Genomic DNA, 57,671 nt, shown 5'->3' with positions numbered 1-57,671 from the left:
TTGGATGTCTACATGGTAGATATTATAAATATTTTTATACCTTACATAGCAATTTTAGAGCGAATAAACTTATATAGTTTGTATTAAAAAATCTTGTCATCTTTTCAGAGCAAACTCTCAACTCCTCTCTGCGCCTCTGCGTGAGATAAAAATAATGTAGGGGCGGATATGCGTCCACCCCGATTAAAATCAGGTAACACCAAAGACAATCACTAAGCCCAAAACCGCCCCAAATACAATCAAGGCATAGAATTGAGCGCGACCGTTTTCTAGGTACTTCAGACCTTCACCACTGACAAGGGTGAAAAAGCCCGTTAGGTTAACAGCACCATCGACAACGCGGAAGTCAACTTCCATAAATTGTCTTCGCTTTTTAATAGAGAAGGCGCGATCGCCCGCGATCGCATATCATTTATTTACTGTGTAACCTGTCTTCCATAGCCATAACTTCATGCCTTTCTCCGATTTCACTAATCCTTACCAAAATCCGGCCAACATACCACAGAAGTATCGCAAGGATATAAATCTACGGAAATTATTTAAAGCTGATGGTTCTTATGTGCGTCCAGCAGAGCCTATGATATTGGGAGAAAAAGAGGTGACATGAAGGAGGGCAGCAAATACCAGCCACTCCTAGAATTTTTACGTGGCAATGATCAAAATGAAATAACTTTATCATTTGCTGAAATTGAGACTTTAATCAATGATGTTTTGCCTGAATCAGCAAGAAATAAACAGGCATGGTGGAGTAACCGCAAGCAAGGCTCATCACAAGCTTACGCTTGGATGGAAGCGGAATATCGTGTTGAAAAAGTGGATTTTGATCAGCAACAAGTGACATTTCGTAAACCTCCTGATAAATATCAAGTTCAGCTTCAGGGTGATACTGTACTGTGGAATGCTGAGTTGATCAAAGCACTGCGGCAACACATGGATTTAACACAAGCGGAGTTTGCTCAAAGGCTAGGTGTGCGTCAAGCAACGGTGAGCCAATGGGAAAACAGTGTATATGAGCCGACTTTAGCTATATCTAAGTATTTGACCTTAATTGCAAAACAAGCTGGATTCAAAATTTAAACTAAAACTATTTACACAATAATACTTTACCGCATATATTGTTTTTATGTCAAACATTTTATTCGGTAAAGCATGAATATTCAAAACACCGAACCCAAAGCTCTTAAGTGCCGGATGTGGCTATGGCTAGTTGTCCCAGGACTTCACGACCATGATGCAACCCAGCTTTTAGCCCAAAAACTAAGAGATGAGAGTGTTTAGAAGCGATGAAAACACACTTACAGCAACCCGGCAACAAAATTACAAATCTTGTCAAAAGCCAGCAAATAAGTTTCCGAGGCTTCCTGCTGGCTCTTGGCTCCCTAACAAAAGGAGACATTCACCATGATAAAACCAGTTATTGCCCAAAATCATCCTTGGGTGATAGTAAAAACTGTAGTTATTACCCAATCTCACACCATCGCCCGTTTTGCTAACCGCCAAGATGCAGACGACCATTTAAGATTTTTGCGTCGAACTATTCCCAATGGAGGTTTTGAGATTATGTTTGAACCGCCAGATGATGTAAAAAAAGACTTGAATATTTAACAAAATTTAGGGGGTTTAAATCCCCTACTAATTGATTTCTGAATTCTATTCTCGACCAATCCAGTACACAGGCTTACGTTTGTGATGTGCTATGGCTAGAATCCGAATTAAATCATCATCAACAACACGGTATAGGAGTGAATAAGGAAATTTAGGCAGAATCAGCCGACGAACAAATCCTCGAACTACTACACCAGCAGCAGGGTAACGTATAAGGAGATTGACTGCACTTTCTACTTCTGTCAAGTAATCTAGCCCTAGCCCCTGATTTTGTTCCTCGTAATAACTTGCGACATCAACCAGTTCTTGCTCTGCCAATGGATGAAATACAATTCTTGTCATTGTAAAGATGCACGAACTCGTTGAAACAATTCTTCAGCCGGAATACCAGTAATTTGATTGGTGTTCATATCTTCATCACGCTTCTGGGCTTCTTCAGCCCAACTAGCCGCAATTTCTTGATCTATTCCACTTTCTTGACCCAATCTTTCCAGTAATCTTGCTAATAAAATCACTTGAGAATCTTTTGGAAGTGCAAGAACTTCGGCTTCAAGCTGTTCAAGGGTCATAGTGAGTACCTAAACTCTCTAGTACAGTACCTCTTATTTTACTGGAAGTACAAACCATAAAACCTCAACAGTTAACACTGCTGAGGAATTCAAGCTAAAAAAAAGGAGTCTAAATTAGACTCTTAAAACTCTTAAAAAACTTAGGGGCGGACGATCGCCCACCCCGATTAAAATCAGGTGACACCAAAGACAATCACTAAGCCCAAAACCGCCCCAAATACAATCAAGGCATAGAATTGAGCGCGACCGCTTTCTAGGTATTTCAGACCTTCACCACTGACAAGGGTGAAAAAGCCCGTTAGGTTAACAGCACCATCGACAACGCGGAAGTCAACTTCCATGACTTGTCTAGCTAGGCGACGCAAACCGACAACAAAAACCCGATGGTAAATGTCATCAAAGTACCACTTGTTGAGGGATAACTCGTAAAGTGGTTTGATTTTAGCAGCGATCGCAGCCGGATCAATCTTCCCTCGCAAATACATCAGCGAAGCCAAAGTAATCGCAATCAAAGAAATTCCCACCGAGGCACCCGCCATAATGTAGAATTCCGTCGGATTGAACTCGGAAGCCTTTTCTATAACTTCGGTGAGAGTTTCGCTAGGAGGAAAGATAAACTCTTCAAAATAATTGGCGTAAGGAGTTCCCAACAAACCAATCAAAATGGAAGGCACTGCCAAAAGTGCCAACGGTAGAGTCATTGTCCACGGCGACTCATGAGGAGAATCGCTATGATGCCCGTGGGAGTCATGGGAATCATGGTGTTCACTAGTTGCCGCCAATTCTCCTTTTTTCATTGCCCCAGGCCCAAAATTCGGGACTGGTTCTTCTGACTCTAATTCCAGGACAATTGTCGCTGCCGCCTTCTTGAGTTTTTGCTTGATTTTCTCGTCATTACCCCGGAATTCGCCTTCAAATGTCGAGAAATACATTCTAAACATATAGAAAGCGGTAATCCCGGCAGTTAGCCAGCCAATCAACCAGAGGAGTGGGTTAGCCTCAAAAGCCTTCCCCAGAATTTCATCTTTTGACCAGAAGCCAGCAAAGGGCGGAATACCAGAAATTGCCAAGCAACCAATCAAGAAGGTAATTGCCGTCACGGGCATATACTTCCGTAGACTCCCCATCAAGCGCATATCTTGCGCTAAGGCGGGGTCGTGACCGACAACACCTTCCATGCCGTGAATTACTGAACCTGAACCCAAGAACAGCATCGCCTTAAAATAGGCGTGGGTCATCAGGTGAAATAGTCCAGCACTGTAAGCACCGATTCCCATTGCCATCACCATGTAACCAAGTTGGGAAATGGTGGAGTAAGCCAAGCCCTTCTTAATATCGTTTTGGGTAATGGCAATGCTAGCCCCCAAAAATGCGGTAAACGCCCCAGTAAAAGCAATCACGCTCATTGCTGCTGGAACGTGTTCAAATACTGGGTACATCCGGGCAATCAGGAAAACACCTGCTGCCACCATTGTTGCTGCATGGATTAAGGCAGAAATTGGGGTGGGGCCTTCCATCGCATCTGGTAGCCAGACGTGGAGGGGGAATTGGGCAGATTTGGCTACTGGCCCCAAGAAAACTAAAATCGCAAACAGGACAGCGAGAAAATTGCTGATCGAGCCTGATTCTACCAGTTGGGATAGGCGATCGCCGATGACATTAAATTCAAAGCTTCCTGTTGCCCAGAACAGCCCTAAAATGCCGAGTAACAGACCAAAGTCACCCACGCGGTTGGTCACAAATGCTTTTTGAGCGGCATCGGCTGCTGACTTGCGATCGTACCAAAAGCCGACCAGCAAGTAAGAACACATCCCCACCAATTCCCAGAATATATAAATCTGTACTAGGTTGGGGCTGAGTACCAGACCTAACATTGAAGAGCCAAACAAACTGAGATAAGCATAAAACCGCACGTAACCGGGATCGTGAGCCATGTAGCCATCGGTGTAAACCATGACTAAGAAGGCGACCGTTGTCACAATCACCAGCATTAGGGCTGTCAGGTGGTCAATAGTGTAGCCCATGTTCAGGTGAAAATTACCTGCTGCTGCCCACTCCAAGGTGCGGATATAAGTCGCGTGTCCTTGAATTTGACTCCACAACAAGGCAAGCGACAGCCCCATAGCTGCTCCCATTAGGGAGATAATCACCACAGCGTTAAGCTGCCGTAAGCGGTTTGTCACCTGATTCAACGAGATTAACCCTAGACCGACCAGCATTGCCCCAAAAAGAGGTAATACCGGAATCAGCCAGGCATACTGATAGATTACTTCCATCACTGACGCCTACTTTTAGAATTCTTAACTAGCGTGTCGGAACTGTTAATAATTGTGACACACACCCTTTAGGATAAAATAACCCACCCAAGGCTGATTGGGTGGGGTGTTAAGCATGGTTTTAGATTTGCAAAGAATAGCTCTGAGTGCTGAGTGCCCACTCCTGAGTTTAATTATTACTCACGACTGGGGACTCTCTTCAGGCTGACCGATACTCTAAGTCCACTGTTTTTGAACTTTTGTAGATTTTGGGGTAACTGCTGTAGCTGGCTTTAATCTCTTCTAAAGCTAGACGTAAATCTTCTCTGCCGCGAAAGCATTCCAAGCGATGGCGAATAATGCCATTTTCAATCAATAGTAAAGTGGGTAGTGATTTTAGCCTATAAGTAGTAGACAATTTAAAATTTTGATCGGCGTTAACCCCAACTAATTTAATTTCCTCCCCGCATTGGGCTTGAAATTCCAACAACAGTGGGTGGATAATCCGACACAAGCCACACCAAGGTGCTTCAAAATTAACTAAAACAGGAATAGGAGATTCTAAAACTTCTTGAGTAAATGTCTGCTCACTAACCGACAACACCATGACACCTCTTGGATTATAAGGTTTTTATATCAAACTACCTATCGGCACCCAATTAAATAGTGCTGAGTTCCGAGTCCTGTTAGCGGTAGCTAGGGTTTAGCCCATGCTGAGTAGAAATCCCTAACTTTAGTTAGGGGATTGAATGAGGAACTCGTTTCTTTTCCTTTTAGAGTCAAGTGGGGGCGCTTTCAGGAACCAAATCTCAGGACACAGAATAATTAATTAGGCAAAAATTGAGCGCGTTGATGTATCTCTGATAAAAAAGCCAGCGCGACTTTCACGGTGGCTTTTTTGGAATGTTAAACTCCTGATTGCCGTCTTTACCTGGGAATTTGACTGAATCTGCCACTTACTCCCAAGGAAAAGCAACTGACCAACAACTACCAATCTAAAATCTTAAGGTGAGTGAACAGACCTCCACTAATTGATGTTTTAACTTATCGTACATTGATTTGGGGGCAATTGATAAGCTGAAATTCTCATTTATTTGGGATTTTCTGCTGACACTGGGGATCACCTAAAATTACCATTTTATACTACTAGTTGCTTCCAGTAACAGAGGATGCGACCACCAAAGCAAAGCGATAAAAATGGCAACTCCCAAATAGGCAGGGCGGAGAAATTCCTGCCATTTGATAGATTGACGTCCGTCAATAATTGCTTTGAAGGGAATAATTGAAGTTCGTTGTTTGGCAATTTCAAAGGCTTCCCCATAGCGATGCCAGAGGCGGCGATCGCCGTGCCAAACCCCAAATAAGTGATGCAACACCAATCCAATGGAAGTTACAAGGGTGAAGGTAGTACCCAGCCAGAGAGTATGGGCAACACACCAAATTATTTGTCCCACCATCTGGGGATGACGGGTAATCCGAATAATTCCTGTTTCGTAAAGATGAACTTGGGGCTTTTGAATAGCAGCAATTTCTAGTAGATTGAAGGTAGCAGGATATAAAAACAAAAACGAGATCGCTGACAGCAGCCAAACAAATTCTCGCACTCCTAGCACCCCTTGTACCTGCCAAAGTTGCAAACCATCATAGCGGTGCCCAAAAAAGTAAATAATTAATATCACAGCTAACGGTAGGCTAACTAATGCAAAGAGAATACGATAAAGCCTTGGGCCAATGTATTTTTCGGCCCTTGGACGTAAAGCAGCGCCTCCACTGTGAGCGATCGCAAAAGCTATTTGTAACCCCAGTATGACAAAATGACTAGGTGTCAACCAAGAAATCAGCAGCATATACACGAGTGAAATAATTTAAAGAAAATGGAACTCAGTACAACCAATACCACAAAGTATTCAAAAGGAGACTTTAGTCGAGATGTTGTGCTAATGTCTTTTTCGAGTCAAGCCTTCAAGTTTAATATGCAACAAATCATGACTGGCTAATTGCTGCCAAACCTGATTTGTTGTGTGCATCCGCTCCTTTTAAAGTTTGTGGTTTGAGCCTTATGTCTGACCTTCCTTTCACTTTAGATCAGTTACGTATTTTAAAAGCGATCGCTCAAGAAGGAAGCTTCAAGCGTGCCGCCGATAGTCTTTACGTCTCCCAACCTGCCGTCAGCTTGCAAGTCCAAAATCTCGAACGGCAGCTAGATGTCCCCTTATTCGACCGGGGAGGACGACGCGCCCAATTAACCGAAGCCGGGCATCTACTCCTCAGCTACGGCGAAAAAATCCTCAGTCTGTGTCAGGAAACCTGCCGCGCGATCGAGGATTTACAAAATCTCCAAGGCGGTACTTTGATTGTCGGTGCTTCTCAAACTACTGGCACTTATCTTTTGCCCAGAATGATCGGGATGTTCCGACAAAAATATCCCGATGTGGCAGTGCAATTACACGTCCACTCCACTAGGCGAACTGCTTGGAGTGTCGCTAACGGACAAGTTGATCTGGCAATTATCGGCGGTGAAATTCCTGGTGAACTATCAGAATCTTTAGAAGTTCTTCCTTACGCTGAAGACGAACTAGCGCTGATTCTACCTATCTTTCATCCCTTTGCCAAACTTGAAAAAATCCACAAAGAAGACCTATATAAATTACAATTCATTGCCCTAGATTCCCAATCGACTATCCGCAAAGTAATTGACCAAGTGCTATCACGCTGTGAGATTGATACCAGACGTTTTAAGGTTGAAATGGAATTGAATTCCATTGAAGCAATTAAGAATGCTGTGCAATCTGGTTTGGGGGCTGCCTTTGTCTCAACTAGTGCGATCGCTAAAGAGTTACAAATGGGCGTTCTGCACTGCGTCAACATTGAAGGCGTCGTCGTCAAACGAACACTGTGGCTGATTTTTAATCCTAATCGTTATAGATCCAAGGCCGCAGAAGCTTTTAGTCGGGAAATTTTACCCCAGTTTGCTAACCCTGGATGGAATCAAGATGTGTTAATATTGGCACAAAAAAGCATGGTGGTAACTACCTTGGATGGAGCAACTCCCATCTCATCCGGCGAAGGCTAAAATCAGGTCACAAATAATTCGTAATTCGTAATTCGTAATTATTAACCTATCGGTGTTCCTGCCGGGTGTCATAGGCAAGCCGGAGGTGTGACACCAGGAAAAACTCTCCTGTTCTTGATGAATAAATTTAGTTGGTCTGTAACCTGAACTAATTACGAATTACGTTAGCGACCTCTCCCTACAGCCCTTCTCCTAAAGGAGACGCTACGCGAACGGGCATCCTACGGCAGGCGTTAGCCTCTCCCTTTGGGAGAAGGGGAGACGCAATCATGCGAATGAGCGTCATTATCAATTACGAATTATTTTGAATAGTGACTAATCACGAAAATGGAAGTTTATTGCACTCGTCCACGTTGTCCACGCCCAAAAAACTATTTTGTCGATTTAGATGATATTACGACGCTGAGAACAATGCAGCAGAAGTATTGTACTACCTGCGGTATGCCACTGATGTTAGATGGTCGATATGTGACAACGAAGCTGCTAGGAAGGGGTGGGTTTGGAGCAGCATTTTTGGCACGCGATCGCCGAATACCAGGAATGCGTCAATGCGTAGTTAAGCAGTTTCAACCAGCAGGAAATTTAAGCTCAACTCAATTGCAACAAGCACAGTTAATGTTTGAGAGAGAGGCAGAAGTTTTAGCACAACTTGGTAACGATCATGAGCAAATTCCTGACTTGTTTGCCTTCTTTCCAGTGATAGTTAATAGCTTGCAACCAGGAGAGCAAGACCAATTTTTTTACTTGGCACAAGAATACATTGATGGGCAAAACTTAGAGGAAGAATTAGTTCAAAATGGCAAATTCTCTGAACAGCAAGTTATGGAGGTGCTGCAAGAAATCCTGAAGGTGCTAAAGTTTGTCCATCACAGAGGCATTATCCATAGAGACATCAAACCTTCTAATATAATGCGTCGTCGTGATGGTAAACTTTTCTTACTAGACTTTGGCGCAGTCAAGCAAGTAACAAACGCTGCACTCGGTTCTGCGGCATCTTCCACAGGAATTTATTCTATGGGATTTGCACCGCCGGAACAGATGGCTGGGGGTCAAGTATTCCCATCTACAGACTTATACGCGTTGGCTGTAACTCTTATTACTTTGTTAACAAATCAGGAAGCAATTCAACTATTTGATGCCTATAGTAACCAGTGGAAATGGCGATCACAAGTGACTATTAACCCTCACCTTGCTGACATTTTAGACAAGATGCTGCTACCTGCTCCCAATCAGCGCTTCCAGTCAGCCCAGGAGGTTCTAGATGCACTTAACTCACAGGCGGCTCAAGCCACTACACAACTCAATTCGCCTTCTGTAACACTTCCGCCACAACCACCCAAAGGTTCTAGTCCCGTCGTCCCCCGCCGTCCACCAACTCAACCAGCGTTTTCCACACTGGAATTATTGGGTGGGGCGGCATTTAGTGGATTTGAGGGTGCATTGATTGCGATCGCGCTCTTCAGTCTCATAAAATCACCAATACCTACTTTGATTATTTCCGCCCTGATTTTAGGTATACTAATTTTTGCTCAAACCCGGCGGTGGATTGAAAAGTTCGATTTATTAATTATTCCGACAATTAGTTTAATTATTATTTTTTTTGCCTCCTTTTTACAAGGGGGTCTTGGTATTCAGACAGTAGTTGTTTTAGCCGTTGCAGCAGGCTTAGTAGCCATTTCACTAACAGCCGTATTTCGACTTATTTATAAATTATTATCTCTCTTACTTTAAAAAACTCCTGCTGCTAACAGCCACCTATGTCTCACAAAAACGAAACACTTAGTCTTTTCTTAGCCGTTGTCATCACTATTGGCTTAATCTTTGGTGGCTTATGGTTTTTTATGGAACGGTGGGCGCAATTAAGTGGAACTGTTACTAAACCTTCGGAAACTGGCAACACAAGTAATCCCCTAAACCAGTTTGTCAACAAATGTAACGTGGCAAATCTCCCAGAGGGGACATTCAACTATGGTGGTAGTACAACTTGGGCACCCATCCGTAAAGAGGCAGACTCCGTACTGCAAAAACTTTGCCCTCGCTTTGTTTTACGCTACACTCAACCTCCATCAGGTGAACCAGGATCTGGAACTGGGATTCGGATGTTGATAGATAATCAACTAGCTTTTTCTCAATCTTCTCGCTCAGTTAAAGCTGAAGAAAATACAGAAGCTAAACAAAAAGGATTTAGTTTGAAAGAAATTCCGGTGGCGATTGATGGAATTGCGATCGCAGTTAACCGCAATCTCAACATCCCTGGCTTAACTGTCGCCCAACTCAAAAACATCTACACAGGCAAGATTACCAACTGGCAAGAAGTCGGTGGGCCAAATTTACCAATTACAGTCTACTCTCGCAGCAAAGAAGCTGGGGGTACAGCCGAGTTTTTTGTCGAAAATGTTTTAAATAAAGAGAATTTTGGTGCAAACGTTAGTTATATTGACACCACCACGGAAGCGGTACGAAAAGTAGCTGCAAGTCCTGGCGGAATTTACTATGCTTCTGCCCCAGAGGTCGTACCCCAGTGTACGATTAAGTCCATACCACTAGGGCGCACAAGCGGTCAATTTGTGCCTCCCTACCAAGAACCCTTTATACCTCCATCTGAATGTCCTAATAAACGTAATCAGTTGAATAGTCAAGCATTTCGGAGTGGAGACTATGCAATTACCCGCAATTTATTTGTAATCGTTAAACAAAATAATCAAGATCAGCAAGCTGGAGAAGCTTATGCAAATTGGCTGCTGACACCTCAAGGTCAAGAACTGATCGAAAAAGCTGGATTTGTTAAACTTAAATGATCAAAGTGGTTGGATTTAGCAAAATAATCAAATTAGGACTTACGCAAAAACTCTCTTAAACTCTTATTTCTCAGTGTTCTCTGCCTCTGGAGTAGTTCGTTTTTTATCTCAATACCTAAGTTCTACAAATAATAAACATTTTTACTTTATTCAAATTTGTTCATGTCCCAAAAGAATGAAACCACAATTTTAGCCTTGGCTCTGTTACTGACAGTTGGAATAATTGGCGGTGGTTTTTGGTGGTTTACTAACAACTCTGGTTTCAAACTTGGTAATACTCCAAATCAGGAGACAGGCAGCAATCTATCCTTACAAGACCGGATTAGTTTTGGGGAAAAATCCTTGACTCCTGGCGACATTTCTCCAGTTAAAAAAGCGGGAGTACAGGCGATCGCTGCTAAAAGTTATGATCAGGCGATCGCCAATTTCACAGCTGCCCTAAAACTCAACCGTAACGATCCAGAAGCGTTGATCTTTCTTAACAATGCCCGAATCAAATCTTCAAAGAGCTACACCATTGTGGCTTCTGTACCAATAGGCACTGACCCCAATACTTCTTTAGAAGTTTTACGTGGTATCGCTCAAGCCCAAAATGAAATTAATACCTCTGGAGGAGTCAAAGGAGTGCCGTTGAAGGTAGGGATAGCTAACGACAACGACAATCCAGAAATAGCCAAGCAAATCGCTTCCAGCCTAGTCAGCAATTCAGAAGTATTAGGTGTAGTTGGGCCGATTACTAGCGATTCTACCTTAGCCGCAGGTACTATTTATACTTCTGGACAACTTGTAGCAATTTCCCCTAGCAGCACATCTGTAAAAATTTCTAACTTTAGCCGCTACGTTTTTCGCACGGTTCCCAGTGATTTTATCGCTGCTAGAAGTTTGGCTAACTATATGGTGAAAACCTTGCAGAAAAAAAATGCCGCAGTTTTCTTTAATTCTCAGAGTAACTATAGCCAGTCTTTAAAGTCTGAGTTTGTTTCATCTGTTTTGCTGGAGGGTGGACAGGTATCCAGCGAATTTGACTTATCCAAGGTGGATTTTAGTGCGGCTAAAAGTATAGAAGAAGCAACTAAACAAGGTGCAGAAGTGTTGATGTTAGCTGCTAACACTGAAACTTTGGATAAAGCGCTGCAAGTAGTTCAGATTAACCAGAAACGGTTAATTCTGCTCTCTGGAGATGATGTTTACACCACCAAAACTTTAGAAATTGGCAGACAGCAAGCTGCGGGGATGATACTAGCAGTTCCCTGGCATATTGATGGCGATCCCAAGTCAAATTTTCCCCAGAGATCCCGGCAGTTGTGGGGCGCTGATGTGAGTTGGCGAAGCGCCCTCAGCGATGATGCCACTGTAGCTTTGATTGCGGCATTAGAACGCAATCCCACGCGATCTGGAGTCCAACAAGCACTAACTTCCTCTGACTTTTCTGCCACTGGCGCTTCTGGTACAATTCGGTTTTTAGCATCAGGCGATCGCAATGCGCCAGTCCAACTTGTAAAAATCGTTCCTGGTCATCGCGCGGGCGCTGATTTTGACTTTGAACCAGTGCGATAATCAGCTAGGACTTACGCACGAGTTACGGAATAACGAACCGCAGAGGCGCAGAGGACACGGAGAGAAGTCGGAGCGGCAGCTTCCGCCGTTAGCGTAGCGGTAGCGAGTCCGCGAGCGTCTCTGAACTTCGGTGGAAATCGGAGTTTGAGAGATATTTTGCGTAAGTCCTATCAGCAATAAAAAATTAAAAATTAACCAATAGTTAACCTGGAAAAACTCTCAACATGGGAAATTCAGCTTTATGGGCAATACTTTCGCTTCTTTACGAGTATTGGCATAGAGCAAACCTAAGATTTTACACGCTTGTTTTTGCCATCAGGCAAAAAACTGAGCCAATAAAATCCTGTATGGTTAGTGAGAAATCCGGGTAATACTGCCCTGACTATTTAATAAACTTTGCCTTTCCTTAACTTGTCATTAATTTTCACGTAACAAAATACAGAAGTGGGGATTTTTAGCAGCTGGTGAGGTAGTGCAGTCTTGAGGTTTTTTCAAGTGAGTAACTGCCGAACCCAGACGGCTAATGGACAAGTGGTTTAATACCTTGTCCCTTGTGGGGAAAATCAAGAATTAAGAGCAAAATTATGCTGAATACAACACCTTTAAAAAGGTTATCGCAAGCAACCGCAGTACTTGGTTTCGCTATGCTTGCAGTTATTGGCACAGATCCTGCTCAGGCTGTCAATTTGAAAACATTTAATATTTCGGGAAATTTTGCTCCTACGCCTCTTGATGGTTCAGTAGGGCTACCTGTGAATTTAGCAAATGGTTCTTTTAATGGGACTTACACAGTAGATGTGGATCAATTACCCGCTTCTAGTTCTTTTGTAGATTTGACAAGTTGGACTATCAACTTAGTCAATGACAATACTATTTTACGAACATTATCCAACAGTTTGCCTGGCAATACAGCTTACATTCAAGAGAACATACTTGCTTTTGCAGACGCAGGCTTATTGAGAGGAGAAAATAATAACTTGTACAGTTTGGAACTGTATTCTGATAGCAATTTCACAGGTACGGGTAGTACCAATGATGGGAAATTTTTGGACAACAGCGACCTTGGAAGTGTCCAAAGCTCCGGCATTACTGAGGTTACTTTCGCTAAAAGTGAGGCTGTTCCTGAACCTCGAACTTTTGCTGGAGCAGCAGTTGTTGCTACTATCGGTTTCTGGCTGAAAAGAAAGCAAAAAGCTTAAATAGCGGCATAATTTTGCTTTTGCTCAACGGGATTAAGTTTTGGTTAATTTCGGAACCAATAAAGCACAGCTTAACCAAAATACCTATTTTAAATTAATCAAACGCTTGCGGTATCTGAATCCTAATTACGAATTCCGCATAGCGATATTACCTGGATAGAAATTACCAAGGAGATGTGCTTTGAAACGATTTACAAAGTTCTATTTTGCTCTGACATTCTTGCTAGTACCGTCGATTTTTCTCGGCTCGGCGATCGCAGAGGATTCCTCTCCACACGAAGCATCGCCAGCAAACTCAACCGTCACAACTCAGCCAAATGCAGCGCCAGACGTGGCGCGATACTTAAATGATCCGCACAAGGAACCCAATCTGCCACCGAAATTGCTCAGAAGACTGCTTCAAGAGCGGATCAAGTACGTCTTCGTAATCTTTAACGAGAACCACTCTTTCGACAACGAGTATGGCACGTTGCCCGGTGTTAACGGACTCTACTCAGATGGACAAAAGCCTCGTGACCCAAAGAAAACGCCGGGCTTCACCCAGACCTACACGGATGCTAACGGCATGACCGTCACGGTTCAGCCATTTCGGATTGGGACTGAGCAGAACGCGACTGTCGTTGACAGCGTTGACCACTCGCACACCGGACTGGCAACCAAGCTGCACGTTGTAGACGGCAAGCCACAAATGGATCAGTTCGTCTACGACGAGTACACGCGCTTCGCGTCCAAGGGTGGAGCCGCCAATATTGCTGAGGGCAAGCAGTTTGCGCGTCTAGTCATGTCGCACATCGACTGCGACACCATTCCATTCTTCTGGAAGTGGGCTAGTCGCTTCACGGTCTTCGACAACATCTTTGCAACCGAAGACACGCCCTCAACCCCGAATGCAGTGGCGATGATCGCGGGACAGGCGGGTGAAACTCAGTGGGTGAAGCACGGTTCGAGCGGTAAATCTTACACCGTGGGTAGCCACACGGGGACGACGCAGGGTGTACCCCTGGTCAACGACCCACAGCCATTCTATGGCTCCCAGTTCGACACAACGACGAACAACAAGCAACCTGCTGGCACGAAAGAGAGCTACGCCGATAACAACATCGCCTCGAACCTGACCTTCGCCAGTCTGCCGCTCACCTTCCAGGGGCGCAATATTCGGTCGGTCTTAGCTGGCAACAGGAATCCTTTATTCGATCTAGCCGATATCCAGCAGGATATCCCCTATATCCAGAAACTCCGAAGTGAGCCTGTCAATTGGCGCTGGTATCAAGAAGGCTACAATCTCGAACCGACGGATACCAAGGGGATCGCTTCCCACAATGCCTATGTTACCCATCACAACGGCGCACAGTATTTCGGCTATATCGCCAACACGCCGGAGGTGAGCAAAAACCTCCGCGGACTTGGTGACTTATTTAGCGACATCGCCAAAGATACCCTGCCCAAAGGCGGCGTGTTCTACATTCGTGGCGGCTACACCAACCAGCAGGGTTTGAAGCCACCGATCACGAACCCCAACACGCCTGCGGATGAGATCGCCGCGATTAATGCGGCAAAGTCGGGCGATGACGACCATCCGGGCTACACCGATCGCCAACTCAGCGAGGGGATGGCGGCCAGGGCGATCAATGCGATCGCCTCAAATCCAAAGCTTTGGCAGCAGAGTGCTATTATCATTACCTACGACGAGTCCGATGGCTTCTACGACCATGTGCCACCGAGGATCTTGTCCTATGGCCCTGACGGGTTGCCACTCTCCCGTGGTGTCCGTGTGCCGTTGATCCTAATCTCACCCTACGCGCGGACGCACGCTGTCTCCCACGTCGAGGGCGACCACAACTCGGTGATCGAGACGATCAACACGATCTTTAATTTGCCTGCCCTTGCTAGCCTGCCTGATGAGGCACAGGCACTCGCTGCTGGTAACTCCCCGGAGTTCAACAAGTTCGGGCCGCCAGGATTTCAGCAGAAGTACCTCGGCCCACGGGACATCAATTCGCCAATCACCGACAGCCTGCTGTCGGGCTTCGATCCGAAGCGTCTGCTCGGTATCTCACCGCCACTACCAGCCTCCTTTGCGAAGATTCCAGATAGCGTTGTAAATACACTACCCCACTACGGTGGGCAAGGCTGCCGAGCGATCGGAATCACGCCGGAGGACAAGCGCCAGGGGATAGTCAACAAAATCCCCAAGGGCTTTAACCCACTACCAAGCACTTATCCAGTGGCTAACCCTTAAATAATTCGTAATTCGTAATTCGTAATTAAGTTTTGTGACGGGGATTTAGCGCAAAGTGCGGTCTTGGGGTCTCCCCAAGAGGAGCAATTTTGTAAGACAGACCCCGACCCAAAACTTACCGGTTCAATAACCGGGGGACTTAAACCCACGGTACTCGGTTAAAGACATGAGTGCTGAGTCCTGAGTAAAGAAGTGAGATTCTCCACTCAGTACTCGGAACTCAGCACTCTTCGTATCCCCGTTTTTCGACATTCCCTGAGGAGAATTCATGCGCTTTGTGTTAGTCTTGCTGACTCTACTTGGTATCTGCGGCTCGATTTCCCCCGCTCAGGCGGGTTCGGTCATCAAACGTGTCAAGGAACACAATGTGGTTCGCTGTGGCAGCGTCGAGCGGACAGGTTTGGCAACTGAAGCCGATTCAGGTGGCTGGAGTGGTCTAAACGTCGATGTCTGTCGTGCGATCGCCGCTGCCGTGCTGGGATCTTCTGACCGCATCGAATATCATCAGTACGAGACACCGAAGGACTTCGACGCTGTGCGTAACCAGCAGGATGACGTATACTTTCTCACAGGATCAGAAATTAACGAGCAGAAGCTGGCCGGTAAGGTGCTGCCAGGCCCGACAGTCTTCGTAGAATCCCATGCGGTGATGGTGGCATCAACCTCGGCTGCACACCACCTCAGCGACCTGGCCGGAGAAAGCATCTGCTTCATGATTGGCAGTTCGGTCGAGCGGAGCCTCACAGCTTACTTCGGTGCGCTCCACAAGAATTGGTTCCGTCGGGCATTCTCTGAGGACGGGGAAATGATCGATACATACAATGTGCAAAATTGCCACGCGATCGCTGGTGAAATCACGACCCTTGCAAATATCCGCCTCGACTCTGGGGTGAACCGATTATCAAGCCGCATCCTCCCGGAGTCGCTGACGACCTTTCCGGTGATCGCTGCGACCGGAACCGAGGACGCTCAGTGGTCGGCGATCGTCGCGTGGACAGTGCATACATTGATCAACGCCGAAAGACCGGAAACACCCTGGTATGCAGGCGGTGCTGGGGCGATGCCGATTTCTGCACCAGAACTCGGTCTTGATCAGGAGTGGCAACGCCGAGTTCTCACATCTGTAGGTAACTATGGCGACATCTTTGATCGCCATCTGGGGAAAGGCTCACTACTCAAGCTCGATCGCGAATTAAATGCGAACCATTTCCGAGGAGGACTTCTTCTAAGCCCGTTCCTCGAATAATTTCAACCAAGAATAAATGTCTTTAATTTTGAATTTTGAATTTTGAATTGTTAATATACCTTGGCTTTTAAAATAGTCAGAAGTGAGGATTTTTGACACTCCCAGCCCTAAAGGGACAGGGATTCTTAAAGAGTCCAAACCTGAACTTTCAATGGTGCTGGCAAAAACACCCTAGACACTCAAACCAACTATTTTTCAATGCTGTCAGAATTCGTTAATAAAACACCCGTTCTCCAAATACAATCTCAAGTAGCAAGCACCTATCAAGTCAAGCACTTGTATTGAATGGACGCACGGGTAATTTACTATGTCCCAAAAAAACGAAATACCTATTCTTGTCTTATCCATCGTAATCACGGTCGGGCTAGTAGCTGGCGGTTTTTGGTGGTTCAGCAGAAAGTCTGGTCTTGAGCTAAATACAATTAATTCTGCTAGCAACAAAACGCCCCAAACTACATCAGAACAACCTAGTGGCAAGACTTTTATCTCAGTACAGGATGTTCCTACAGGATTATTCAATTACGGAGGCAGTACATCTTGGGCACCGATTCGACTAGTAGTTGATCGAGCAATTCAGGCGGCGCGACCAGAGTTTCGGCTGCGTTATGTAGAACCCAGCAATGCATCTCCTGGTTCTGGTACTGGTATCCAGTCGTTGATAGACGGTCAACTAGCTTTTGCCCAGTCCTCCCGACCAGTTTTAGATCAGGAATTAAGCCGTGCCCAGCAGCGTGGGTTTAGTTTGAAACAAATTCCTGTGGCAATTGATGGTTTAGCGATCGCAGTTAACCCCAGTCTCAACATCCCAGGACTAACGATAGACCAGTTAAAGTCAATTTACACAGGCAAAATCAATAATTGGAGCCAGGTGGGCGGCCCCAATATTCCGATTAAGCCCTATTCTCGCCACATTGCTGATGGCGGTACGGTTGAGCTTTTTGTCCAAGACATCTTGGGTGGTCAAGCTTTCAGTTCCAATGTGGAATTTATCTCCACAACCACCCAAGCCTTACAAAAATTGGCTGGTAGTCCTGGTAGTATCTATTACGCTTCTGCCCCAGAGGTGATTCCTCAATGCTCAATCAAAGCCTTGCCGTTGGGGCGGACGCAAGGGACATATATTGCTCCCTACCAAGAACCTTCTGTCCTCCCGTCGGAATGTCCTGGTAAACGAAACAAATTGAACATTGAGGCTTTCCAATCAGGAAAATACCCGATTACCCGTAATCTGTTTGTGGTGGTCAAACAGAATGGTCAGAGTGAGCAGCAAGCAGGTGTCGCTTACGCCAACTTACTGCTGACTGAACAGGGACAGGAACTGATTACCCAAGCTGGGTTTGTCAAAATTCGCTGACACCTGCGATGCACTCAAGACAGAGTGGCGGAAATCGCCGCTCTGAACTGTACTTTAACCAGCTCTATTAATTGACTCTGCTGGCAAGCATATTAGATTATCGCCTTGAGTCAGGATTAAGCCACGTTGACGCAGCTTCCCCATCAAGCGGGTGACGGTTACACGAGTGGAACCAATCGCGCTACCAATTTGGGCATGGGTGAGGGGAAAAGGCAGACAATAACCGCGAATCACATCAGGATCAGTGTCGCTCATTGCTGGCTCTCCATATTCCTCAATTAACAATGTGAGAAATCCTAAGAGTCGGTCAATTGTGCGGCGTTGTCCCAAGGCACTCAGCCACAGTAGCTTACGCTGGTGCTGATACCTAAAGGCATCCATAACTTCACGACGGAAGTGGGGCCAATTGTCTAGGTCGTGCCAATACATCCACAGCACCGCAGTTTGATCAACATGGGCGTAAGCCTGGAGTGTGAATGGTGATTGGGCAACAATTTCAAATGGCTGTCCCGCTCCCACAAAACCCAAGAACGCTTCTTCTGGGGTTCTGTTAATTCGTCGAGACGTTAGCTGACTAGCAGTTGCACTAACTTGTGCGGTTCCTACCATGCGGATCGCACCCCTTTGTACCAAATATAGCAATCCAGGCCGGGCTGGAATGCGTTCATCTTTACTAAAGGTGCGGCAGCGGTAGTGTTCTTGAGCCCAGTCAAGAATGCGTTGCCAAGTCAAAAAAGGCCGTGATGCCTCAGAAAAGGAGGATTGAGATTGCATAGGTAACAAAGAGCGTTCGGCTGAAAACAAAGACGTGTAAATAAAAAGGTGCAAGGAGTGTCTTTGTGTTGGCGAGGCAGGCTTAACGCCTAACAGCGCCAGCCAATCCAAAGAATAGAAAGCAAATTACTCTCTACTCTTTTGTTATACTTCCTACTGTACAATGATGGTAGTAAAATTTACTTACTATTCATCGATTATTCATTAAATTTTATCCTCCTCTCATTTTTCTTCATATAGATTAGATTTATACCCCAAGATAGATGACAGAAAATTAATAACCATATATTACATGGTGATTTCAGTAAAATTACGTGCGTGATAAATTACTATTCAGCAAATATACGTCAATAGAACAGCTAATATATAGCTATTTAATAAATTCGATAAGTATTAGTACTTATGCAATAGAGAATATATGCATAAAAGAGGAAAAAAAACTTCTATATAAAGGTAGAGATTATAGTAAAGTTTTGTATATCTCAGGTGTAGCCCTGCGACTTTCAAAATCTCAGAATCGAAAAGCTATGGAGTTTGCTAGTGCGATCGCCTCAGATATATCAGGGATCTGTGGTGACGTTTTTAGCATCCAAATAGTTCCCCCTGGTTGGATACATTTTGAATTGACTCATTCCACGTTAGCGACTTGGTTACAAAGTCTGGTAGTCGGGAGTTCAGGGGGAGGAGGGGGAGATGAGGGAGATGAGGGAGATGAAGGGACAATTGATCCCCAATGCCCCATGCTCAATGCCCCATGCCCAATGCCCAATGCCCAATACCCAATGCCCAATGCCCCATGCCCAATGCCCAATTTGTTGTTTGCTGTTCAATATGCTCATGCACGCTGCTGTTCGCTAGTGCTTCTGGCTCACCGAGAGGGATTGATTAAACTTAGAGAACCAGTTCCAAATAGTAGTCCAGCATTTTGGAGTGTTATCGCCCCCAACCCCATACCTTGGCTCAATAGTGATGGTACACTGCGACTAAATCACCCAGATGAGCGTCGTCTAATTGCCCAGTTAGTACAAGTGGTAGACAACATAGAGTGCCCTGATGTTGGCAGTTCTGTGAAATGGGAAAAAGTAGCGCTGAATTTGAGCCAAGCTTTTGAAAAGTTCTGGTCTAATTGCCGGATTTGGGGTGAGGTGAAAATTACCTCACCAGAGGTAGCCCAAGCCAGACTTGGATTGCTCATGGCTACTCAGTCAGTATTAAGATTTGTGCTAGAGGAAAACTTGGGGGTTTTTGCGCCCTTGGAGTTATAAGTCAGTAATGTTGCTTAGTACAGCATTTCCGAAATTCGGAGTTTTTTTAAACGCTGAGGGACGCTGAGGGAAGCGCAGAGGGGAGGCAGCGCGTTGCGGGGGCGGAGGAGTTTGTAGCGACTGCCGTCGCGCTGAGAATTCGCTATGAACTTATAAAATTCTGTGCTTAGGCAGAAAATAAAAACTTTTATCACAGCTATTGACTCAATGCATCACCTCGGCTACATTAACAAGTGTGTGAGGAGCGAACCAGCAGGGGCACCGAGACGAAACACGGCCAGTCGTCGGTGTCCTTTCTGATTTATATGGGTTAGGTTTGAAAAAGTACTTTCACTAGAGCAAAAACTTTTCAATTGCTACTGCTGCTCCGTCTTGCTCTACACTAGGAGCTACCCACTGCGCGATCGCTTGCACTCCTGCTGGTGCGTTACCCATAGCTACACCAAGTCCAACATACTCCAGCATTTCCACATCATTGAAGTTATCGCCAATCGCCATAACGTTGGCTATCTGTAATCCCAGCAATTCTTCGGCTAGGTAACGCACAGCAGTTCCCTTATTCACAAAGGCGTTAGTTGCTTCAAAAAAGGTAGCAACAGATGTTGTCAGATAAAGTTCAGCAGGTGTGTATTGGCGGCGCAAATTCCCCAATAGCTTGTCGATTACATCAGTGTCATCAGACAAAGCAAGAATTTTTGTCGGTTCATTCGTTAAGGTTTGGCGCAAATCACCCACGGGAATCGGGATAACACCAGAACGTTCTGCATAAATTTGGGTTTCTCTAGTTAACTCACGGACGTATAGCTGATCATTGATGTAAAAGTGGACAGATAGAAGCGATCGCAATTCAGGTTGTTCAAAATAGTCGATTAGCTGGTGGGCAATTTCCCTGGAAACAACCCAATGGCGATGAATTTTTTGGGTGATCGGGTCTTGAATCCAGGCTCCCTGATAGGCCATTAATGGTAGAATAGAGCCGATTTCTTGGTGGAAGTGCAAGGCGGAACGATACATTCGACCTGTAGCGATCGCCACTTGAATTCCTCGTGTTTGGGCGGCAATAATAGCTTGCTTTACACCTGTACTGACGGTGTTAGACTCTCCAGCGATCGTGCCATCTATATCCAAAACTAATAGTTTAATGTCTTTTGCAGCAGCCTGATGATCAGTAGATGCCAAATGTGTGGCAGATGCTTTCTGCATAATTTCCTAGATTTTAAGTTCCACTAAGAGAAGTCCTAAGTTGAGTATTATATTGAATGTCTACGGATGTCCATGATTTAGATAGCAGTAGTAGAAAAAATTAGTTATCCCTGCCAAAAGTTGGTTCTAGCTTCCGTACAAAAGCTGCAAATACGTAGACATCACTTTGTCTAAAATTATGTGCAGGAGCAATTGGTACGCAAAAACTGCGCTATTGTCGCCAAAGTCAAGCTGAACAAGCATCTTAAATTGCTAACTATGTGACAAAGCTTCTGGCTAAAATAGGTCTATGTCTGAAACTTTCACTTCTGCAACCGCAACACGCCCCACGTTCATCCTCGTCGATGGACACTCCCTCGCTTATCGTTCATACTTTGCGTTCGCTAAAGGGCGAGATGGAGGACTGCGTACTAAAACGGGGATTCCGACAAGTATATGTTTTGGTTTTGTGAAGTGCCTGCTAGAGGTAATGGCAACACAACAACCCCAGGCAATGGCGATCGCTTTTGATTTGGGTGAGGCAACTTTTCGCCACGAAGCTGACGAGACTTATAAAGCCGATCGCCCGGAAACGCCAGAAGACTTCATTCCCGACTTAGCAAACCTGCATGAGTTGCTGAATGGCTTCAATCTACCATTTTTCACCGCCCCTGGTTTCGAGGCAGATGATGTTTTAGGAACCTTAGCACAGCGAGTAACTGCTGCTGGGTATAGGGTGAAGATTCTTACAGGCGATCGCGATTTATTTCAACTGATCGACTCTGATAAAGAAATCACTGTTCTGAATTTTAGTCCAGATGCCCTCAAGCGCTCTACAAATAGCATCACGGAATTTGAAGCAGAACAAGTCAAAGAAAAAATGGGCGTTTTACCTTCACAAATTGTCGATTTCAAAGCTCTTTGTGGTGATAAATCAGATAATATTCCTGGAGTCAAGGGAATTGGGGAAAAAACAGCAGTGCAGCTGCTAAATACCTATGGTTCTCTTGATCATATTTATGCTGCGTTAGATGAAATTAAAGGCGCAACTCAGAAAAAACTCGCAAGTGGTAAAGAAGATGCCGATAAGTCTCGCTATTTGGCAACCATAGTTTTAGATGTTCCGATAGAATTTGATTTAGAAGATTGCAAATTAAAAGGGTTTGATACAAGCGTCTTATCACCAATTTTAGAAAAGTTAGAATTTAAGTCTTTTTTAGGCAAAATCAACGACCTTCAACAACGTTTTGGTGGCAAGGTTGCAGAAAAACAAGAAGCTAAAATAGACGCAATTAATCCTAATACTAACTCAGAATTCAGCGCTGATGAAGATAATGATTTGTGGTTTTTCAGTGCTAATGATACGGCAGCAGTTCCACAACAATCCACTTCCCCAATTACACCACGCATCATCAATACTGAAGCTAAACTAACTGAGTTAGTGAAACTTTTGCAAAAATTCACCAACCCAGAAACTCCCGTTGCTTGGGATACTGAAACCACTGATTTAGAACCAAGAGATGCTGAGTTAGTAGGAATTGGTTGCTGTTGGGGAACTAAAGCAGATGAGGTGGCGTATATTCCTCTGGGGCATAAAACTGGGGAAAATTTGCATAAAGATTTGGTGCTAGAAGCATTACGCCCAATTCTCGAAAGTGCTGATTATCCCAAAGCTCTACAAAATGCCAAATTTGACCGCTTAGTTCTCAAGTGTCAAGGAATTAATTTGGCGGGAGTAGTGTTTGATCCCATGCTAGCAAGTTACATTCTAAATCCAGATTCTAGCCATAATTTGATGGATTTGGGGCAGCGATATTTGGGATTGATAGCTAAAAGTTATCTAGATTTAGTTCCTAAAGGCAAAACCATCGCTGATATAGATATTTCCGCCGTAGCAGATTATTGCGGTATGGATGCTTTTTCTACCTTTGGTTTAGTGCCTAAATTGCTTGAGGAACTGGAGAAATTCCCAGCTTTATCTAAGCTATTAGTGGAAGTGGAACAGCCACTAGAAGCAGTTTTAGCCCAAATGGAATACACAGGCGTTCGGATTAATTCAGCTTATTTACAAGAACTTTCGCAGCATTTAGAAACTGAGTTAGCCAGGCTAAAACAGGAAGCAACTGAAATAGCTGGGGAAAATTTTAACTTGGGTTCTCCTAAGCAAATGAGCCAAATCTTGTTTGAAAAGTTGGGGTTAAGCACCAAACATTCTCGTAAAATTCAAACGGGCTACTCTACAGATGCAGCAACACTAGAAAGACTCCAAGAAGATGATAACACTGGATTTGTTGAGGCGATCATTGAGTATCGCACCCTATCTAAATTAAAGTCTACTTATGTTGATGCATTACCTGCATTGGTGCGTCCAGATACTCAACGGGTGCATACTGATTTTAATCAAGCAGCAACATCAACTGGTAGGTTATCTTCTTCTAATCCGAATTTGCAAAATATCCCCATTCGTACAGCTTTTAGTCGCCAAATTCGGAAGGCGTTTTTGCCAGAAGCGGGTTGGTTAATGGTGGCTGCTGATTATTCACAAATTGAATTGCGGATTTTGGCTCATTTGAGTCAAGAGCCGATATTAGTGCAAGCATATCAGCAAAATGAAGATGTTCACACTGTTACCGCGCGGTTAGTGTTTGAAAAAGAAAATATCACATCAGAAGAACGAGGGATGGCAAAAACTATCAATTTTGGCGTGATTTATGGAATGGGTTCTCTAAGGTTTTCGCGCTCAACTGGGATAGATAAGACCATTGCCAACGAGTTCATTAAGCGGTTTAATGAAAGATATCCGAAAGTATTTGCATATTTGGAGCGAGTGAAAAAAGAAGCGATCGCTCTTGGTTATGTAGAGACTATTCTCGGTCGACGTCGTTATTTTGATTTTACTAATAACAGTTTACGCAGATTAAAAGGCAGTAACCCAGAAGATATTGACTTGAGTAAATTGAAGAATTTGGGTGCTTTCGATGCGGGTTTATTACGCTCTGCTGCTAATGCACCAATTCAAGGTTCCAACGCTGATATTATCAAAATTGCAATGGTAAGACTGCATGAGATTTTGAAAAACTATCAGGCGCGTTTGTTGTTGCAAGTTCACGATGAATTAGTGTTTGAAATCCCCCCTCATGAGTGGGAAGAATTACAACCGCAAATTAAGTCGGTGATGGAAAACGCAGTCCAGTTGAGTGTGCCGTTGCTGGTGGATGCGCGTGTTGGTGAAAATTGGATGGAGACGAAGTAAGTTGGGAGCATCTCAATGAGTGTAAAAAGCCTTGTAAAACCTCACCCTAGCCCTCTCCGTGGGTTCGGAGAGGGAGCAAGAATCTTGTTTCTCATCTGGTATATTTGCTTTCACTGAGATGCTCCCAAGTAAGTTGATAAAATAATCAAGAGTCAATACTTTTGACCCTTGATGATGGATTAAGCAATAGTTAAGAGTTAAGCGCCACGCTTCAGCGCCACTTCTACCTGCTGTAACTCCTTCTCTAAACGATTTTTGAGTTTTTCGGGTACGGGACGATTTGGGTAAGAACTGTAGTGTCCAGCTAGGGAGTTGAGGGCTGTTCGCATGGTTGTAAAGGAGCCAAGACCAGAAACAGAGTTAACTCGCTGATAGCGAGATGAAAAGTCATTAATTTTTTGACGTGCTTCTGCTTGAACTGCTGCTTTGTCTGGTGAATCTTGTGATAAATCCAGAGCTTGTCTCATAATATTGACCACAGCTAAGGTGTCTTGGCGATAATCCCCAGTCAAACTATCTGGACTGCCAGAACAGCCTATTAAGCCGATAGCTACAACCAAAACCAGCGCAAGCAAACGCGACCAATAGCGCTTCATATGCATTAATTAGATGAATACGTAAATCAACGTCCATCCTACCTTGAATTGGTATCTTGGGGATCAATTGAGTGGCGACCGGGGCTGTTTCATTCACTAAAAGGCGCTCATTTACAAGCATCTTGGGCAAAAAATCAGGTGATTAAAAAATCTGATTGGACAATTATCATCACGATGCCTTCTCTGTGAGAGGCTTTGCCAAGAGCTTGTAAGTTAGAGTTATTTAACTTTCCCTACCTCAATTTTTGCAATTTAAGCATTGTAATACATATCATCAGCCACAAAAAACCGACTCCATAACCTGCAATTATGTCTGTGGGCCAATGGACTCCTAAATATAAGCGGCTGATACCAATAGCAGCAATTAAAATAACTGTCAAACTATAAATAACTTTGGCAAAATGAGGATAGTGAGTTGCCAACTCGTAAGCAATAAAACCATAAAGCACCATAGAACCTAGTGCATGACCACTAGGGAAACTAAAAGATGTTTCAGAAATTAAGCGATGCCACAGTTCAGGGCGAGGTTTAGAAAAAAACAACTTTAGCCCTGTATTTAAAATTAACCCTCCCAAGCAAGCAATTACAAAAACTTTCGCTTCTTCTCGGTAACGTCGCCACCAAAGTAACAAGACAGTAACGCCTGCAACTATAACCACTGTACTAGGATTACCCAAATTTGTAATCAACAGCATGAAATTATCTAAATTTGGATTGGCAAACTGATGTAGCCATAACAGAAAAGTAGTATCAAATGCAAACGCTTCTCGCTCCAAAACCTCTTCAGCCAGTTTTGCTAAAACAAAAAGGATCAGCAGACAACTAGCAAGTCCAACAATACCAACTGTGGCAATTAAGGGAGCTAAACGAGGATGTATATGACGCAACCAGAAATTAGAAACTTGTCGGAACATACTTTAATGTTATTCATCATTAGAAGGCGTAACCACGATTAGTCTTCTCTGCTTTAGATCGGCGAACAGGATACAGATTCCAAGTATCCATACAAGAACTATAGATGAGCCGATAGTACCAAATTGAGGCTACCTTTTTCGTGTGATTTCGTAAGAACATCCCCCAGTGTTGCACCAAAATTTTTACCCACCTTAAAAGGGCTAATCCTAACTCCTAATTCTTAACTTTCTGATAAAGAGTATCCCGTTGTTGGTAAGGTCTTCCTAAAGAAGCGATCGCAGCTTGCAAGGTTTCCACTTCCATACACGTACCACCCAAAGCACCTGCCATTGTGGTAATGTGTTCTTCCATTAATGTGCCGCCGATATCGTTGCAACCCCAAACTAAGGCTTCGGTTGCACCAGCAAGCCCCAGTTTTACCCAACTCTGCTGATGGTTGGAAATCCAATTACCTAAGTAAATCCGCGCCACAGCCCCTAGCAGCAGGGCATCACTCAAAATTGGTTGATCGCGTCCGACACGGCGACGTAAGGATTTGGGGGCTTCTTGTCCAACGAAGGGTAATAAAATAAACTCTGTGATGTTTGCTCGATATCCCTGATTGATGGCGGTTTTTTGGAGCGATCGCAATTTTTCTAAATGTCCAATTTGCTGTTCGTGGCTTTCAATATGCCCAGATAACATCGTGCTAGTGGTATGCAAGCCTAATTTGTGAGCGGTGCTGACAATTTCTAGCCAAGTGGCTGTGTCAATCTTCTCTGGACAGAGTATTCGCCTAACTTTATCGTCTAACACTTCAGCTGCTGTTCCCGGCATTGAACCAACACCAGCATCGCGCAAAGCAATAATCACATCAGCATATTCAAGTCCGTCAAGTCTGGCGATAAATTCCACTTCCTGGGGAGAGAAAGCATGTAAATGTATCTGAGGAAATTCCTGTTTAATAGTATTTACGACCTTGAGATAATAGGACAAAGATTTCCCATTTATCTGCGCTTGTGGATTTAATCCCCCCTGCATACAGATTTCCGTCGCACCTCGTCGCACCGCATCTGTCGCTTTTTCCAAAATTTGCGCCGAATCTAACCAGTATGCACCGAGATCATCATCATCTCGACGGAAAGCACAAAAACTACAGTGCTGCTCACAAATATTAGTAAAGTTGATATTACGATTAATTACATAAGTAACCGTATCGCCGGCTTGAGTGTGGCGGAGTGTGTCGGATGTAGCACGTATTGCGGCGATCGCCTCTGGCTCAGTTTGTTGTAACAATACCACTCCCTCTTCGGGAGATAAGTCATATCCCATCAAGGCACGGTCAAGAATTTTTTCAACAGCAATTTTTGTCAGCATTACTTTCTTAATTTCTCAGTAAATCTTAATTTTATGTATGATCTTGGAAATAATAAGTAGCTTTATATAACCCATTAACAAAAAAATAGCGTGGTTTTACCATCGCATAATTAATTTCAGTAGACCGAAAAGTTCTGTGTTAGTAAAGCTCACCGTTCGCGTAGCGTTCCGTTGGCGCAGCCTCTCGTAGAGAAGGAAAGGTATCGCTTTGTGATGGATAGTTACAGACACAATTATTGTACAAAAAAATAAAATTATAAGATACATTTTTTAGAAATTTGTTGAGAAATTCAAGATAAGTAAAACTCATAAATTAGCCAATTAGCCAAAAAGGTAAGGGTAACTCTCCCCCCGTCCGTGAGTAGCAAGCCACACGACTAGTCACACTTACGACATAAGATTGCAATGCCTCTGTCATTTAGATAGGTTTTACTAAACCTTACGTCAGTGTTAATATAGGTAATCTTCATGAATGAAAACGAAATAGCTGGCTCAGTATACTAGTACGGCTCATACAGAGTCTTATTCATCTGTTTTCAGTGATTTACTGCTGACTGCTCCCTGTAGAAGTCAGAATACCTGCCGAATCAACCATTAATATCGTTTTATCTACGAGGTACAAAATGACTGTTCAATCTTCTAGTTCGATTCAGCAACAAGTTACCAGTCAAGTACTATCAGTGCCTGTACAATCAGCGCTCTATATTGCACTGTGTTCTTTGACACTGTGGACAATTTATTTCACTACATACCCCGCTATCCATGACACTACTCATACTCTGCGTCACCACACACTGATGGTGAGTTGCCATTAGTTGATTGAGTCAATAATTAGCAGGAGCAGAGAAATAAAATGACAAAACTTAAGTGGTCTAAGCTGATCGGTGCGATTTGCATGATCGGAATCATCCTGTATGGTTGGATCGGACTTGCCCAATCCCCTCAACCATCGGTGCGGCTAACAACCAATCCACCGATTAATCAGGTTCAACCCCTTGAGGCTGAAGCCACCACAGTTTTGGGATCAGGGCACTACAATCCGCCAGTGCAGCTGATGCTGCAAGCCGTAGATGCTCAAGGGCAATCTTTAAAGGATGCCAAAATCCACTTGCAATTGTTCACCCCTCCTAAAAATCCCTGGTTCACAACAGATTTTCCGATCGTCGAGGGAACAAAGTTGCTGGACATTGAGGGCAATGCACCAACAGGTCAGTTGCAGGTTCAACAAACCCTGCCGATCCGGGGAACGTATCAACTCCAGGTAGCAGTTACTCCGCTTGTTGCCAATGCATTTGAGCCGATTCAGCAAAAGCTGACGCTGACGCTGCCTGAAAATTCCTTAAAGTTCCGCTACTTTGGCATCCTGGTTGTGATTTTGCTGGCAGTTGGGCTACTAGGAGGTTGGGTGATTGGGGGCAGACAAGCGATTCAACTGGGAGAAATTGCCCCGCAACAGGTGCGATTATTGTTGAGTGGATTGATTGTGGTAGCGATCGCTGCACTCCTCTGGGTCAACATCAGCGCTGAACTTGCCGAATCGCACCATATGTCGATGCCAGGTATGGGAGAAGAAGTTCCACCCTCTGGTAAGCCCGCTAAATTGCAGTCTCAAGGACTTTATATGCAACTATCGGGTGACGAGAGTGCAACGGTGGGTCAACCTGCCAGATTGCAGGTTAGCGTCAGTGATACCAAAACCAGCCAACCCGTGACAGATGTAGTATTGAAGGTAACAACCACCCAACTCGAAAATAATTGGGTGGCGTTTGCTTATGAAGGTACTCCAGACAGCAACGGAAAATTGGCGTGGCAGCAGGAATTCTTTGACGGTGCCCCCCATAGCGTTGTTGTCGAGGTTGCGCCGCAAGCAAACACAAAAGAGCAATTTCAGCCATTTCAAGTTGCAGAGAATATTCCAGTCGAAGGTGTCGCTCCGCCGATGCATGTCCGGTTGATTTCGCTGACTTACTTCACCGGAATTGTGGTAATTGGTTTGCTGCTGGGACTGTGGCTGCGACAACGGCAGACTCCGCGTACTGGGATGACTTGGAAGCGTAGTGTTTCATAAGTCAGTGTCAAACAATTTTGGATTTTGGAGAAAGCGATTTTGGATTAACCTCGCCCACAAGGGGACAAGGCTTGAAGATTTGGGATTAAACAGGCTGATTGCCTAAAATCCATGTCGGATACCATTGAGTGTTCGACATGGATTTTTATAGACACAGCATCAGAAATTGAACCCTGCAATTTATCTATGAATCATCAACACATTATATTCGTCTGCACGAACTGTGGAAGTAGTCATAACACAAAACAGTATGTTGCTAAAAGCGGTGGTGAACGGCTGCTAGAGAAATTACAAACCTTATATCATAACTGGGTGTTGCAAGACGAGTTCTCGATTCGACCCGTTGAATGCATGGGTGTTTGTGACCAGGCTTGTGCAATTGCTTTCGTCTCTGTTAACAAACACACCTACTTATTCGGCGATCTGCCTGCTGATGCTGAATGTGTAGAGAAGACAGCAACTGCCGTACTTGACTGTGCTAGTCAGTATCACACCAAGCCGGATGGTTTGCTCCCCTACGCCAAGCGCCCGGAACTGCTCAGAGCCGGAGCGATCGCACGGATTCCACCGATGCCGCCGTGTAAATAGACATTTTACTAAGTTCCCTAAACACTTATCTAAGTACTTGTTGCTTTCATGAGTAATGGGGTTCATTACCATTTAGAAAAATATGAGGAGATTGAATTCTTTGGAGTTAGATTTAAATAAAGCACTTCAAAACTTAACTTCTTTATACTTTTTATTTAAGTAAAAATACTATTGAATTGAGAAAAATTGCCTAGAGTTTTGCAAGACAGCTAATCACGGTAAAATCCCACAACCAAGAACGAAAAAGGAATACCCTACTCCCTATTTTCAAGAGAGATTATAGCTCGACCTGAACCTAATAACTTTAGTAACAATTTTGAAGCACTATAAAATTATTGACAATAATTATTAATTCCTCTAATATTTATAAAGCAATTGCAAAAGATTTGCAATTCTTTTTTGGCGCTAACCGTAACTAAATATCATGCCCAATAACTTCGCTCTAGGTGACGGAAAACCTTGGAGCCGCCGTCAATTATTGCAGCTGGGGCTAGCAGGTGCTGGAGTGACTGGTGCAGCTGCACTTTGGCAAATGCTAAATCTACAAAGTAAGTCAATCGTCAAAGTGCCACCACTCGATAGGTCAGCACCAGACGACGGTACTAACCCGATGAAGATGTTAAGGGATTTTGATTATGGGACGGTAAAGCAAGAAAATGGGCGGACTATCCGGGAATTTCAGTTAACTGCCGGTACTTCCATAATAAAACTCAATAGCGCTGTCTCTTACAACATCTGGGATTTAAACGGTCGCATACCAGGGCCAACGCTACGGGCAAAACAGGGCGATCGCGTGCGAGTGCTTTTTCTCAACAAAGCAGGACATTCTCACTCTTTGCATTTTCATGGCGTTCATCCGGCGGAAATGGATGGTGTTCGCCCAATCAGCAACGGCAAAGCCACAATTTATGAATTTGATGCTGAACCCTATGGTGTTCACTTATACCACTGCCATATTGAACCAGTCACCCGTCACATCGCTAAGGGGCTGTACGGGATGTTTATCATCGATCCACCTACGCCCCGTCCCCCGGCTGATGAGATTGTACTAGTCATGGCTGGATATGACGTGAATGATGATGGCCATAATGATTATTATGCCTTCAACGGTTCGCCCCATCATTACATGCATCATCCCATTCCTATTTACCAAGATCAGTTGATTCGGCTGTATGTCCTCAACATCATTGAATACGATCCGGCAGTGACGTTTCACCTCCACGCCAACTTTTTTGATGTCTATCGCTATGGCATGAGTATGACTGCTAGCGAGAAAACTGATGTGATTACGATGGGTGTAGCAGAAAGGCACATCTTAGAATTTGCTTTTCGCTACCCAGGTAAGTATATGTTCCATCCCCATCAGGATGCGATCGCAGAAAATGGTTGCATGGGTCAATTTGAAGTACTTGCCCAGAGCAACTCTCAAAACCCTGTGAAAAATTCCTGACAATATTATTAGTAATTCGTAATTAAAGTTTTAGCAACTAGTTGATAAAAAATCTCATTATATGCAACAGTAATATCTATGACAATGTGTCAAACAAACTAGCTTCTAGTAATAGTTTGAAATGTTTCAATTAATACCTTTTTTAGTTGTGCGAGGAGCAAAGATGATAAAACTTCGTTATATCTGTTTAACAGCAGCAGCAGCCTTAATAGTTACCTTGAGTTCCTGTAGTAGTACACCAACCGCAGAAAATCCATCAGCACCAGTTACTAGCCCTCAAGCTACAGAGGCAGTAAGTGAAAACAGTCATAGTGGTCACAGTGGCAAAGAAAAAATTAACATTAACAGTGCAATATTGTCAGAATTGGATAAGTTTGAAGCCAAACTAGGTGTACCGGCTTTATCCAACAAAATCCAGGCAAATCGTCCCTATGGCAGCCCAGAAGATTTAGTTACTAAAAAAGTCATTACTCAAGAGCAGTTCGACCAAATTAAAGACCAGGTTGGTGTTCAGGAAGTCGTACTCACAGGTGAGGCCAAAGATGTTGACTATATGTCTAAATTAGGCTTAATGAAAGGGCATCTTTTAGTAGCAAAAGAACTTCTAGATGAGAATCAGCCGAAACAGGCAGAACCTCATATTGGACATCCAGTTGAGGAGATTTACGTTGATGTAGAAGATCAACTTAATGAGCGCAAAGTCAAAGAATTTAAGACAACATTGGTGAGTTTGCAAGATTTGGTGAAATCTAGTCCGAAGGATAGCAAAGTTAAAACTAATTTTACCTCTTCAGTGCAAGCAGTTGATGGTGCGATCGCAGCTTTGCCAGCAGATCAACGCTCAAAACCGGGATTTGTGTTACAGGTAATTAACGAACTACTAGATTCAGCTAACTCCGAATATGGCGCTGCGATCGCAGATGGTAAAATAACCGCGCCAATTGAGTATCAAGACTCCCGTGGTTTTGTCGTTTACGCCAATGATTTATACAAAGGAATTTCTAGTCAAGTAGCTCAAGCAGATCCCGAAGCACACAAAGCGATCGACACTAGTTTCACTGAACTCATAAAAGTTTGGCCCACCGCCATCCCACCAGCGAAAGCAGTCAAAACACCTAATGAAGTTACCAAGCTGGTAAAAACCATTGAGGAAAACTCTCAAAAAGTGGTTGACAAATCCAATACGCAAGCATAACGATAACATTTTGATTTAATGGGAAGTATCGGGTAAGAAGTTTAAAATAGTTAGGAGTTAAGAGTTAGGAGTTAAAAATTACGAATTACGAATTACGAATTACGAATTACGTACTCCTAACTAATTAAACTCCATTCGTTACTTGAACTAACAACTGATGCAAGAACTTGACCATAAAAAGACCATTGACCTGTTGAACGCCATCATGGAATTTGAACTAGCAGGGGTAGTGCGCTATACACATTATTCTTTGATGGTGACTGGCCCTAACCGGATTCCAATTGTGGGTTTTTTCAAAGCACAGGCAAGTGAATCTTTACTTCATGCCGAACAAGTGGGAGAAATTCTCACAGGTTTAGATGGGCATCCCTCTCTGAAAATTGCCCCAATGGAAGAAACCTACCAGCATAAAGTTAAGGATATCTTGGAAGAAAGCTTATCCCATGAAAAGAAGGCATTGGAACTGTATAAAAATTTGCTCGAAACTGTCACCAATGCCAGCATTTATCTGGAAGAATTCGCTCGCGGTATGATCGGGCAAGAAGAGATGCATAATCTCGAACTGAAAAAGATGCTACGCGATTTTAGCTAATAGTCATTAGTCCTTAGTCATTAGTCATTAATTATTGATTAGGGACTAATGACAAAGGACAAAAGACAAAGGACAAAAAATGGATTTTAGTACTGCTCTACCTACTTTTGTAATCACACTCCGAGAAGGAGTGGAAGCTGCCCTTGTTGTTGGCATTGTGCTAGCTTTGCTAAAAAAAGCTAAACAATCCCGACTCAACTCTTGGGTATATGCTGGTGTCGGCGTTGGCATTGTTGTCAGTGCTTTAATAGGAGTGCTATTCAGTTGGGTAATTCAAGTATTGGGAGCAGTGAATCCTCAATACACCTCCGTAGTTGAGCCAGCGCTAGAAGGTGTGTTTAGTGTATTAGCGATCGCCATGCTCAGTTGGATGCTAATCTGGATGACTAAACAAGCCAGATTCATGAAAGCTACAGTTGAAGGAGCAGTAACACAAGCGCTGACACAAAACTCAAATGCTGGTTGGGGTGTTTTTACTTTAATTTTAGTTGCCGTTACCCGCGAAGGCTTTGAAACTGTTCTGTTCGTTGCTGCTAATTTTCAACAGGGATTAATGCCAGCGTTGGGTGCTGTTGCTGGTTTGGTAGCGGCATCTGCTATTGGGGTGCTGTTATTTAAATGGGGTGTCAAAATTAACATCCGTCAGTTTTTCCAGGTAATGGGCGTTTTCTTGGTATTGATTGTCGCTGGGTTGGTAGTTTCAGCCTTGAAACATTTTGACGAAGCTGTAGCTAACCTTGCCCTTAGCAGTCGTGCCACAGAAAGCCTTTGTTTTTATTACGAACGCTTTACAAAAGTCCACTCCTGTATTTTGGGGCCAATGGTTTCAAATACTTCCACAATTTTGCCTGACGAACAGTTTCCTGGCATTATTTTCAAATCTTTATTTGGTTACAGAGACAATCTCTATCTTGTCCAAGCAGTGGGATATGTGACGTTTTTACTCACCATTGGCGGGCTGTATTTCCGTAGCCTTGGAGGTGCTTCTCCTGAAGGTAAAAAAAATATCCCCTTTGCTCAAAAACCGATTAGTTCTGCAAAGGATTAAAAGCACAGTCAATTTGAGATTTCTGCCTCGTTAAGAGTCTCCCTTATTCCCAGTCTATGACTGGGAATCGCTTTAGCGATCGTTTACCATCCAGCACTGGTTTGAAGATTGAGTTGTGAGACAAACTACTGTAAGTTGATAGTTATACCGGATTTATTTAACCAAGAACTGATCACAAATCATTTTTTCAATCCTAAATATGTCAGAGATTGCTGATTTCTCGGCTTCTAAGCTTTTGTCGTTATATCGCGATCGCCAGTTGTCACCAACCGAAGCAACCAAAGCTGCCCTAGAGCGGATTAATGCTTACAATAGCCAAGTTAATGCATTTGCGATCGTTGATGAAAAAACCGCTCTTGCTGAAGCCCGTGCTTCAGAGGTGCGTTGGCTGAATGGAAATCCGCTGGGCTTGGTGGATGGTATACCCTTTACTGTTAAAGATTTACTATTAACTAAAGGTTTGCCAACTCGACGAGGCAGTAAAGCAATTACTTCCAATCAACCTTGGCAAGAAGATGCACCTGCGGTGGCTCGTTTGCGCGAACAAGGAGCAGTACTACTAGGAAAAACCACAACCTCAGAGTTTGGCTGGAAGGGTGTAACCGACAGCGCCTTAACTGGAATCACCCGCAATCCTTGGAATAGAGATTTGACTCCCGGAGGTAGTAGTGGTGGGGCTGCTGTCGCTGCTGCATTAGGAATGGGAACACTGCATCTCGGTACAGATGGCGGCGGCTCGTCAAGATCACCGGCAGCCTTAACAGGAGTGTTTGGTTTGAAACCCACTTTTGGGCGTATTGCTGGTTATCCATCAGCCCATACAGGAACTTTGTTTCATATTGGCGTTCTTGTTCGCACCGTCACTGATGCCGCAGTCATGATGAATGTTATTGCCCATCCTGATGTGCGGGATTGGTATGCTTTATCAGATGACAAACAGGACTACACTTTTGATTTAGATAAAGGTGTTGCGGGACTGCGGATTGCTTACAGCCCTAACTTTGGCTACGCTGATGTCGAGCCAGAAGTAGCTGCCTTAGTTAAAGCCGCAGTTGATATTTTTGCCAAACTTGATGCTGTTGTTGAAGAAGTCGATCCTGGTTTTGCAAATCCCCGCAGTATTTTCCAAACCTTGTGGCAAGCTGGTGCAGCCAAGTTACTGCGCGGCTTTAGTCCAGAACAACAAGCTGTCATTGAAGAAGGCTTGCTCTTAATTGCCAAAGAAGGCGATCGCATCACACTAGCAGAATATCTCAGCGCCCAAGATGCTCGTGAAGCATTGGGACGACAAATGCAACGCTTTCATGAAAACTATGATTTACTGATTACTCCTACCTTACCTACAGTCGCTTTTCCAGTTGGACAAAACAGACCCCAATCATCTATCGAGAATCCGCAACGCGATTGGGCACCTTTTACCTATCCTTTTAATCTCACACAACAACCTGCTGCGTCTGTACCTTGTGGCTTCACTACAAATGGTTTGCCTGTAGGGATGCAAATTGTTGCTGCGAAATATAGAGATTTACTGGTATTGCAAGCAGCTAAAGCTTACGAAAGCGTTTCTCCTTTTATCATGCCATTGGAATTGAATAGAAATGTTTTGAAGTAATTAAAAAAGGCAGTGAGCAAAATTTTTATATTAAATTCCTTACTACTGCTTTCTCAAATACCTAATCCAGAGGCAAAATTTTTAGATTTAAAAAATCAATTAGAAAAGAAAGGGTTTCAGGTAATCATTGCACTGCCACCAAAGCGAGGAGCTTATGGGTTACTAAGAGAAGCCGACAAAAAAATCTGGATTAATCCCGTAGTGTTTGAGTTACATATTCGGACTCAAACACTAATCCATGAAACTGTTCATGCAGCACAGGTATGTGCCGGAAAAGGAAAAATAAAAACTTTAGGTTTAAACATTCAACCAAGCAATTACGCTCGACCATTTTTTAGACGCTATACTGATGTCAAACGGCAAGATTTAGAAAGAGAAGCCTATGCAGTGCAAACTCAACCTAATAGTTTTGAATTAGCTGTATCTCTTCTTCAACAACACTGTAAATAGCAAGTTTTTAGATGGGAAAGCTGAAGCGCCCTTATTTAACTCCTTTGTAATAAAAAGTGTTGTTAAGTGAGAATATTGAGTGCAAAGAATGCTTTAAAAAACGAATTTATTAATGATTTTTTAGTACAAAAGAACAATAAAAATGCTTTGCAGTAGTTTCAAAGTAATTTGAATGTTGAAATAATCATAGTAATTGTCGAATTCACGTTGTCTTACTATCGGGTACACGCATTTATAAGACGGTTTTGAAAACTGGGTTCTCTAGTATGAACTTGACACTCTTTTTCTCCAACTTCCTTGATGTTTTTGATAACTCCTATAAAAATTCTATCTTGTTGTAACTCAAATCGGCAAATAGCGTCATCAGAAGTGATAAAACTTGGTTCAAAGTTCTCATAAACACTAAAAATATTACCATTTGGACATTCTACTCGCTCAACAAGGTTAATATGATTACCTAGACCTAATTGTACGATAAGGACAAAAAGCATGAAACAGCCAAAAAATCCTGCTACTAGCATACTAAAAAATTTTAGTAAGTCTTCTTTGAACAAGAAGCTATTGGCAATTAGCAATAAAGGTGTGATATAAAAATATAGCGTGGTAATTTTGTTGAATAGATCAAACTCGAAAATAATTTTACTTGACCAATTTGCATCCCAGTTCAAAATGAATGGTATTAGACTAATTACAATAACAACTAAGTTATCTGAAGGTCTATCAAGTCTACTTATCAAGAACCAACGAACCCATCGCCAAAAGTTTTTGATAAGTTTAGCAATCTGCATTTTTTAATATTGGTATTTATAAGTAAATAATACTCCTTAATATAGGACTCCGATTTGATTTTTGAAAACATATTGAGATTGAAAAGCCTGTTTTCCGAGGTTTTCTCTAAAATTTTGTTCACAAACCAGACAGGAGTCCTATAAGTACTGTTTAAATTATACGCGATGTTCTCTCATTATTGAGCTAAACTGTGGTGCAAACAACGCTTGCTTAAGCTGCTGACAAGCCTTTTCAATTGCATCTATACTACCTGGATTCACCAAACCAAAATAATCAAACACATAGACTCGGTTATTTTTAGTTGCTTGGAGTTGCTGCCAAAAAGCTTCCTTTTTCAGCGAATCTAAAAGCGCTACTTCCGAATTTCCTTGCGGGGGATTAACCAAAATTATCACTTCTGGATTTGCTTCTAAAACCTTCTCAGATGAAAGCGTCACATAGCCACCAATTGGACTTTTTCCTTGTAAATCTGCTGCTATATTTTTCGCCTGGAATTTCGCCAACAAATCCCCTGCCCAACTATTTTTATTCGGAGCTAAAATTGGTTGACGACTAACCAACGCTAGAGTAGAAAAACCCTGAGTTGGCTTTTCTGGCAAGAAAGTTTTATAACGATTTAACAAAGGCTGAGGATCAGCGTCAATTGATTTAGCAAGTGTTTTAGTAAGTTCTTCTAAAGATTTCCAGTTATTCACTTTAGTGAGAAATGTCGGAATTCCTAGCTGCTGAAGTTTTTGAATTGGAATGTTAGAAAAACCTTCAGCACCAATAACTAAATCTGGTTTGAGTGCTACCACTTTTTCTAAATTTGGCGGACTTTGTCCTTCACTAACACGGGGAATATCCTTGAATCTGGAGTCATTCTTAAATAATCTGCTGCCAGTGATTCCGACAATTTTTGTTTGATCAAGTCGAGAGATGATGTCAGCAGCAAGAGAAGAAAGAGCAACAACTCTTTTTGCTGATCCTTTTGGTAATTGCTGAGAATTTGTGTTTGTCGTCTCAGTAGGGTTTGTGACTTTTGTTTGTGGCTGCTGAGTGGTTGCAGTCGTGCAAGCAGCTAAAACTATACTCATCAAAAGTGCTAAAGCAGATAAGAGCCAACGACGATGCATATTAAAATTCCTTCTGGGGTAAAAATGGCATAAGAAGCATACTCAGCACCACATTCAAAAATAGCAAATGTAACTTTTAGTTCACAGAGCTAAAAGTCAGGGTTTTATTGGTTCAAAAATTCTACTAGTTTTGGCAGATTTTCACTAACCAACGTAGAGGCAGAATCTATCCAATAACAGACTAAACTTGATTTGTATTCAGGTGTCTTATGCGTTTATGTGTTTATAAAAAAATACGGCAACACAAATAGGCTTTTGGCAGTCTTGAAAAAATAGGTTTTAAAACCCTTACTACTTAACTATATAATTCGATACACGTTGTCCACAATTATCTGAGTTGGGGTCGATGATTATCGTAAATTAAAGGGTTTAAGACCGAATGTCAACACGTAGCTCAGAGTTTTGGTGGCTCCGGCTCCGCTCAGAAATAAGAATCTGAAACTTTTTTCAATTTTGAATTTTGAATTTTGCGGAAAGTCTGAGCGCCGGCTTCCGGCGATTAGAACTTTCCTAGACGAATTTTGAATTGTTAATCTGTCCATCTACTGGTAGGTATGTCTAACCATCCCTTGAACGTTACAAGATCAACATTATTTTGGCGGTGTCTATTCGCTGTTGTTTTCACTAGTAGTTCGTTACTCCCCAACCTTGGAAGCGAACCAGCAAGGGCGCAAGGAACTGAGTATTGTCAGTTATCATCAACGGCGGTGCAAGAAAAAGAAAAGTTGCGTTTGTCAGCCCTCAAAGGCAATGAAGATGCTCAAACGCGCTACCAAAATATGGTAGAAAAGCATGCAGAGGAATTACATGAGTGCCGCACTCGGAATTGGCCGCAAATCCAAGCCATTTGGTTGCGCTTGTATCCGTGTGACATTCACCCAGGAACAATTGATCAGATTATGGATCGGATTGTTAACCGTGGCTATAACCAAGTTTATTTAGAAGTATTTTACGACGGACAGGTATTATTACCAGCAAAAGCTAACCCGACGGTTTGGCCTGCTGTGATTCGCACTCCAGGAGCAGAAAACGTCGATATACTCGCCACAGCAATTAAAAAAGGTCGGCAACGCGGTTTGAAGGTCTACGCCTGGATGTTTACCATAAATTTCGGTTATACTTACGCCCAGCGCCGAGATAGAGAAGGTGCGATCGCTCGTAATGGCAAAGGTCAAACAAGCCTATATGTTGTAGATAACGGCTCTCAAGTATTTATCGACCCCTACAACCTGCAAGCAAAACGCGATTACTACCAATTAGTACAAGAATTTTTGCGCCGTCGCCCAGATGGTTTGCTATTAGACTACGTGCGTTATCCCCGACAAGCTGGAAGTGATTCTATCGCCACCAAAGTTTCAGATTTATGGCTATTTAGTCCTGCAACTCAAGAAGCTTTATTTAAACGGGCACAAAATTACAAAGGGCTGGACTTAATTCGCCGCTTTTTGAGTAAGGGATACGTGACTGGGGGAGATATAACGCAAGTCGATAAACTTTATCCCCAGGAAGGAGAACCCCTTTGGCAAGGACGCATTCCCCCACCACCGCCAAGCTCAATCCTGCCTGTAACCAATAGACAACCACTTTTACAATGGCAGTTATGGCAGCTCGCCGTTGCCCACGCTATGCAAGGAATTCTAGATTTTGTTAACATAGGTACTTACCCAGCAAAGCAGCAAGGTATTCCCGCAGGAGTGGTGTTTTTCCCTGATGGCAACCAAACTGTCGGACAAGGCTATGATTCCCGTTTGCAACCTTGGGATCGGTTCCCCAGTACATTAGAGTGGCATCCGATGTTATATCGGACTTGCAATGATGTCAGTTGTATTGTGGAGCAAGTGCAACGGGTTTTGAGTATGGCAAAACCGGGTACGCAGATCATCCCTGCTTTAGCTGGTCAGTGGGGAAAATCCGTCAGTAATCGTCCATCCCTAGAAATACAAATGCAGGCACTTCGCCAATTTGCTCCCCAACTGAAGGGAGTTAGCCATTTTGCCTATTCTTGGCAATATCCTGAGAGTGATAGCGATCGCAAATTCTGTCGGGTTAAGTAGACTTATTCCAAAAGTAGTGAAAGGGATCGAATTTCCCTTTCAGCTTTCACAAATTCATCCCAAATATCATAAACAGAGGCATAACTACAGCTTAAGTATGGTGTGCAGCGAGTCGTTGGAATGCCGACGGTGCTGGATTATCTGCGAGGTGCTGGCGGATCACTTCGGCACACGCACCCGGACTTAACAACGAGGTATCAACTTCCAGGTCATAGATGCCAGGGATGTGGACTTCACGTTGCCATAACTGAACCGGACGTGGCATCGAGGAGTCGACTGCACTGACCACGTTCCACCCCGTGTTTTGTCGTCGTTCCATAATCATCTCGATGGGGCAGCGAACGCCTACGAACAAGACCGGCAATCCATTCAAACGTCGGGCACTATCGGCCAGAATACCGTGAGGGATTGCGTAGGCTTCATGGTGTCCGACATCAACCACGACATTCAGACCTAAACGGCTGTGGGCGGCGATGGACTCATACATGGCGCTGTACAGAATGGGAACCAGGGGTTCGATGTCCTGGCGTTCTCCCCCTGGCCGCAGACCGATCCCAGGCAGGTATCGTGCGGGAGTCATTTGCATAAACCTATCGACACCCAAGTTCATCCACACACCATCAAATGTCTCCTGGATGACTGCGACAATGCTCGACTTCCCTGATCGCGGGACACCATTTAGGATGATAATCTGTCCTAGCTCCTGTGTCTGCCCCATGATCACTCCTCGCGCCCTTAATATATTTAGCAGTTCCACGTTAGGGCTATTTTGTGGAATCGGCAATTGAAAATGCTTCTACCTCAGCCAATGCTTCATGGCTGTGGTAGAGATTTGATTGTGAGTGCAAGCACAGCCTCTTCTCTACGAGAGCGTAGCCACAGAGGGCGCAGCAGAAGGTAAAATTATAAGTAAAAATATTAAGAATTATAGAAATGAAGCGTAAATGGATAATTTCACTTTTAGTACTGCCAATCCCAATTTTAGCTTTAATTTACACTTATAATTCACGCGCTCAGACTATAACTAAAATAGCTCAGAACAAAGCTGCGATAGATGAAATAAAGCCAGTTCTTACGGTAGGACTAGATCAACCTGTTGATATTTCTCCAAACGCACAAAAAATTCTTCAAGGCTATGGAGGTGAATTCCAATCAGCAGTACCTTTACCAGACATTACTGTGTCAGCAGAAAAGGCGCTGGAATTAGCAAATAAAGTTACGCTTTCCAGTTTAACGCAACCGCCTATTAAAACCACAGTCGAATACTTATCCTACACAGATAAAGGTCGAGGTCTTGTCAATGAAAATGTTTGGCGGGTGGTTTATTGGGGTTCACCACTAATGATGACTGGACCTCCACCTGTGGTTAATGCAGATGGCTCTATTTCCCAAGTTGCCAAAGTAAAAGAACCCAGTAGTAAGAAAGCAATTACTTATGTTTTGATAGATTCTAACGATCCTGATGGAAAAAATGACTTTATTAGCACAGTTTCCGCAGGTTCAGTTAACGATTAAGTTTTTACCTTTTTTGAGATGAGTTAACTTAAAGCCAAGTCTTCTGGTGTATTACAGTTAAACAGCATTTCTGGTTCTGCTAAGGGCAAAACTTCTACAGGATATTGCCGAAGCCACTGCTGAAACGATCGCCCCCCTTGGTTGATAAACTCTAAGAGTTGTGGCAAACAGCGACGGCGATAGAAACCACATAGAGGTTCCCAGCCTTTGGGATGATCAGCCAAAGCTGCGATCGCATCATCTCTCACACTATTAAGTTTAGTTACCCAATCTTGCAACACCTCAACTCGCAACCTCGGCAAATCGCAAGCTAGCAACAGCACCCATTCTGTTTGCACTTCGGCTAGTCCTTGGGCAAACCCAACTAGAGGCCCGTGGGCTAGAGATTCTCCAGACAAAGGCACCTCCCGGATAAACTGGCAACCAGGCAAAAGCAAATGTTGATAGCGGTCTGGCCAGGGAGTTACTACATAAACAACATCAGCACAGCTTTGAGCAATACCACAAACTCGCTGTAACAACGGTACCCCTTGAATGGCAATCAAGGCTTTATCCTGACCCATGCGAGAACTCTTACCCCCAGCCAACACAATTGCTGTTAATTTGCAACAGGTAAAACTAACAGTGCCGCCTTCTTCATCTCTACCCACTCCCTACTCCCCACTCCCTACTCCCCTATTTTGACTTTCCTGCACTTGCTGCAATAAATGCTCTGCACTTTCTGCTGGCGCCAGACACTTCAAACCTTGGCAAACTAACCCAACGCTTCCCTCTGGTAAATCAGATGTGATGGCAAACACAGCCACAGGTAAATACTTGGGGATCAAAGCGTTTATTTGCTCAGTTATGCTGCGAATCAAGGTAGAGTTACGATACCAATCCAAAGCTGTAAATAAACTGGGACAAGCTTGGGGAGCGCGATGCATGACACTCCTAAAAGCTTTCAAACCAAGTTCCGCTAAATCTAAATAATCTAGATTATCGGTGAGTAGAGCCAGACGCACAAGGTTAGCGATCGCAATTCCATTCGCTGATGGTGTAGCATTATCAGCGTAACTACGCTCTCTGACAATTAAATCTTGACTCGAATCACTGGATGTGTTATAATAACCACCTAACTCTACACTCCAGAGAAATTCATTGAATTCATCTTGGATAGCGATCGCTTTTTCTAACCATTGCTTCTGCTCAGGGTTGGAAGCTTGTAAATCTAGCAAAGCTTTAATAAACAAAGCGTAATCTTCAGACTGAGCTAAAACGCTTGGTTCTCCTTGATAGTTGAGTCGGTGGAAACGCCCATCGACAAACTGATTTTCCCAGATAAAATTTGCCGCTCGTGCTGCTAATTCCAGATATAACGGTTCTTGGAACACTCCAGCAGCCCTAGCCAGCCCAGAAATCATCAAGCTATTCCAAGCGACAATCATCTTCGTATCTGTCACCGAAGGAATGCGACCTGGCCAGTTAGCGGTTTTTGCTTCCTGGTTGTTACGAGCCGGGGGAAAAGTTTCCAGGGACTCAGAACTAACGCCATAGCGAGCGGTAAACAGCTTGTTCAGTGCCGTTTCCAGCGTTGCACTCAGTTTACCCGAATAGCGTCTTTGCAACACATTACGACCTTCAAAGTTGCCGTTAGGTGTCACCGTAAACTGTTCTAATTCCGTTAATTCTTCAGGTGTTAACAGTTGTTGTAGTTCGCTGTAACTCCAAACGTAAAAAGCTCCTTCTTCTGGTTCTACCGCCGTAGATTCACTGAAACTGTCGGCATCTTGAGCAGCATAGAAGTAACCTTCCGGCGCGGTCATTTCCCGCTTTAGCCATAGTACAGTACCAGCAACCGCCCTCTCAAACGCTGGTTCTTCTACTCCTGTACTCCACAAAGAAGCTAGAAACTCCACAATCTGTCCATTGTCGTAGAGCATCTTTTCAAAGTGGGGTACTGTCCAAGTCGGGTCAACAGTATAGCGATGAAAACCACCGCCCACATGGTCATAAATGCCTCCCAGCGCTAAGTCTAGTCCTCGTTGGGTACAAACTTGGTTGCCATCATAGCGAGATTCAAAATTAAATCTAGTTCCCCGCAGTGCTAATTCTGTGTAGGGAATCATCGGAAAGCTATTGCCAGATTGACTAGGAGTGATTACACCTGTGCTGGTTTCCCAACCTTGGCGGAGTAATTTATGGTCTTCAAGCTCGGTTGTTGTACCGTCTTGCAACACCGCAGACGTGAGCAGAGACTCAATAATTAAGGCTTTGCGTTGCTGTAAGTCCGCTTTTTCTGTATCGTAATAACGGCGAAGGGTTTGCAACACCTGCAAAAATCCCGGACGACCATAGCGCGGGTCTACAGGGAAATAAGTACCAGCGTAAAACGGCACTAAATCTTCTGGAGAAAGAAAAATATTCAAAGGCCAACCACCTTGACCGCTCATCAATTGCAAAGCCTGCATATAGATGCTATCGAGGTCAGGTCTTTCTTCCCTGTCTACTTTGATGGGAAGATAATTGGCATTCATGTAGTCAGCGATCGCAATATCAGAAAAAGCCTCGCCTTCCATGACAGTACACCAGTGGCAACTAGAATAGCCAATGGAGAGAAAAATCGGTTTATTTTGCGCCCTTGCAACTGCAAGGGCTTCGTCACACCAAGACCACCAATCAATGGGGTTTTCGGCGTGTTTGCGGAGATAGAGGCTCTTAGCTTCAGCAAGGCGATTAGTCATGATCAAATGCAAGTAGTTGCCTTCTTTGCTCAGTCTACTCTTGATATCGCCTACACCTGTGCAATTTATGAAACAATTTTACTCAAACGATCGCAATAGTAAACTAACAATATTTGGTGGCGTTTCTCGCACAGGTGATGCTGTCTTTGTCTGAATTAAAGTATTTGGGCTAAGTCCTGCTATCAGGTGGAGCAATAAGGTGATGATGGCGGCTTGTACAAATTTTTCCAGCATGGCACGTCTCTCTCTGGGTGGATAGCATTTCAAGTAAAACTGGTTATTCTAAATACACCTCGTACTATCGATTTACCGAATCTAACAAAAATAAGTTGATAATTACTGAGGGAAATCCTAAGAAAATGTTTAAAATGTTACTGGATATTTAACGTAATTCCCTAAGCAAGTCTGATTCCGGTTATCGGTCTAATCACCACATCGCCAAGGTTGTGCAGCAAAGTCCGAGATATGAGATTGGCGAGAGTTGGAGTTTTTTGATTTGTTCTTCGCTAAATCGGGATATTCTATTAGACAGCTTTTGTTGCTAAAAAGTGCCCTTCGGGGTTGAATCTATTGCAAAAGCACCTTTTGTCCCTTGTTGGAGAAGGCAGAATGGCAAAGATTTACTTTTATTACCTGGGAAGAGTAGAGATCAACCCCAGTTTCATGCTGTCACCGATAAAATGTATTTAAAGTAGCCACAAACACGCTTCCATGATTCCTATCGTTATTGAACAATCGGGTCGAGGTGAACGCGCCTTTGACATCTACTCACGGCTGTTACGTGAGCGCATCATCTTTTTGGGACAACAAGTTGATAACAACATTGCTAACTTGATTGTTGCCCAACTGCTGTATTTGGATGCTGAAGACCCGGAGAAAGACATTTATATGTACATCAATTCTCCCGGTGGTTCGGTGACGGCTGGTATGGGCATTTTTGACACTATGAAACATATTCGCCCTAATGTCTGTACAATTTGTACCGGATTGGCGGCGAGTATGGGCGCTTTCCTCCTCAGCGCTGGTGCTAAAGGTAAGCGGATGAGTTTACCCCATTCTCGGATTATGATTCATCAACCCCTAGGCGGCGCTCAAGGACAAGCGACTGATATTGAAATTCAGGCGCGGGAAATTCTGTACCACAAGCGGCGGCTAAACGACTATTTAGCTGAACATACAGGTCAACCAATTGAGCGGATTGCTGAAGATACTGAACGTGACTTTTTCATGTCGCCAGAGGAAGCCAGGGAATATGGCTTAATTGACCAAGTGATTGACCGTCACGCTGCTGGTAGCCGTCCAGCAGTTGCTCTTGTTAATTAATAGTCACGATTGGCAAATGGTAATTTACCACTTTTAAACCCCAAAAATATCCCCTCTTCATAAGTGAAGAGGGGTTATTTTTGGAATGGGTGGACTGCTCAAGTACTTACAGCAGATTTCAAGGAAAGTGAAGTACACAAGCGCCTACGTCTTTTGTCATTGACCCTTACTAATCACAAATGACAAAGGACAAATGACTAATGACTAATGACCAATGACAAATCAAAATCCCGCTATTGGATCTGGCTCAGATTGAAGGTATTTAAGGAATCCATGCAATTCTTCTTCAGTCAGCAAAGTGCGCCCCCGCTTGCCGTAGGTTTTAATCAGATGCTCTCGTCCCTGTTCTGGTGTCCAGCCTAAACGCTGAAGTTCGACATCGGTTTTAGCAATTACATCCGATAAATCCACAGGTTCAGCTTTCTTCTTTCTCTTTCCTGTCACCGACGGGGTGGTGATATTCTCTTGAGGGCTGTAACTCCGAGGTGTAAATGGTGTGACATTATTGGCAGAAATTCCTGGAAAGGTTTGATTTTCTACCTGGTTATCAAAGGTTAATTCCAAGTTTTCAACTGGAGAATCAAATTCTAGCTGGTGGTTGCCAGTCACAGGAAAGTTTTGACCTAAATCCTGGTTATAGGTATCGCTTTCTAGGGGCGCAGCATTACTGTACCCGTACTGCTCGTTACTGCTTGTGACTACTTCTGGTTTGATGTTCCGTACTCTGGAAGGCGGCACAGATATTTCTTTGTCGCTGACCTCTGACCACTGACTACCAACAAAATCCTCATCTTTTGTAGAGGAATAGGCAGCAGGCTCATTTAATCCACTTTTGGTATTTAAGGAAGGGTTTAGCTGCGCCGGGGAAATTGGATTTGAGGTAAATGCCACTGATTCTGGTGGCGCATTTGTAATACCCAAAACTATCAGCGCTCTAGTTCTGGCTTGGTCTTCTGCTGCTTCTACCGTTTCTGCTGCTGCCATACCCGTAGCACGGGTTACGCCTTCAATTTGTACGCTTGCCCGGACAATATATTTTCCTTGAAAAATTTGCACTAATTCAGAAATCAAACTGCCCTTGGGATACAAGCTCTGGAATTGAGCCAACATAATACTGCTACCAATCTAAATACTTTTGAATAACGGGGTCGATACTGCCTGTATGCTCAAGCGAGGTAAACTGCCCTTACTTTAATTTACCGAAAAAATGGGTTTAAAGCCCCGTCCTAGAAGGACGGCTTTTTCTTATTTTTGAGACTCCTAATAAGTTCTCTAAGTACATCTGTCTTTCTCCTGCCAACCGTCTTGCAATATTCTTCAAGAATTTCAAGCTCAAATTCTTCAACCCTAAAATCTAATCGTTTTTTCATTTATTGTACAGATTCTTGTTGTGGACACGTAAAAGATAGTTTAGATTTATCAGTTAGAGAGTGGCGTTGCCCATCTTGTCAATCAGTTAATGACAGGGATGAAAACGCCGCTAAAAACATTCATTTGGTTGGGGCATCGACCATTGGGTTAGGTGATGTAAGTCGGTATGAAACTGCTATTGCTGTTTGAGCCTAGAATCCCCACCCTTGAAGGGTGGGGAGTATGTCAATATCTGTCATCAGTTTCTTGGCAGGCGATGAGTAGGTATAATTCCCTGCTCTGAGCCATCAAGCTGATATTCTTGCTTTGCCTTGTGTTCCAACCTGTGTAGTCTTGCCTGCAATGCTATACTGATTACCTAACTAGATATCTAGAACTATTTTCTGGAAGTGCGCCCTAAATCTACAATAATGAAGATAAGGTTCGCCCTCACTGCTTATTAAGCTGCTCACCTAATTGTTACCGATTCTACATGTGGGAAAATTGGGTTCATCGGCAGTTACTCCTAGTTAAAATCAGAGTCTAATGGCGTAAGATTACCTTCACTCTAGACAATCAAACACCTGTAGTTTCCACACCACTTGCTCCACTTGGGGGACCCCAAGTGGAGCAAGTGGCTCCCCTGCATAGCGCTTTTGGGCAGCATGGATTCTCTAAACCCAGCTTCTCAAAAACCCGTCGCGTAATTACCTAGCGGGGCTAAATTTTAATCAGGCGTGCTTTCTTAAGTTTGGTTAGGTGAAGAGACTTGAACGCAGGCGAACTCTGAGAGCATCGTGCAGTGAGAAGTTCGTATATGCCCAGAGTTGTCCGTGGGTCGGCTTCCTTTGCTCGGAACTAGTAGTTTCCCGCTCTTGCTGGGTCGGGCTTTCTTTCCTTAGAACTTAGGAAGCCTTGCTTCAGGGCAATTCGTTTCCAGCTTGTTTCTGTAAGCCGTGAGCGTATACAGAAAAGAACCAGATTGATTCTGAATTCAGAATTGGTGAATTCTGGCTCCTGAACGCTAGTTGCTCCACTTGGGGAAACCCCTGTTCCCGCACTGGCTCCTCCTGAATTCTGTTTTGTTAAACAACAAATGATGTTTTGACCAAAGGTCGGTTCACTGCATGGAATTTTCAATCGCTACACTCCTTGCCAATTTCACCGATGATAAATTGGTAGCTCGGAAGGTTTTAGAAAAGAAACTTGGCTGTGAAGATGAAAAAAGTTTACAAAAACTTCACATTGCCTTAGATGTTCTCGAAAAAATCGGTCTTTTAGTGAAAGAACGAGGCAAGTATCGCCGTGTCTCAGAAGAGGGAATAATCGAGGCAAAACTCCGTTGTTCTAGTAAAGGCTTTTGCTTTGCGATTCAAGATGTGGAAGGATCTGAGGATATTTACATCCGCGAAAGTCATCTGAGTAATGCTTGGAATGGCGATCGCGTTTTGGTCAGAGTTCTTAAAGAAGGCAGTCGCCGTCGCTCTCCTGAAGGGGAGGTGAAGCTGATTCTAGAACGTTCCAACCACACGTTACTGGCACGAATTAAGCAGGTGGAAAACGGTTTCCGGGCTGTGCCTTTAGATGATCGATTGCTGTTTGAACTCAAAATCCAACCTAACGGGGCAAAATTAGAAGAAGCGATCGATCACCTTGTTCATGTGGAAGTTTTGCGTTACCCGTTGGCACAATATCCTCCCCTCGGTCGAGTGGTGCAAATCCTCGGTAGCGATGCTGAAGCTGCTGCTGATATAGATTTAGTTACGTGCAAACACGACCTTTCCCGGACTTTTCCAGATAATGTGCTAGAAGCAGCCGTCAAGTTGCCCAAAAAGCTACTGAAAGCAGACCTGAAAAATCGCTTAGATTTACGTAATTTGTTTACTCTCACCATTGAAGGGATAAATGGCGGCGATACCAAAGTTATAGAAAACGCTTTTAGTTTAGAAAAAAACTTAGCCGGAAATTGGCTTTTGGGCGTTCATATCACCGATGTTTCTCACTATGTCCAACCTGACGAAGCCCTAGATAGAGAAGCATTCAAACGGGGCAAATCAGTGTATTTGGGAGAATTGGTGCTGCCAATGTTGCCCGCAAGTGTGGCAGAACGCTGTTCTTTAGTACCTGGGAGCGATCGCTTAACTATCTCTTTTTTAATTACAATTGATCCCAAATCGGGACAAGTGTTGGAGTGGGAAATTCAACCCAGTGTGATCAACGTCGAAACTGCACTGAGTACTGAACTTGCCCAAGCAATTCTTACAGGTCAATCTCAAGATCAATCCCCACAGGTTTCTCAGATTCTGCAAGACCTCCAAGCCTTGCAAACAGCCGTGAAACAGGTGCGGTTGACTCGTGGTAGCCTCCAGTTGAATCTGCCGCCCAGCCAAAACGCCTATTATGATGAGGGGATTCTCGGCACTGTGGTAGTGAATGATTTACCAGTGCGATCGCTACTCACGGAGTTGGTGCTGCTAGTTAATCAACTGATCGCAACTCACTTAAATGCCCTTGGTGTTCCCGCCATCTGGCGAGTCCAAGGCACACCCGATGTCGAAGATGTCCAGGAAATGCTGAAATTGGCAGTCAATTTAGGCGTTGACCTCACACTAGATCCAGAAGTCGATATCCAACCCTTAGATTATCAACATTTGACCACCGCTTTTGGCGAATCTCCCTCTGAGCAAGTTCTGACCTACTTATTGCAAGATACACTTAAGCCGTCTGCATACAGCACCACCAAAGGATCTCACTTTGGTTTGGCACTACCGCAATATGTTCACTTTAGCGCTCCCTTGCGGCGTTACCCAGATTTGCTCATGCAGAGAGTGTATTACACGCTACTCGAAAACGGACGCGATCGCCGCAATACCCGTGTGAGAGAGCGCGTTAACCTGCGCCACTCCTCCAGCCACGAGGAAATTAACTGGAACGTTTTACCCCCAGAATTGCAACAAGAACTCCAAAGCGATTTGACTAGGGTAATTGTCCAAATCAACGACCGAGAAAAAGAAGTCCAAGAAGCTGAAGCCGATTTAGCCGGACTGCAAAAAGCCCAACTGATGAAGCAGCGTATCGGTCAGGTATTTCAAGGGGTAATTACTGGTGTTCAATCCTACGGTTTCTTTGTGGAAATTGAAGTACCAGCAGCTGAGGTGGAGTCCAGCAGTAATCCTGGTGTACCTTTGAGAGTAGAAGGATTGGTACACGTCAGTTCTCTCAAAGATGATTGGTATGAATATCGCGCCAGACAACAAGCACTGTTTGGTCGCAAAAATCGTGCTTCCTATAGACTAGGCGATCGCGTCGCTGTCCAAGTTAAAAGTGTCGATTACTACCGTCAGCAAATTGATTTGGTAACGGTCGGTAGCGATGGTGTCGCCAAAAATTTAACTGCCAGTGGTTCCCATGAGGAGCTTTCAGACCTCTACTTACCAAATGACATTGAGCCTGATGACCTAGACTCTTACTCTGAGGATGAATGAAAAGTCCTGCTGAAGACAGAATTCAGAATACCTCAGCAGTCAAGTCAGGGCGAAGAGTCACGGAAAGAATTTTTTCTTCTCCACGATTAAAATCGCTTGTTCTAAACCTCTCTTATACATCCAGTACTTCGACAAGTGGCACAGGTAGCTCTGCCGAACTGCTCAGTAACCATCGCCCAGAATCCATTCTGGATTTTGGCTTCTGAATTCTTCTTCAGTAAAATCCAGTAAAATTTACGTGTCCAATAACACCAAGCCTTTAATTTTAGGCGTATCGGGCGCATCTGGTCTGATTTACGCTGTTCGCGCGATCAAATTTTTGCTAGAAGCGGAGTATAGTATTGAATTGGTTGCCTCTAAATCAACTTACATGGTTTGGCAGTCAGAACAGGAAATTCGGATGCCATCAGAACCAACTCAACAAGAACAATTCTGGCGAGAGCAAGCTGGAGTTGCACTTGACGGGAAACTCCGCTGCCATCCTTGGAGTGATATTGGAGCCGGAATTGCCAGTGGTTCCTTTGCCACTCTGGGGATGATGATCATTCCATGCAGCATGAGCACAGTGGCAAAGCTGGCAGTTGGCTTGAGTTCCGATTTACTAGAACGGGCGGCGGATGTGCAACTAAAAGAAGGGCGAAAGCTGGTCATTGTTCCTCGTGAAACACCTTTTAGCCTCATCCACCTGCGTAACTTAACCTCTTTAGCAGAAGTTGGAGTGAGAATTGTCCCCGCTATTCCCGCCTGGTATCACAATCCCCAAACCATCGAGGATTTAGTTGATTTTGTCGTTGCCCGCGCTTTAGATCAACTAGATATTGACTGCATCCCAATTCAGAGGTGGCAAGGTCGTCGCTAACGACCTCAGCAGATTGATCGTAAATTTCACAATAGTCCTAAAAGGGTAATGATAGTGTCAGTAGTCAGTGAACAGTAATTAGTGAAGAATAATCAGACTGACAACTGACAACTGACAACTGACCACTGACCACTGAGAACTGACAACATTGCTATGGCTGTAATTCGCTTAATTCTATTGGTGGCGGTACTGGGAGGACTAACACTGTTGTTAGTCCAAAATTGGTCCCCTGCCCTATCGCTAGTCTTTTTGGGCGTGCGAACTCAACCATTACCACTAGCGATATGGATTTTGTTCAGTACTGCCACTGGTGCTTTCACATCTATACTGATTGCTACCTTGTTTAACTTATCCAATTATTTTGTGGGGGGACAACGGCGAACTCGTGACCGCTCAACTGCAACTTCGCCTCGTGCGAAGGCAACCCGCACAGAAGAACCTACATCTCGTTCTGCCAGTCCTCCACCACCAGCTAGTAAAAAAGAAGCGCCTAGCAGTGATGTATTTGATGATTGGGAGACAAATGGCAGTAAAGATGATGATTGGAACTTTGATGAAAAGTCAGAAGAAGCGTCTACCCCTAATCCTCAAGCTCAACCTGCTAGAGACTCAAAAACTTACGAACGTCAATCAGAAACCAAAACCAGTTCTCAATCTGGTTCAGTTTACTCCTACAGCTACCGTGAGCCAAAAAATACGGCCGCGGGAAAAACTGAATCAGTTTACGATGCTGATTATCGGGTAATCATCCCCCCTTATCAGCCGCCGGCTACCAATCAAGCGGATGATGATGATTGGGAATTTTTTGATGATGATGATGATTTTGATGATGATGGTAAACGCCCCCGTCGGTGAGATGTAGCAGGCTACATCTCTACTTGATGCCACACCGCTCTCTAGACTCCTGCTTGACCTTACCAGTCATGGCAGCTTCCTGCAAAGTCATGAAAGCATTAAAATCTTCCAAGTCATACCGGGTAGTCAACAGTTGTCGTAGTTGATTTTCAGCTTCCACTGTCAAATAGCCAGTTGCTAAGGTTCTTTGTACAACGTCACGAATTCGAGTCATAATTGACGCCTCATTCATCCTACTATTTATTAATTCAGGCTTATCCAGGTGAAATATGCAGTAGTTTTTGTGTCAAAACTTCAAATTTGTCAGGTTTTTGTGGGCGATCGCAGTAAATAAGTCATCATCTATACCTTTATCAGAAACATTTATTTGAGCAGGGCTTGTTATAACTGAACTTTTAGAATAACGGCCATGTAATGTTAGGAACACAGTATTATGTATACTTAAAATGACACACCAAAGTGAAAACTCGGATTATTTAGATAGACAGAAATTGTTTGGATAAAGTTTCAAACAAGCTATGTTAATTTTTTCGCTAAGTCTAAGGATAATCAAGCAGCAATTACCAAGTTACTTTAGGAAAGTTAGTAAATTTCTTAGAAATTCATCGTTTATTATTTTAGGTAATTTCACAGAAGAATCGTTAATCTCTCGATTAAGTTACTTTAAATACATTAATAACAGTAATAACGGCAGTTCATTCAACTCAAATAGAAGATGAATTTGTAGAAACTAAAAACAATTGGGAGTTAGAAAAATTATACGTAAATTTGATATCCGCAAGGGAAAAGCCTTGATATCCATTGAAAATAGATTTATCAGAGGTTTACTTTGTGGTTGTATTCCTGCGGAAATTACTAATGTCGGTTATCAAAGTCGTAGTAGCAGTACTGTTAGAGTTTATCTTTATATAAGTTATCGGTTTATTAGCGATCGCCAATCAAATAATTTTATCTGGTTGCGCGATCGGTGCAAAACTCCGTATTTTTAAATCCTAGATTAAGTCGTTGAGTTTATAATTAGAAACTGTGACTCAGAACTCAGAATTGGAGCGAAGCAACTGGTGAGTAGTTTATTACAAGGAGTCAACCTGTACTTAATTGGCATTATGGGCGTTGGTAAGACGACAGTAGGGCGCTTACTGGCAAAGGAATTGGGTTATGGATTTGTGGATACCGATAATGTCATTGCCCAAGCAACAGGTAAATCTATCAATCAGTTATTTGCACAAGTTGGTGAAGCCGGGTTTCGGCAGTTAGAAAGCGACGTGCTTTCACAAGTTTGTGCTTTTACAAAGTTGACTATCGCAACTGGTGGGGGCATTGTAATGCGGCGAGAAAATTGGGGTTACTTACACCACGGTTTGATAGTGTGGCTAGATGCGCCAGTGGAGATAATTTACAGCCGTTTAGCTGAGGATACCACAAGACCACTGCTGCAAGATGTTGATCCTCAAGGTAAATTGCGATCGCTCCTCGAACAACGAACACCACTTTACTCTCAAGCCGATTTGCACATCATCGAGCGAGAGGGAGATACACCTGAAGACGTTGCCAAGCGAGTACTTGAGGCAATTCCTACCGTTCTCAAAACACAAGTTTCTCATTAATGGGGAATATGTGTTACTCAAAAACCAAATTATCAAGCTAATTGTTTTTGATGATAAAAGTGAGGCTATCGTGGAATGGATACCCGATTAAAATACCAAGATATTATTAAGAGCGTACTCCAAAATCATGCCGATTATCAAGAGTATGTTAAAACATTGTTGACGAACTATGCCAGTGATGATGTCTCGGATAACGATGTCGAAGTCCAACTCATTTTAGACACAGAACGCAATCATTATCAATGGATGAATGTCGGTTGGCAAGGATTTAATCGTATTTATCGATGCGTGATGCATTTTGATATTAAAGATGGCAAAATCTGGCTGCAACAGAATTTAACCGATCGCAATCCAGCAGAGGAATTAGTGATGATGGGAGTACCACGAGAAGATATTGTCTTGGGTTTGCAAGCTCCTTACAAGCGTCAGTATACAGATTATGGCGTAGCGTAATGCGAACTATAATAAATATCTGCGGTTTATTAAGTGGGATGTCTACGACGGGCTATTCGGCGTCGCAATTCCTCGTAGGTTGGCTTCACAGTGGGCAAATATTTATGGCTCTCCTAGACTTCGTTTGATAAATTAATACTAAAAAACCCCTAAAATACCTGATATAACTAGGTTTCGCTAAAATAGAATCAAAGATTTAATAAAAATATGCTTTTTGATTCTTGAATCCCCTACCATGTAAGGACTTAACCTGATATCAAGTATTAATTTTCTATAACTAGTCTAGGAGAGCCATATTTATTGAGTGTTTTGTGAATGCGATCATGACTTAACTTTCAAGACAATCGCTAATACTTACTCGTAATGTGTCCACATCCGAATTATCTTAACTACTTGCTCAGATTCCATGACCTCATAGACCAATCGATGCTGTATATTAATCCTACGAGAATAAGCACCTGATAAATCACCAACCAATTTTTCATAAGGTGGAGGGTTTTGAAACGGATTTTCTGCAAGAACAGCAAGTAATTCCTCGGTTTTCTCCTTCAAATTACTATAAGCTAACTTCTTCGCGTCTTTTTGCGCTTGTTTTGTGTAAACAACTGCCAACTCACCAATCCAAATCCCCATCACAATCTTCAATAGGAGTAGCCAACCCTTGTTTAATAGATTCTCGCATTCCAGGGATAGATAATAAGTAAAGAGTTTCCTGAATAGCAGACCAGTCTTTTTCAGCTAGCAGAATCGCATTACCGCGATCGCCTTCAATAATAATAGGTTTACCCTGCTCTGCTACTTGGTCGATGAGCTTTTGTAAATTATTTTGAGCATCATTTACGGGAAGCGAAGACATAATAATTTTTCTGACTCACGGTAACTCTACTCTAGCTTATAAGATCGGCGCTTTCTCTCACCACGATAATATTTGTATCAATTAGAAATGCCATGCTTTAACTGTTAACGGCGGCTCCTCATGGCGGTTAACGATTCGGAATACATCAGGCAAGCTGAAGTCACTCGTGTGCAAGGCGTATTCACCAAGCTACTGTTTGCAAGTTTTCAACCTCTTGAAAATGAGCATCTCGCGTAACAAGAATTAAATTATACTGAATTGCAACAGCTGCAATCCAAATATCATTTTCGGGTAATGGGCGACCTTTGAGGCGCAATTTATTCTTAACTTCACCATATTTACGGGCAGTTTCTACATCACATCCAATTACCGTATTTATGGCAATAAATTCCTCAATGCGTTCTAAATTTCCTGGAGATCGCCTTGATTTTCTAGCACCATAAAATAATTCACCAATAGCAACACTGGGAATAAAAATTTCTTCTGCATTTACTAGCTGATTATTTACTGCTATATCATTTGCAAATAAAGCAATAATAATATTAGTGTCAAGCAGGTATCTACCACTCATCTATATCTACCTGTTCGCAACCTTGTTCAATTGCTTCGCGCATCATCTGGATATCATTTGGCGATATTGTACCTGCAAAATTTAATAATTGTCTACCTGGAACACCATGAATCTGCAAACCTACTAAAGTTCGGGCAAACTCCAGCACTCGATATTGCAAGTCTTCAGGCATGACTTTTAATTCTTCAATTAGCCGATCGAGAATCGGTGTATCCATATTTCTCCTGATGATTTTCGATTCTGGTTGCTAGTCCTTCTTTTATAGATTTTCACATTTCTGAGACGAACCAAACAGCTATGGCTGATCAGTACAAACATACTCGAATTTGGCATCAGAGATTGTGAGGAGTTACAAAGTCTTCTACACTGACTGCATAGGTTTTAACTCTCTCTGTTAGGCTCCTCATGACGGTCAACGATTCTGAATACATCAGGCAAACTGAAGCCACTCGTGTACGTGTACTAAGCGAAGCACTACCTTATATTCAACAATTCGCCGGTCGCACTGTTGTTGTCAAATATGGTGGCGCAGCGATGAAAGATAGCACACTCAAAGACAAGGTTATCCGCGACATTGTATTCTTATCCTGCGTGGGCTTGCGTCCAATTGTAGTCCACGGCGGTGGCCCAGAAATTAACAGTTGGTTAGATAAGCTGGGCATCGAACCACAATTTAAAAATGGTCTGCGAGTCACTGATGCCGCCACAATGGATGTGGTGGAAATGGTTTTAGTTGGTCGAGTTAACAAAGAAATTGTCGCGCTAATTAACCAAGCTGGTGGCTTGGCTGTAGGACTTTGCGGTAAAGACGGTAATCTATTTACAGCCCGTCCCCAAGGTCAAGAAGGCATCGGTTTTGTGGGGGAAGTCAGTAATGTGAATATCAAGATTTTGGACACCCTCGCTAGCAATGGCTATATTCCGGTAGTCTCCAGCGTCGCCGCCGACGAAACGGGACAAGCTTATAATATTAACGCCGATACTGTAGCTGGAGAAATCGCTGCTGCACTAGGAGCAGAAAAGTTAATTTTACTGACCGACACCAGTGGAATTTTAAAAGATTACAAAGACCCATCTACTTTGATTCCAAAAGTAGATATCCGCGAAGCCCGCGAGTTGATTGCCGGTGGTATAGTTAGCGGTGGGATGATTCCCAAAGTGAGTTGTTGTGTGCGATCGCTTGCTCAAGGAGTCCGTGCGGCACACATCATCGATGGTCGCATTCCTCACGCCCTGTTACTAGAAATTTTTACTGATGTTGGGATTGGGACAATGATTCTCGGTTCGCAGTTTACCTCATAAGAGTACTGAGTAAAAAGTTCTCCACTTCCTTACCGGAGATAGGTAATGATAAACATGCGTAGGTGCGGAGCAGCTTGTCGTCAGACATCGCCCACCGCTAAATCGTGTATAACGCCATGAATTATTTATCCACTTTCAGATTGCTAGTTTTTGAAAAGATTCCAAAAAGATTGCTGGCATTGGCAAAATAAAAATAGTGCTGATTTTTTATAGAAAACGTGAGTGCAGAAAGTTTAGAAATTGCTAAAACCCGCTACCAGACTGGGAAAATTGCCTTTGAAAATGGGCAATACCGCGAAGCCGTAGAAAATCTAGAAAAGGCCAGCGCCCTGCTAGCTCGTAATTCTCGTCTTGGGGGTGAAGTAGAAATTGATCTGGTGACAGCTTATGAAGCAGCTGGACGCACGGATGATGCGATCGCTCTTTGCGAAAGACTCAAACGCCATCCCCATTTAGAAACCAGCAAACAAGCGCGACAGATGCTTTAGTGCGATTCGTTGGTTAGTGAATCACGGTCTTAGCCCGTACATAACTAATCCAGTCTGACAGCAGATTACTGTCACAAAGGACTGAAC

55 protein-coding genes and 2 pseudogenes are annotated in these 57,671 nt (G+C 43.5%); 34 read left to right on the top strand and 23 right to left on the bottom strand.

The window, feature by feature from the left end; all coding sequences use genetic code 11:
* Positions 1 to 189 precede the first annotated feature (189 nt).
* Positions 190 to 357 carry a hypothetical protein gene (locus V7L05_RS24305; RefSeq protein WP_323808651.1) on the bottom strand — a complete coding sequence of 56 codons (168 nt, stop codon included), beginning with the start codon at positions 355 to 357 and terminating at the stop codon, positions 190 to 192.
* Between the two features lie 246 nt (positions 358 to 603).
* Here V7L05_RS24305 and V7L05_RS24300 point away from each other — a divergent pair, with 246 nt between their 5' ends.
* The 3 genes from V7L05_RS24300 (at position 604) to V7L05_RS24290 (ending at position 1,605) form a co-directional block, all read left to right on the top strand.
* Positions 604 to 1,077, top strand: a complete 474-nt coding sequence (locus V7L05_RS24300; RefSeq protein WP_335167858.1) for a helix-turn-helix domain-containing protein — start codon at positions 604 to 606, stop codon at positions 1,075 to 1,077.
* Positions 1,078 to 1,149: 72 nt separating this feature from the next.
* The gene (locus V7L05_RS24295) at positions 1,150 to 1,278 is read left to right on the top strand and encodes a hypothetical protein (RefSeq protein ID WP_335167856.1); all 129 of its coding nucleotides are present in this window, start codon (positions 1,150 to 1,152) and stop codon (positions 1,276 to 1,278) included.
* A 123-nt stretch (positions 1,279 to 1,401) separates the two neighbouring features.
* Positions 1,402 to 1,605, top strand: coding sequence for a hypothetical protein (locus V7L05_RS24290; protein WP_335167854.1), 204 nt, complete (start codon positions 1,402 to 1,404; stop codon positions 1,603 to 1,605).
* A 45-nt stretch (positions 1,606 to 1,650) separates the two neighbouring features.
* On the opposite strand, the gene V7L05_RS24285 is transcribed toward V7L05_RS24290, so the two are convergent.
* From V7L05_RS24285 to V7L05_RS24265, 5 genes are all read right to left on the bottom strand, one after another.
* Positions 1,651 to 1,947, bottom strand: a complete 297-nt coding sequence (locus V7L05_RS24285; protein ID WP_335167851.1) for a type II toxin-antitoxin system RelE/ParE family toxin — start codon at positions 1,945 to 1,947, stop codon at positions 1,651 to 1,653.
* Positions 1,944 to 2,174 (bottom strand): addiction module protein, encoded by a 231-nt coding sequence (locus V7L05_RS24280; RefSeq protein WP_229497572.1) that lies wholly within the window; start codon positions 2,172 to 2,174, stop codon positions 1,944 to 1,946. Before V7L05_RS24280 ends, V7L05_RS24285 begins: the two co-directional genes overlap by 4 nt.
* A 173-nt stretch (positions 2,175 to 2,347) precedes the next feature.
* On the bottom strand, positions 2,348 to 4,450 hold the full coding sequence (locus V7L05_RS24275) for an NAD(P)H-quinone oxidoreductase subunit 5 (RefSeq protein WP_335167847.1): 2,103 nt from the start codon (positions 4,448 to 4,450) through the stop codon (positions 2,348 to 2,350).
* A 199-nt stretch (positions 4,451 to 4,649) separates the two neighbouring features.
* Positions 4,650 to 5,036, bottom strand: coding sequence for a thioredoxin family protein (locus tag V7L05_RS24270; protein ID WP_335167846.1), 387 nt, complete (start codon positions 5,034 to 5,036; stop codon positions 4,650 to 4,652).
* A gap of 523 nt (positions 5,037 to 5,559) precedes the next feature.
* Entirely contained in the window at positions 5,560 to 6,276 is a 717-nt protein-coding gene (locus V7L05_RS24265; protein ID WP_335167844.1) for an NnrU family protein, read from the bottom strand.
* A gap of 212 nt (positions 6,277 to 6,488) precedes the next feature.
* Here V7L05_RS24265 and V7L05_RS24260 point away from each other — a divergent pair, with 212 nt between their 5' ends.
* The 8 genes from V7L05_RS24260 to V7L05_RS24225 all read left to right on the top strand — a co-directional run bounded on the left by V7L05_RS24260 (position 6,489) and on the right by V7L05_RS24225 (position 17,895).
* The gene (locus tag V7L05_RS24260) at positions 6,489 to 7,502 is read left to right on the top strand and encodes a LysR family transcriptional regulator (protein WP_335167843.1); all 1,014 of its coding nucleotides are present in this window, start codon (positions 6,489 to 6,491) and stop codon (positions 7,500 to 7,502) included.
* Positions 7,503 to 7,829: 327 nt separating this feature from the next.
* Complete coding sequence (locus tag V7L05_RS24255) at positions 7,830 to 9,233, top strand: serine/threonine-protein kinase (protein ID WP_335167841.1); 1,404 nt, start codon at positions 7,830 to 7,832, stop codon at positions 9,231 to 9,233.
* Positions 9,234 to 9,259: 26 nt separating this feature from the next.
* Positions 9,260 to 10,300 (top strand): phosphate ABC transporter substrate-binding protein, encoded by a 1,041-nt coding sequence (locus V7L05_RS24250; RefSeq protein WP_335167840.1) that lies wholly within the window; start codon positions 9,260 to 9,262, stop codon positions 10,298 to 10,300.
* Between the two features lie 162 nt (positions 10,301 to 10,462).
* Positions 10,463 to 11,857 (top strand): ABC transporter substrate-binding protein, encoded by a 1,395-nt coding sequence (locus V7L05_RS24245; RefSeq protein WP_335167838.1) that lies wholly within the window; start codon positions 10,463 to 10,465, stop codon positions 11,855 to 11,857.
* Between the two features lie 584 nt (positions 11,858 to 12,441).
* On the top strand, positions 12,442 to 13,056 hold the full coding sequence (locus tag V7L05_RS24240; protein WP_335167836.1) for a PEP-CTERM sorting domain-containing protein: 615 nt from the start codon (positions 12,442 to 12,444) through the stop codon (positions 13,054 to 13,056).
* A gap of 181 nt (positions 13,057 to 13,237) precedes the next feature.
* The gene (locus V7L05_RS24235; RefSeq protein ID WP_335167835.1) at positions 13,238 to 15,295 is read left to right on the top strand and encodes a phospholipase C; all 2,058 of its coding nucleotides are present in this window, start codon (positions 13,238 to 13,240) and stop codon (positions 15,293 to 15,295) included.
* Positions 15,296 to 15,563: 268 nt separating this feature from the next.
* Positions 15,564 to 16,541, top strand: coding sequence for a hypothetical protein (locus V7L05_RS24230; protein ID WP_335167833.1), 978 nt, complete (start codon positions 15,564 to 15,566; stop codon positions 16,539 to 16,541).
* Positions 16,542 to 16,848: 307 nt separating this feature from the next.
* Entirely contained in the window at positions 16,849 to 17,895 is a 1,047-nt protein-coding gene (locus tag V7L05_RS24225) for a PstS family phosphate ABC transporter substrate-binding protein (RefSeq protein WP_335167830.1), read from the top strand.
* Positions 17,896 to 17,949: 54 nt separating this feature from the next.
* Here the strand turns inward: V7L05_RS24225 and V7L05_RS24220 are convergent, their stop codons facing one another.
* Complete coding sequence (locus V7L05_RS24220; RefSeq protein WP_292795523.1) at positions 17,950 to 18,669, bottom strand: Crp/Fnr family transcriptional regulator; 720 nt, start codon at positions 18,667 to 18,669, stop codon at positions 17,950 to 17,952.
* Between the two features lie 527 nt (positions 18,670 to 19,196).
* Here V7L05_RS24220 and V7L05_RS24215 point away from each other — a divergent pair.
* Positions 19,197 to 19,934: a DALR anticodon-binding domain-containing protein gene (locus V7L05_RS24215; RefSeq protein ID WP_335167829.1), complete on the top strand. Its 738-nt coding sequence runs from the start codon at positions 19,197 to 19,199 to the stop codon at positions 19,932 to 19,934.
* Positions 19,935 to 20,267: 333 nt separating this feature from the next.
* Here the strand turns inward: V7L05_RS24215 and V7L05_RS24210 are convergent, their stop codons facing one another.
* On the bottom strand, positions 20,268 to 21,137 hold the full coding sequence (locus V7L05_RS24210) for a Cof-type HAD-IIB family hydrolase (protein ID WP_335167828.1): 870 nt from the start codon (positions 21,135 to 21,137) through the stop codon (positions 20,268 to 20,270).
* 289 nt (positions 21,138 to 21,426) lie between these two features.
* Here V7L05_RS24210 and polA point away from each other — a divergent pair, with 289 nt between their 5' ends.
* Positions 21,427 to 24,369 (top strand): DNA polymerase I, encoded by a 2,943-nt coding sequence (gene polA, locus V7L05_RS24205; protein WP_335167826.1) that lies wholly within the window; start codon positions 21,427 to 21,429, stop codon positions 24,367 to 24,369.
* Between the two features lie 197 nt (positions 24,370 to 24,566).
* Here polA and psb27 read toward each other — a convergent pair whose 3' ends face one another.
* From psb27 to cofH, 3 genes are all read right to left on the bottom strand, one after another.
* Positions 24,567 to 24,971 (bottom strand): photosystem II protein Psb27, encoded by a 405-nt coding sequence (psb27, locus tag V7L05_RS24200; RefSeq protein WP_335167825.1) that lies wholly within the window; start codon positions 24,969 to 24,971, stop codon positions 24,567 to 24,569.
* 227 nt (positions 24,972 to 25,198) lie between these two features.
* A complete protein-coding gene (locus tag V7L05_RS24195) occupies positions 25,199 to 25,879 on the bottom strand; it encodes a phosphatase PAP2 family protein (protein ID WP_335167823.1) in 681 nt (226 codons plus the stop codon).
* Between the two features lie 214 nt (positions 25,880 to 26,093).
* Positions 26,094 to 27,236, bottom strand: a complete 1,143-nt coding sequence (cofH, locus tag V7L05_RS24190) for a 7,8-didemethyl-8-hydroxy-5-deazariboflavin synthase subunit CofH (RefSeq protein WP_335167820.1) — start codon at positions 27,234 to 27,236, stop codon at positions 26,094 to 26,096.
* A gap of 623 nt (positions 27,237 to 27,859) precedes the next feature.
* Here cofH and V7L05_RS24185 point away from each other — a divergent pair.
* The 9 genes from V7L05_RS24185 (at position 27,860) to V7L05_RS24145 (ending at position 36,239) form a co-directional block, all read left to right on the top strand.
* Positions 27,860 to 28,051 (top strand): CbtB-domain containing protein, encoded by a 192-nt coding sequence (locus V7L05_RS24185; protein ID WP_292801525.1) that lies wholly within the window; start codon positions 27,860 to 27,862, stop codon positions 28,049 to 28,051.
* A 38-nt stretch (positions 28,052 to 28,089) separates the two neighbouring features.
* Positions 28,090 to 29,304, top strand: a complete 1,215-nt coding sequence (locus V7L05_RS24180) for a hypothetical protein (RefSeq protein ID WP_335167818.1) — start codon at positions 28,090 to 28,092, stop codon at positions 29,302 to 29,304.
* Between the two features lie 186 nt (positions 29,305 to 29,490).
* Positions 29,491 to 29,892: a DUF1636 domain-containing protein gene (locus tag V7L05_RS24175; protein ID WP_335167816.1), complete on the top strand. Its 402-nt coding sequence runs from the start codon at positions 29,491 to 29,493 to the stop codon at positions 29,890 to 29,892.
* A gap of 424 nt (positions 29,893 to 30,316) precedes the next feature.
* The gene (locus V7L05_RS24170) at positions 30,317 to 31,342 is read left to right on the top strand and encodes a multicopper oxidase domain-containing protein (RefSeq protein ID WP_335167814.1); all 1,026 of its coding nucleotides are present in this window, start codon (positions 30,317 to 30,319) and stop codon (positions 31,340 to 31,342) included.
* 163 nt (positions 31,343 to 31,505) lie between these two features.
* Positions 31,506 to 32,537 carry a ComEA family DNA-binding protein gene (locus V7L05_RS24165; protein ID WP_335167812.1) on the top strand — a complete coding sequence of 344 codons (1,032 nt, stop codon included), beginning with the start codon at positions 31,506 to 31,508 and terminating at the stop codon, positions 32,535 to 32,537.
* A 157-nt stretch (positions 32,538 to 32,694) separates the two neighbouring features.
* Positions 32,695 to 33,129: a ferritin-like domain-containing protein gene (locus V7L05_RS24160; protein WP_292764575.1), complete on the top strand. Its 435-nt coding sequence runs from the start codon at positions 32,695 to 32,697 to the stop codon at positions 33,127 to 33,129.
* Between the two features lie 79 nt (positions 33,130 to 33,208).
* Positions 33,209 to 34,177: an FTR1 family iron permease gene (locus tag V7L05_RS24155; RefSeq protein ID WP_335167810.1), complete on the top strand. Its 969-nt coding sequence runs from the start codon at positions 33,209 to 33,211 to the stop codon at positions 34,175 to 34,177.
* 199 nt (positions 34,178 to 34,376) lie between these two features.
* Entirely contained in the window at positions 34,377 to 35,789 is a 1,413-nt protein-coding gene (locus V7L05_RS24150) for an amidase (RefSeq protein WP_335167808.1), read from the top strand.
* Positions 35,790 to 35,801: 12 nt separating this feature from the next.
* Complete coding sequence (locus V7L05_RS24145; RefSeq protein ID WP_335167807.1) at positions 35,802 to 36,239, top strand: hypothetical protein; 438 nt, start codon at positions 35,802 to 35,804, stop codon at positions 36,237 to 36,239.
* A 215-nt stretch (positions 36,240 to 36,454) separates the two neighbouring features.
* Here V7L05_RS24145 and V7L05_RS24140 read toward each other — a convergent pair whose 3' ends face one another.
* Both V7L05_RS24140 and V7L05_RS24135 read right to left on the bottom strand, forming a co-directional pair.
* Positions 36,455 to 37,027 (bottom strand): hypothetical protein, encoded by a 573-nt coding sequence (locus tag V7L05_RS24140; RefSeq protein ID WP_335167805.1) that lies wholly within the window; start codon positions 37,025 to 37,027, stop codon positions 36,455 to 36,457.
* Between the two features lie 156 nt (positions 37,028 to 37,183).
* Positions 37,184 to 38,143, bottom strand: a complete 960-nt coding sequence (locus V7L05_RS24135; protein ID WP_335167802.1) for an ABC transporter substrate-binding protein — start codon at positions 38,141 to 38,143, stop codon at positions 37,184 to 37,186.
* 554 nt (positions 38,144 to 38,697) lie between these two features.
* Between V7L05_RS24135 and V7L05_RS24130 the strand changes: the two genes are divergently transcribed.
* Positions 38,698 to 40,197, top strand: a complete 1,500-nt coding sequence (locus tag V7L05_RS24130) for a family 10 glycosylhydrolase (protein ID WP_335167800.1) — start codon at positions 38,698 to 38,700, stop codon at positions 40,195 to 40,197.
* A gap of 91 nt (positions 40,198 to 40,288) precedes the next feature.
* Here V7L05_RS24130 and V7L05_RS24125 read toward each other — a convergent pair whose 3' ends face one another.
* Positions 40,289 to 40,915, bottom strand: coding sequence for a chloramphenicol phosphotransferase CPT family protein (locus V7L05_RS24125; protein ID WP_335167797.1), 627 nt, complete (start codon positions 40,913 to 40,915; stop codon positions 40,289 to 40,291).
* A 215-nt stretch (positions 40,916 to 41,130) separates the two neighbouring features.
* Here V7L05_RS24125 and V7L05_RS24120 point away from each other — a divergent pair, with 215 nt between their 5' ends.
* Positions 41,131 to 41,712, top strand: coding sequence for a hypothetical protein (locus V7L05_RS24120; protein WP_335167795.1), 582 nt, complete (start codon positions 41,131 to 41,133; stop codon positions 41,710 to 41,712).
* A 23-nt stretch (positions 41,713 to 41,735) separates the two neighbouring features.
* Here the strand turns inward: V7L05_RS24120 and V7L05_RS24115 are convergent, their stop codons facing one another.
* The 3 genes from V7L05_RS24115 to V7L05_RS24105 all read right to left on the bottom strand — a co-directional run bounded on the left by V7L05_RS24115 (position 41,736) and on the right by V7L05_RS24105 (position 44,669).
* The gene (locus V7L05_RS24115; protein WP_335167793.1) at positions 41,736 to 42,362 is read right to left on the bottom strand and encodes a molybdenum cofactor guanylyltransferase; all 627 of its coding nucleotides are present in this window, start codon (positions 42,360 to 42,362) and stop codon (positions 41,736 to 41,738) included.
* A 3-nt stretch (positions 42,363 to 42,365) separates the two neighbouring features.
* Positions 42,366 to 44,435 (bottom strand): thioredoxin domain-containing protein, encoded by a 2,070-nt coding sequence (locus V7L05_RS24110; RefSeq protein ID WP_335167792.1) that lies wholly within the window; start codon positions 44,433 to 44,435, stop codon positions 42,366 to 42,368.
* Between the two features lie 78 nt (positions 44,436 to 44,513).
* A complete protein-coding gene (locus tag V7L05_RS24105) occupies positions 44,514 to 44,669 on the bottom strand; it encodes a hypothetical protein (RefSeq protein ID WP_292758596.1) in 156 nt (51 codons plus the stop codon).
* Positions 44,670 to 45,146: 477 nt separating this feature from the next.
* Between V7L05_RS24105 and clpP the strand changes: the two genes are divergently transcribed.
* Positions 45,147 to 45,758, top strand: a complete 612-nt coding sequence (gene clpP, locus V7L05_RS24100; protein WP_335167790.1) for an ATP-dependent Clp endopeptidase proteolytic subunit ClpP — start codon at positions 45,147 to 45,149, stop codon at positions 45,756 to 45,758.
* A gap of 222 nt (positions 45,759 to 45,980) precedes the next feature.
* Here the strand turns inward: clpP and V7L05_RS24095 are convergent, their stop codons facing one another.
* Positions 45,981 to 46,868, bottom strand: coding sequence for a hypothetical protein (locus V7L05_RS24095; RefSeq protein WP_335167787.1), 888 nt, complete (start codon positions 46,866 to 46,868; stop codon positions 45,981 to 45,983).
* Between the two features lie 267 nt (positions 46,869 to 47,135).
* On the opposite strand from V7L05_RS24095, the pseudogene V7L05_RS24090 reads away from it, so the two are divergent.
* The 4 genes and pseudogenes from V7L05_RS24090 to V7L05_RS24075 all read left to right on the top strand — a co-directional run.
* Positions 47,136 to 47,318 (top strand): annotated as a pseudogene (locus V7L05_RS24090) (zinc ribbon domain-containing protein); the annotation flags it as partial.
* Between the two features lie 917 nt (positions 47,319 to 48,235).
* The gene (locus V7L05_RS24085; protein WP_335167785.1) at positions 48,236 to 50,593 is read left to right on the top strand and encodes a ribonuclease R family protein; all 2,358 of its coding nucleotides are present in this window, start codon (positions 48,236 to 48,238) and stop codon (positions 50,591 to 50,593) included.
* 238 nt (positions 50,594 to 50,831) lie between these two features.
* Positions 50,832 to 51,452, top strand: a complete 621-nt coding sequence (locus V7L05_RS24080; RefSeq protein WP_335167782.1) for a flavin prenyltransferase UbiX — start codon at positions 50,832 to 50,834, stop codon at positions 51,450 to 51,452.
* Between the two features lie 153 nt (positions 51,453 to 51,605).
* On the top strand, positions 51,606 to 52,307 hold the full coding sequence (locus V7L05_RS24075) for a LapA family protein (protein WP_335167781.1): 702 nt from the start codon (positions 51,606 to 51,608) through the stop codon (positions 52,305 to 52,307).
* Between the two features lie 19 nt (positions 52,308 to 52,326).
* Here V7L05_RS24075 and V7L05_RS24070 read toward each other — a convergent pair whose 3' ends face one another.
* Positions 52,327 to 52,521, bottom strand: a complete 195-nt coding sequence (locus tag V7L05_RS24070) for a hypothetical protein (RefSeq protein ID WP_335167779.1) — start codon at positions 52,519 to 52,521, stop codon at positions 52,327 to 52,329.
* Between the two features lie 577 nt (positions 52,522 to 53,098).
* On the opposite strand from V7L05_RS24070, the gene V7L05_RS24065 reads away from it, so the two are divergent.
* The 3 genes from V7L05_RS24065 to V7L05_RS24055 all read left to right on the top strand — a co-directional run bounded on the left by V7L05_RS24065 (position 53,099) and on the right by V7L05_RS24055 (position 54,367).
* Positions 53,099 to 53,296: a hypothetical protein gene (locus V7L05_RS24065; protein ID WP_335167777.1), complete on the top strand. Its 198-nt coding sequence runs from the start codon at positions 53,099 to 53,101 to the stop codon at positions 53,294 to 53,296.
* Positions 53,297 to 53,368: 72 nt separating this feature from the next.
* Positions 53,369 to 53,914, top strand: coding sequence for a shikimate kinase (locus V7L05_RS24060; RefSeq protein WP_335167776.1), 546 nt, complete (start codon positions 53,369 to 53,371; stop codon positions 53,912 to 53,914).
* Between the two features lie 75 nt (positions 53,915 to 53,989).
* On the top strand, positions 53,990 to 54,367 hold the full coding sequence (locus V7L05_RS24055; protein ID WP_335167775.1) for a XisI protein: 378 nt from the start codon (positions 53,990 to 53,992) through the stop codon (positions 54,365 to 54,367).
* 354 nt (positions 54,368 to 54,721) lie between these two features.
* Here V7L05_RS24055 and V7L05_RS24050 read toward each other — a convergent pair whose 3' ends face one another.
* The 4 genes from V7L05_RS24050 to V7L05_RS24035 all read right to left on the bottom strand — a co-directional run bounded on the left by V7L05_RS24050 (position 54,722) and on the right by V7L05_RS24035 (position 56,011).
* Positions 54,722 to 55,000 (bottom strand): Txe/YoeB family addiction module toxin, encoded by a 279-nt coding sequence (locus tag V7L05_RS24050; protein ID WP_335167774.1) that lies wholly within the window; start codon positions 54,998 to 55,000, stop codon positions 54,722 to 54,724.
* A complete protein-coding gene (locus V7L05_RS24045) occupies positions 54,981 to 55,223 on the bottom strand; it encodes a type II toxin-antitoxin system Phd/YefM family antitoxin (protein WP_335167773.1) in 243 nt (80 codons plus the stop codon). The genes V7L05_RS24050 and V7L05_RS24045 overlap by 20 nt, the downstream gene beginning before the upstream one ends.
* Positions 55,224 to 55,404: 181 nt before the next feature.
* Positions 55,405 to 55,794, bottom strand: coding sequence for a type II toxin-antitoxin system VapC family toxin (locus V7L05_RS24040; protein WP_335167771.1), 390 nt, complete (start codon positions 55,792 to 55,794; stop codon positions 55,405 to 55,407).
* Positions 55,784 to 56,011 (bottom strand): hypothetical protein, encoded by a 228-nt coding sequence (locus V7L05_RS24035; RefSeq protein ID WP_335167770.1) that lies wholly within the window; start codon positions 56,009 to 56,011, stop codon positions 55,784 to 55,786. The genes V7L05_RS24040 and V7L05_RS24035 overlap by 11 nt, the downstream gene beginning before the upstream one ends.
* 188 nt (positions 56,012 to 56,199) lie before the next feature.
* Here V7L05_RS24035 and argB point away from each other — a divergent pair, with 188 nt between their 5' ends.
* Positions 56,200 to 57,096: an acetylglutamate kinase gene (argB, locus tag V7L05_RS24030; RefSeq protein ID WP_335167769.1), complete on the top strand. Its 897-nt coding sequence runs from the start codon at positions 56,200 to 56,202 to the stop codon at positions 57,094 to 57,096.
* A gap of 218 nt (positions 57,097 to 57,314) precedes the next feature.
* Positions 57,315 to 57,581, top strand: a pseudogene (locus V7L05_RS24025) (tetratricopeptide repeat protein); the annotation flags it as partial.
* Positions 57,582 to 57,671 lie beyond the last annotated feature (90 nt).

Origin of the sequence: Nostoc sp. (genome assembly GCF_036917755.1) — a bacterium.
Taxonomy (GTDB): domain Bacteria; phylum Cyanobacteriota; class Cyanobacteriia; order Cyanobacteriales; family Nostocaceae; genus Nostoc.
The sequence above is the reverse complement of the archived record's forward strand: the minus strand, read 5'-3'. Positions and strand labels throughout refer to the sequence as shown.

Coding starts and splice junctions, on each gene's coding strand:
- V7L05_RS24305 (WP_323808651.1), bottom strand. CDS start 357: ATGGAAGTTGACTTCCGCGTTGTCGATGGTGCTGTTAACCTAACGGGC.
- V7L05_RS24300 (WP_335167858.1), top strand. CDS start 604: ATGAAGGAGGGCAGCAAATACCAGCCACTCCTAGAATTTTTACGTGGC.
- V7L05_RS24295 (WP_335167856.1), top strand. CDS start 1,150: ATGAATATTCAAAACACCGAACCCAAAGCTCTTAAGTGCCGGATGTGG.
- V7L05_RS24290 (WP_335167854.1), top strand. CDS start 1,402: ATGATAAAACCAGTTATTGCCCAAAATCATCCTTGGGTGATAGTAAAA.
- V7L05_RS24285 (WP_335167851.1), bottom strand. CDS start 1,947: ATGACAAGAATTGTATTTCATCCATTGGCAGAGCAAGAACTGGTTGAT.
- V7L05_RS24280 (WP_229497572.1), bottom strand. CDS start 2,174: ATGACCCTTGAACAGCTTGAAGCCGAAGTTCTTGCACTTCCAAAAGAT.
- V7L05_RS24275 (WP_335167847.1), bottom strand. CDS start 4,450: ATGGAAGTAATCTATCAGTATGCCTGGCTGATTCCGGTATTACCTCTT.
- V7L05_RS24270 (WP_335167846.1), bottom strand. CDS start 5,036: ATGGTGTTGTCGGTTAGTGAGCAGACATTTACTCAAGAAGTTTTAGAA.
- V7L05_RS24265 (WP_335167844.1), bottom strand. CDS start 6,276: ATGCTGCTGATTTCTTGGTTGACACCTAGTCATTTTGTCATACTGGGG.
- V7L05_RS24260 (WP_335167843.1), top strand. CDS start 6,489: ATGTCTGACCTTCCTTTCACTTTAGATCAGTTACGTATTTTAAAAGCG.
- V7L05_RS24255 (WP_335167841.1), top strand. CDS start 7,830: ATGGAAGTTTATTGCACTCGTCCACGTTGTCCACGCCCAAAAAACTAT.
- V7L05_RS24250 (WP_335167840.1), top strand. CDS start 9,260: ATGTCTCACAAAAACGAAACACTTAGTCTTTTCTTAGCCGTTGTCATC.
- V7L05_RS24245 (WP_335167838.1), top strand. CDS start 10,463: ATGTCCCAAAAGAATGAAACCACAATTTTAGCCTTGGCTCTGTTACTG.
- V7L05_RS24240 (WP_335167836.1), top strand. CDS start 12,442: ATGCTGAATACAACACCTTTAAAAAGGTTATCGCAAGCAACCGCAGTA.
- V7L05_RS24230 (WP_335167833.1), top strand. CDS start 15,564: ATGCGCTTTGTGTTAGTCTTGCTGACTCTACTTGGTATCTGCGGCTCG.
- V7L05_RS24225 (WP_335167830.1), top strand. CDS start 16,849: ATGTCCCAAAAAAACGAAATACCTATTCTTGTCTTATCCATCGTAATC.
- V7L05_RS24220 (WP_292795523.1), bottom strand. CDS start 18,669: ATGCAATCTCAATCCTCCTTTTCTGAGGCATCACGGCCTTTTTTGACT.
- V7L05_RS24215 (WP_335167829.1), top strand. CDS start 19,197: ATGGAGTTTGCTAGTGCGATCGCCTCAGATATATCAGGGATCTGTGGT.
- V7L05_RS24210 (WP_335167828.1), bottom strand. CDS start 21,137: ATGCAGAAAGCATCTGCCACACATTTGGCATCTACTGATCATCAGGCT.
- polA (WP_335167826.1), top strand. CDS start 21,427: ATGTCTGAAACTTTCACTTCTGCAACCGCAACACGCCCCACGTTCATC.
- psb27 (WP_335167825.1), bottom strand. CDS start 24,971: ATGCATATGAAGCGCTATTGGTCGCGTTTGCTTGCGCTGGTTTTGGTT.
- V7L05_RS24195 (WP_335167823.1), bottom strand. CDS start 25,879: ATGTTCCGACAAGTTTCTAATTTCTGGTTGCGTCATATACATCCTCGT.
- cofH (WP_335167820.1), bottom strand. CDS start 27,236: ATGCTGACAAAAATTGCTGTTGAAAAAATTCTTGACCGTGCCTTGATG.
- V7L05_RS24185 (WP_292801525.1), top strand. CDS start 27,860: ATGACTGTTCAATCTTCTAGTTCGATTCAGCAACAAGTTACCAGTCAA.
- V7L05_RS24180 (WP_335167818.1), top strand. CDS start 28,090: ATGACAAAACTTAAGTGGTCTAAGCTGATCGGTGCGATTTGCATGATC.
- V7L05_RS24175 (WP_335167816.1), top strand. CDS start 29,491: ATGAATCATCAACACATTATATTCGTCTGCACGAACTGTGGAAGTAGT.
- V7L05_RS24170 (WP_335167814.1), top strand. CDS start 30,317: ATGCCCAATAACTTCGCTCTAGGTGACGGAAAACCTTGGAGCCGCCGT.
- V7L05_RS24165 (WP_335167812.1), top strand. CDS start 31,506: ATGATAAAACTTCGTTATATCTGTTTAACAGCAGCAGCAGCCTTAATA.
- V7L05_RS24160 (WP_292764575.1), top strand. CDS start 32,695: ATGCAAGAACTTGACCATAAAAAGACCATTGACCTGTTGAACGCCATC.
- V7L05_RS24155 (WP_335167810.1), top strand. CDS start 33,209: ATGGATTTTAGTACTGCTCTACCTACTTTTGTAATCACACTCCGAGAA.
- V7L05_RS24150 (WP_335167808.1), top strand. CDS start 34,377: ATGTCAGAGATTGCTGATTTCTCGGCTTCTAAGCTTTTGTCGTTATAT.
- V7L05_RS24140 (WP_335167805.1), bottom strand. CDS start 37,027: ATGCAGATTGCTAAACTTATCAAAAACTTTTGGCGATGGGTTCGTTGG.
- V7L05_RS24135 (WP_335167802.1), bottom strand. CDS start 38,143: ATGCATCGTCGTTGGCTCTTATCTGCTTTAGCACTTTTGATGAGTATA.
- V7L05_RS24130 (WP_335167800.1), top strand. CDS start 38,698: ATGTCTAACCATCCCTTGAACGTTACAAGATCAACATTATTTTGGCGG.
- V7L05_RS24125 (WP_335167797.1), bottom strand. CDS start 40,915: ATGGGGCAGACACAGGAGCTAGGACAGATTATCATCCTAAATGGTGTC.
- V7L05_RS24120 (WP_335167795.1), top strand. CDS start 41,131: ATGAAGCGTAAATGGATAATTTCACTTTTAGTACTGCCAATCCCAATT.
- V7L05_RS24110 (WP_335167792.1), bottom strand. CDS start 44,435: ATGACTAATCGCCTTGCTGAAGCTAAGAGCCTCTATCTCCGCAAACAC.
- V7L05_RS24105 (WP_292758596.1), bottom strand. CDS start 44,669: ATGCTGGAAAAATTTGTACAAGCCGCCATCATCACCTTATTGCTCCAC.
- clpP (WP_335167790.1), top strand. CDS start 45,147: ATGATTCCTATCGTTATTGAACAATCGGGTCGAGGTGAACGCGCCTTT.
- V7L05_RS24095 (WP_335167787.1), bottom strand. CDS start 46,868: ATGTTGGCTCAATTCCAGAGCTTGTATCCCAAGGGCAGTTTGATTTCT.
- V7L05_RS24085 (WP_335167785.1), top strand. CDS start 48,236: ATGGAATTTTCAATCGCTACACTCCTTGCCAATTTCACCGATGATAAA.
- V7L05_RS24075 (WP_335167781.1), top strand. CDS start 51,606: ATGGCTGTAATTCGCTTAATTCTATTGGTGGCGGTACTGGGAGGACTA.
- V7L05_RS24070 (WP_335167779.1), bottom strand. CDS start 52,521: ATGACTCGAATTCGTGACGTTGTACAAAGAACCTTAGCAACTGGCTAT.
- V7L05_RS24055 (WP_335167775.1), top strand. CDS start 53,990: ATGGATACCCGATTAAAATACCAAGATATTATTAAGAGCGTACTCCAA.
- V7L05_RS24050 (WP_335167774.1), bottom strand. CDS start 55,000: ATGGGGATTTGGATTGGTGAGTTGGCAGTTGTTTACACAAAACAAGCG.
- V7L05_RS24045 (WP_335167773.1), bottom strand. CDS start 55,223: ATGTCTTCGCTTCCCGTAAATGATGCTCAAAATAATTTACAAAAGCTC.
- V7L05_RS24040 (WP_335167771.1), bottom strand. CDS start 55,794: ATGAGTGGTAGATACCTGCTTGACACTAATATTATTATTGCTTTATTT.
- V7L05_RS24035 (WP_335167770.1), bottom strand. CDS start 56,011: ATGGATACACCGATTCTCGATCGGCTAATTGAAGAATTAAAAGTCATG.
- argB (WP_335167769.1), top strand. CDS start 56,200: ATGACGGTCAACGATTCTGAATACATCAGGCAAACTGAAGCCACTCGT.